The organism is Lactobacillus sp. MRS-253-APC-2B (genome assembly GCF_012843675.1).
In the GTDB taxonomy this organism is placed as follows: domain Bacteria; phylum Bacillota; class Bacilli; order Lactobacillales; family Lactobacillaceae; genus Limosilactobacillus; species Limosilactobacillus pulli.
Window position 1 is genome coordinate 1 of sequence record NZ_JABAFO010000014.1, and the last position, 47,633, is coordinate 47,633.

The 47,633-nt window shown below is 45.4% G+C and carries 49 protein-coding genes and 1 other RNA gene; 32 read left to right on the top strand and 18 right to left on the bottom strand.

Translation table 11 applies throughout. The features are described from left to right. Positions 1 to 342: 342 nt before the first annotated feature. Positions 343 to 1,329 carry a helix-turn-helix domain-containing protein gene (locus HF864_RS07180; protein WP_169462310.1) on the bottom strand — a complete coding sequence of 329 codons (987 nt, stop codon included), beginning with the start codon at positions 1,327 to 1,329 and terminating at the stop codon, positions 343 to 345. 153 nt (positions 1,330 to 1,482) lie between these two features. Here HF864_RS07180 and HF864_RS07185 point away from each other — a divergent pair, with 153 nt between their 5' ends. The 14 genes from HF864_RS07185 (at position 1,483) to HF864_RS07250 (ending at position 11,286) form a co-directional block, all read left to right on the top strand. Beyond that, positions 1,483 to 1,692 carry a helix-turn-helix domain-containing protein gene (locus tag HF864_RS07185; protein ID WP_169462311.1) on the top strand — a complete coding sequence of 70 codons (210 nt, stop codon included), beginning with the start codon at positions 1,483 to 1,485 and terminating at the stop codon, positions 1,690 to 1,692. A gap of 2 nt (positions 1,693 to 1,694) precedes the next feature. Further along, a complete protein-coding gene (locus HF864_RS07190; protein ID WP_169462312.1) occupies positions 1,695 to 1,955 on the top strand; it encodes a helix-turn-helix domain-containing protein in 261 nt (86 codons plus the stop codon). Between the two features lie 51 nt (positions 1,956 to 2,006). Beyond that, positions 2,007 to 2,192 (top strand): hypothetical protein, encoded by a 186-nt coding sequence (locus HF864_RS07195; RefSeq protein ID WP_169462313.1) that lies wholly within the window; start codon positions 2,007 to 2,009, stop codon positions 2,190 to 2,192. Between the two features lie 70 nt (positions 2,193 to 2,262). Beyond that, the gene (locus tag HF864_RS07200; RefSeq protein WP_169462314.1) at positions 2,263 to 2,964 is read left to right on the top strand and encodes a Rha family transcriptional regulator; all 702 of its coding nucleotides are present in this window, start codon (positions 2,263 to 2,265) and stop codon (positions 2,962 to 2,964) included. Positions 2,965 to 3,146: 182 nt separating this feature from the next. Further along, entirely contained in the window at positions 3,147 to 3,413 is a 267-nt protein-coding gene (locus tag HF864_RS07205) for a hypothetical protein (RefSeq protein ID WP_169462315.1), read from the top strand. Next, a complete protein-coding gene (locus HF864_RS07210) occupies positions 3,370 to 3,699 on the top strand; it encodes a hypothetical protein (RefSeq protein WP_169462316.1) in 330 nt (109 codons plus the stop codon). The genes HF864_RS07205 and HF864_RS07210 overlap by 44 nt, the downstream gene beginning before the upstream one ends. 208 nt (positions 3,700 to 3,907) lie before the next feature. After that, positions 3,908 to 4,183 (top strand): helix-turn-helix domain-containing protein, encoded by a 276-nt coding sequence (locus HF864_RS07215; RefSeq protein WP_169462317.1) that lies wholly within the window; start codon positions 3,908 to 3,910, stop codon positions 4,181 to 4,183. 110 nt (positions 4,184 to 4,293) lie between these two features. Continuing rightward, complete coding sequence (locus HF864_RS07220; protein WP_169462318.1) at positions 4,294 to 5,643, top strand: helix-turn-helix domain-containing protein; 1,350 nt, start codon at positions 4,294 to 4,296, stop codon at positions 5,641 to 5,643. 157 nt (positions 5,644 to 5,800) lie between these two features. Then, positions 5,801 to 6,139 (top strand): hypothetical protein, encoded by a 339-nt coding sequence (locus HF864_RS07225; RefSeq protein WP_169462319.1) that lies wholly within the window; start codon positions 5,801 to 5,803, stop codon positions 6,137 to 6,139. An 85-nt stretch (positions 6,140 to 6,224) separates the two neighbouring features. Then, positions 6,225 to 6,701, top strand: a complete 477-nt coding sequence (locus HF864_RS07230) for a hypothetical protein (protein WP_169462320.1) — start codon at positions 6,225 to 6,227, stop codon at positions 6,699 to 6,701. Between the two features lie 64 nt (positions 6,702 to 6,765). Further along, a complete protein-coding gene (locus HF864_RS07235; protein WP_169462321.1) occupies positions 6,766 to 7,293 on the top strand; it encodes a hypothetical protein in 528 nt (175 codons plus the stop codon). A 91-nt stretch (positions 7,294 to 7,384) separates the two neighbouring features. Next, positions 7,385 to 7,819, top strand: a complete 435-nt coding sequence (locus tag HF864_RS07240) for an ArpU family phage packaging/lysis transcriptional regulator (protein ID WP_169462322.1) — start codon at positions 7,385 to 7,387, stop codon at positions 7,817 to 7,819. An 852-nt stretch (positions 7,820 to 8,671) separates the two neighbouring features. Next, entirely contained in the window at positions 8,672 to 9,169 is a 498-nt protein-coding gene (locus HF864_RS07245; protein ID WP_169462323.1) for a hypothetical protein, read from the top strand. Positions 9,170 to 9,459: 290 nt separating this feature from the next. After that, on the top strand, positions 9,460 to 11,286 hold the full coding sequence (locus HF864_RS07250) for an FAD-binding protein (protein WP_169462324.1): 1,827 nt from the start codon (positions 9,460 to 9,462) through the stop codon (positions 11,284 to 11,286). Positions 11,287 to 11,538: 252 nt separating this feature from the next. Here HF864_RS07250 and HF864_RS07255 read toward each other — a convergent pair whose 3' ends face one another. Next, positions 11,539 to 11,685 (bottom strand): hypothetical protein, encoded by a 147-nt coding sequence (locus tag HF864_RS07255; RefSeq protein ID WP_169462325.1) that lies wholly within the window; start codon positions 11,683 to 11,685, stop codon positions 11,539 to 11,541. 479 nt (positions 11,686 to 12,164) lie between these two features. After that, entirely contained in the window at positions 12,165 to 12,578 is a 414-nt protein-coding gene (locus HF864_RS07260; RefSeq protein ID WP_169462326.1) for a hypothetical protein, read from the bottom strand. Between the two features lie 143 nt (positions 12,579 to 12,721). Between HF864_RS07260 and HF864_RS07265 the strand changes: the two genes are divergently transcribed. The 6 genes from HF864_RS07265 (at position 12,722) to HF864_RS07290 (ending at position 19,844) form a co-directional block, all read left to right on the top strand. Next, positions 12,722 to 13,267: a hypothetical protein gene (locus HF864_RS07265; RefSeq protein WP_169462327.1), complete on the top strand. Its 546-nt coding sequence runs from the start codon at positions 12,722 to 12,724 to the stop codon at positions 13,265 to 13,267. A gap of 347 nt (positions 13,268 to 13,614) precedes the next feature. Further along, positions 13,615 to 14,556 carry a LacI family DNA-binding transcriptional regulator gene (locus HF864_RS07270; RefSeq protein ID WP_169462328.1) on the top strand — a complete coding sequence of 314 codons (942 nt, stop codon included), beginning with the start codon at positions 13,615 to 13,617 and terminating at the stop codon, positions 14,554 to 14,556. Between the two features lie 279 nt (positions 14,557 to 14,835). Beyond that, entirely contained in the window at positions 14,836 to 16,188 is a 1,353-nt protein-coding gene (locus HF864_RS07275) for an SLC45 family MFS transporter (protein WP_169462329.1), read from the top strand. Between the two features lie 57 nt (positions 16,189 to 16,245). After that, on the top strand, positions 16,246 to 18,498 hold the full coding sequence (locus HF864_RS07280; RefSeq protein ID WP_169462330.1) for a glycoside hydrolase family 65 protein: 2,253 nt from the start codon (positions 16,246 to 16,248) through the stop codon (positions 18,496 to 18,498). A 12-nt stretch (positions 18,499 to 18,510) separates the two neighbouring features. Then, positions 18,511 to 19,173 carry a beta-phosphoglucomutase gene (pgmB, locus tag HF864_RS07285; protein ID WP_169462331.1) on the top strand — a complete coding sequence of 221 codons (663 nt, stop codon included), beginning with the start codon at positions 18,511 to 18,513 and terminating at the stop codon, positions 19,171 to 19,173. Between the two features lie 203 nt (positions 19,174 to 19,376). After that, entirely contained in the window at positions 19,377 to 19,844 is a 468-nt protein-coding gene (locus tag HF864_RS07290; RefSeq protein WP_169462332.1) for a nitroreductase family protein, read from the top strand. Positions 19,845 to 20,137: 293 nt separating this feature from the next. Here HF864_RS07290 and HF864_RS07295 read toward each other — a convergent pair whose 3' ends face one another. Genes HF864_RS07295 through HF864_RS07305 form a run of 3 tightly spaced genes read right to left on the bottom strand, consistent with a single transcriptional unit; the run spans position 20,138 to position 21,523 of the window. Next, positions 20,138 to 20,383, bottom strand: coding sequence for a hypothetical protein (locus HF864_RS07295; protein ID WP_169462333.1), 246 nt, complete (start codon positions 20,381 to 20,383; stop codon positions 20,138 to 20,140). 56 nt (positions 20,384 to 20,439) lie between these two features. Beyond that, positions 20,440 to 20,670: a TetR/AcrR family transcriptional regulator gene (locus HF864_RS07300; protein ID WP_169462334.1), complete on the bottom strand. Its 231-nt coding sequence runs from the start codon at positions 20,668 to 20,670 to the stop codon at positions 20,440 to 20,442. Between the two features lie 19 nt (positions 20,671 to 20,689). Further along, on the bottom strand, positions 20,690 to 21,523 hold the full coding sequence (locus HF864_RS07305) for a Cof-type HAD-IIB family hydrolase (RefSeq protein ID WP_169462335.1): 834 nt from the start codon (positions 21,521 to 21,523) through the stop codon (positions 20,690 to 20,692). A gap of 173 nt (positions 21,524 to 21,696) precedes the next feature. Between HF864_RS07305 and HF864_RS07310 the strand changes: the two genes are divergently transcribed. Together HF864_RS07310 and HF864_RS07315 are read left to right on the top strand one after the other, a co-directional pair. Further along, positions 21,697 to 22,494 carry a Fic family protein gene (locus HF864_RS07310; RefSeq protein ID WP_169462336.1) on the top strand — a complete coding sequence of 266 codons (798 nt, stop codon included), beginning with the start codon at positions 21,697 to 21,699 and terminating at the stop codon, positions 22,492 to 22,494. Positions 22,495 to 22,537: 43 nt separating this feature from the next. Next, positions 22,538 to 23,917: an RsmF rRNA methyltransferase first C-terminal domain-containing protein gene (locus HF864_RS07315; protein WP_169462337.1), complete on the top strand. Its 1,380-nt coding sequence runs from the start codon at positions 22,538 to 22,540 to the stop codon at positions 23,915 to 23,917. A gap of 147 nt (positions 23,918 to 24,064) precedes the next feature. On the opposite strand, the gene HF864_RS07320 is transcribed toward HF864_RS07315, so the two are convergent. Further along, entirely contained in the window at positions 24,065 to 24,499 is a 435-nt protein-coding gene (locus HF864_RS07320; protein WP_169462338.1) for a Spx/MgsR family RNA polymerase-binding regulatory protein, read from the bottom strand. 24 nt (positions 24,500 to 24,523) lie between these two features. Beyond that, complete coding sequence (locus tag HF864_RS07325) at positions 24,524 to 25,123, bottom strand: TetR/AcrR family transcriptional regulator (protein ID WP_169462339.1); 600 nt, start codon at positions 25,121 to 25,123, stop codon at positions 24,524 to 24,526. 147 nt (positions 25,124 to 25,270) lie between these two features. Here HF864_RS07325 and HF864_RS07330 point away from each other — a divergent pair, with 147 nt between their 5' ends. Further along, positions 25,271 to 26,149 (top strand): ROK family protein, encoded by an 879-nt coding sequence (locus tag HF864_RS07330; protein WP_169462340.1) that lies wholly within the window; start codon positions 25,271 to 25,273, stop codon positions 26,147 to 26,149. A gap of 157 nt (positions 26,150 to 26,306) precedes the next feature. On the opposite strand, the gene HF864_RS07335 is transcribed toward HF864_RS07330, so the two are convergent. From HF864_RS07335 to mvk, 8 genes are all read right to left on the bottom strand, one after another. Continuing rightward, a complete protein-coding gene (locus HF864_RS07335; RefSeq protein WP_169462341.1) occupies positions 26,307 to 26,972 on the bottom strand; it encodes an ABC transporter permease in 666 nt (221 codons plus the stop codon). Continuing rightward, entirely contained in the window at positions 26,972 to 27,913 is a 942-nt protein-coding gene (locus HF864_RS07340; RefSeq protein WP_169462358.1) for an osmoprotectant ABC transporter substrate-binding protein, read from the bottom strand. The genes HF864_RS07335 and HF864_RS07340 overlap by 1 nt, the downstream gene beginning before the upstream one ends. After that, the gene (locus tag HF864_RS07345) at positions 27,903 to 28,553 is read right to left on the bottom strand and encodes an ABC transporter permease (RefSeq protein WP_169462342.1); all 651 of its coding nucleotides are present in this window, start codon (positions 28,551 to 28,553) and stop codon (positions 27,903 to 27,905) included. The genes HF864_RS07340 and HF864_RS07345 overlap by 11 nt, the downstream gene beginning before the upstream one ends. Next, entirely contained in the window at positions 28,553 to 29,752 is a 1,200-nt protein-coding gene (locus HF864_RS07350; protein ID WP_169462343.1) for an ABC transporter ATP-binding protein, read from the bottom strand. Before HF864_RS07350 ends, HF864_RS07345 begins: the two co-directional genes overlap by 1 nt. Positions 29,753 to 29,972: 220 nt before the next feature. Then, on the bottom strand, positions 29,973 to 31,010 hold the full coding sequence (gene fni / locus HF864_RS07355; protein WP_169462344.1) for a type 2 isopentenyl-diphosphate Delta-isomerase: 1,038 nt from the start codon (positions 31,008 to 31,010) through the stop codon (positions 29,973 to 29,975). 72 nt (positions 31,011 to 31,082) lie between these two features. Continuing rightward, the gene (locus tag HF864_RS07360) at positions 31,083 to 32,186 is read right to left on the bottom strand and encodes a phosphomevalonate kinase (RefSeq protein WP_169462345.1); all 1,104 of its coding nucleotides are present in this window, start codon (positions 32,184 to 32,186) and stop codon (positions 31,083 to 31,085) included. 26 nt (positions 32,187 to 32,212) lie between these two features. Continuing rightward, positions 32,213 to 33,193: a diphosphomevalonate decarboxylase gene (gene mvaD / locus HF864_RS07365; protein WP_169462346.1), complete on the bottom strand. Its 981-nt coding sequence runs from the start codon at positions 33,191 to 33,193 to the stop codon at positions 32,213 to 32,215. Next, positions 33,190 to 34,140 carry a mevalonate kinase gene (gene mvk / locus HF864_RS07370; RefSeq protein WP_240936895.1) on the bottom strand — a complete coding sequence of 317 codons (951 nt, stop codon included), beginning with the start codon at positions 34,138 to 34,140 and terminating at the stop codon, positions 33,190 to 33,192. Before mvk ends, mvaD begins: the two co-directional genes overlap by 4 nt. 223 nt (positions 34,141 to 34,363) lie before the next feature. On the opposite strand from mvk, the gene HF864_RS07375 reads away from it, so the two are divergent. The 6 genes from HF864_RS07375 (at position 34,364) to HF864_RS07400 (ending at position 42,558) form a co-directional block, all read left to right on the top strand. Continuing rightward, complete coding sequence (locus HF864_RS07375; RefSeq protein WP_169462348.1) at positions 34,364 to 37,207, top strand: helicase C-terminal domain-containing protein; 2,844 nt, start codon at positions 34,364 to 34,366, stop codon at positions 37,205 to 37,207. A gap of 51 nt (positions 37,208 to 37,258) precedes the next feature. Beyond that, entirely contained in the window at positions 37,259 to 37,777 is a 519-nt protein-coding gene (locus HF864_RS07380) for a DUF5590 domain-containing protein (protein ID WP_169462349.1), read from the top strand. Between the two features lie 24 nt (positions 37,778 to 37,801). Next, complete coding sequence (gene asnS / locus HF864_RS07385) at positions 37,802 to 39,100, top strand: asparagine--tRNA ligase (RefSeq protein ID WP_169462350.1); 1,299 nt, start codon at positions 37,802 to 37,804, stop codon at positions 39,098 to 39,100. A gap of 177 nt (positions 39,101 to 39,277) precedes the next feature. Continuing rightward, the gene (locus HF864_RS07390; protein WP_169462351.1) at positions 39,278 to 39,979 is read left to right on the top strand and encodes a DnaD domain protein; all 702 of its coding nucleotides are present in this window, start codon (positions 39,278 to 39,280) and stop codon (positions 39,977 to 39,979) included. Positions 39,980 to 40,470: 491 nt separating this feature from the next. Then, on the top strand, positions 40,471 to 41,478 hold the full coding sequence (locus HF864_RS07395; protein ID WP_169462352.1) for a DUF1002 domain-containing protein: 1,008 nt from the start codon (positions 40,471 to 40,473) through the stop codon (positions 41,476 to 41,478). A gap of 147 nt (positions 41,479 to 41,625) precedes the next feature. Then, complete coding sequence (locus tag HF864_RS07400) at positions 41,626 to 42,558, top strand: DMT family transporter (protein ID WP_169462353.1); 933 nt, start codon at positions 41,626 to 41,628, stop codon at positions 42,556 to 42,558. Positions 42,559 to 42,623: 65 nt separating this feature from the next. On the opposite strand, the gene HF864_RS07405 is transcribed toward HF864_RS07400, so the two are convergent. Together HF864_RS07405 and recU are read right to left on the bottom strand one after the other, a co-directional pair. After that, on the bottom strand, positions 42,624 to 44,882 hold the full coding sequence (locus HF864_RS07405; protein ID WP_169462354.1) for a PBP1A family penicillin-binding protein: 2,259 nt from the start codon (positions 44,880 to 44,882) through the stop codon (positions 42,624 to 42,626). 17 nt (positions 44,883 to 44,899) lie between these two features. Then, positions 44,900 to 45,517 carry a Holliday junction resolvase RecU gene (recU, locus tag HF864_RS07410; protein ID WP_169462355.1) on the bottom strand — a complete coding sequence of 206 codons (618 nt, stop codon included), beginning with the start codon at positions 45,515 to 45,517 and terminating at the stop codon, positions 44,900 to 44,902. 96 nt (positions 45,518 to 45,613) lie between these two features. Here recU and HF864_RS07415 point away from each other — a divergent pair, with 96 nt between their 5' ends. The 3 genes from HF864_RS07415 (at position 45,614) to rnpB (ending at position 47,045) form a co-directional block, all read left to right on the top strand. Next, entirely contained in the window at positions 45,614 to 46,192 is a 579-nt protein-coding gene (locus tag HF864_RS07415) for a DUF1273 domain-containing protein (RefSeq protein ID WP_169462356.1), read from the top strand. Between the two features lie 87 nt (positions 46,193 to 46,279). Next, positions 46,280 to 46,639, top strand: a complete 360-nt coding sequence (gene gpsB, locus HF864_RS07420; RefSeq protein ID WP_205882323.1) for a cell division regulator GpsB — start codon at positions 46,280 to 46,282, stop codon at positions 46,637 to 46,639. A 30-nt stretch (positions 46,640 to 46,669) separates the two neighbouring features. Then, positions 46,670 to 47,045: RNase P RNA component class B (gene rnpB / locus HF864_RS07425), an RNA gene on the top strand. Positions 47,046 to 47,633: the final 588 nt, after the last annotated feature.

Below are 47,633 nucleotides of genomic sequence, written 5' to 3' on the forward strand. Positions count from 1 at the left end.
GGCTGGCTGCCTAATAAAAATTTTTATTCAGTTTACAAGTAATTAATATTCAATTCCAGCTTTTTGGGTACACACCACAGTCGATTTTTTCACCACAAATGGAGAAAGACATCCCCAACAAGTAGCAGATATTGCACTTTCGACACTTTTGCCGAAAGCAGCCGAATCCAAAACTGGATTGGTTGAAACCGACTCAAAATTGAGCCCGTTAAAACCTGAGAAAACCTGTTAAAAGTTGGCCACAATTGGACAACGCAGAATCCAAAATTGGATTTTGATTGCTTGCATGAATTTGTGGCCACAATTGGACACAAAAGCAATCCTGCCAAAAACGGCAGAAAGCTAATCATCAAAAGAATTATTATCATAGTCTTTTGGATTGTCTAAACGGTATTGAATGTTATCAACTTGTTCTCTTAGGTCATATAGTTCACCTAGTATTTCTTCAAAAAGATCGGTTAATGACTCTTTAATTTCGTTGCTTTTAATTGGCTTAAGATAAGCTGCTAATGCTTTTCTTGATAGTTCTTCACTATTTGAAAATACATTTCTTGCAAGAACATTTTGAACATATGATTTAACTTTTACAGCTAATTCATAGCTGCCAGCAATACCAGTTTTATATTGGTTTTCTTCAATCGTTGATAAGAAAACATAATCGTTTAACACTTTCAGATATTTATTAGCAGCCTTTTTAAATAAAGAAAAATATTTACTTTCTTCAAATGACAACCGGCCGAATACTACATTTTCAATAAAATCTAATGTATTGCTTTCTAATTCATGTATTTCATCCCTACTAAAAATAAGGTTCAAAAATTCGTGGACATCTATGCATTCGCTATTATCGATTAGTTTTTTATTTATTTTTTCTCTATCTTCTTTTGAGAAGGAATCAACGTCAGGAAATTTTTCATTACCAAAGATTTGCCAGTTATCATTACTATCATCAGTTATACCCAACGAATAAGCAGTTTTCAGAATTATATAAGAATGATCACCAAGTTCTTCAACCATATTTATTTGATATTTATAAACTTTGCCATTCTCACAATTTTCATCTTCAAAAAATTCAGAGTCGTAATAATAGTTATGACTAGCATAAACGATTGCTAGGCTTTTAATAGCATGTTCTTTTGACCAGCCTTGACCTTGCAAATATGAAATTGGAACATCAAAATATTTCGCTAATTTTCCCCAAATTTCAGGTTTAGGATTTGTTTTTCCATTTTCATAATTATTATAAGTTCCACGCTTAACGCCTGTTTCTTGAGCTATTTCATCAAGAGTCAGGCTTTTTTGTTTTCTTAATTCTTTAAGCCTATTCATAAATAACACAACCTTTTAAGCCATTATAACAAGCAATAAATTACGAGAAAAGCAAATATCTAAAATTATTAGACGTTGACATCTAAGAAACTTAGATATAATATCTTAAATGATCAATATCTAAGTTTCTTAGATTTAAAAGGTGGTGATTATATGACTGAATACATGAGTTACACGCAAGCCATGAAATATTTAGGTTTTAAATCGCGATCAGCGTTAGAAACTTATATTGCGGCTGGTTTGCCAGTAATCAAGGTTGGCCGGTCAAAACGAATCAGCAAAACCGCAATTGACAAATTTATGGCAGAGCATCAAACAAGCACGGTCAACGCTGAATCTAAGTCAGTCAAGGAAGGGGCTTAATCATGGATAGTGAAGAACAAAAGAGTATTGCCGTGTTAGTTGAATCAGCAGTTAATACCGGCATTCAACGGGCTTTACATCCCCGCTATGAATGGCTGACTAACAAACAAGTTTGCGAGTGGCTGACTATCAGCAAGACCACGCTTTACAAGTGGCGCAAGCTAGGGCTGCCATATAGCAGCATTGAGGGGATGAACGTTTACAACAAAGAACAAGTTAATCAATGGCTGCTAGAGCATAAGCAGCCAAAAGCGCGCAGCTAGTCAACGGGTAGACGGCAGCACACACAAGAACATCATACGAGGTAATTAACCATGATCACGCAGATTAAAAATGATATGGCTGGCCTGATTGATACTCACGGTAAGTCAATGAGCAAACAGCAAGCTGCCTTTTGGTACGTGTATTTGAACGCGGTAATTTTCGCAGTTTTGGGATTGTATGGAGTAGCAGCATTAAATCTTTTTGAATTATACCGATACGGTAAAACTTGCTTTTAGGGGGTACTAAATCAGTACCCCCCAGCAGTCGCAACTTGCGACCCCAGTTTATTTTTAGAGGTGAAAGACTTTGAACACTGAGAAAATTTTGAATGCTGCCGCAAACAAGAATCTAGCCAAAGAGTTTGGCAACCCTGTTTTTTTAGGCAACGTAACCGAAGAACCATACACAACAGATGAAATTGTTGCGGCCTATTCAGGCAACAGCGTACACGCAGTTAAGAACATCATTTACAACCATAAACGCGACCTTGAAGAATTTGGGGTTTTGTCATTTGAAATGACTAAACCTAATAAGGGAACGCAAGGCGGACGGCCTACAAAAACATACAAATTCAACGAGCAGCAAGCGACCTTGCTAATGACCTATTTAGGAAATACGCCAAAGGTCAGGGCCTTTAAAAAGGCATTAGTTAGAGCTTTCTTTGCTATGAGAGATGAAAAGCTAGAGCAAATTAAAAACCGTGCTAGGTCAATACCAGAACGCCGGACGCTTACAGACGCGATTAAGGATTGGCCTTATTGCAATAAATGGACTTACAAGGCAATTACTGACCTGATATTAAAGGCGTCAACAGGGATGAACGCGCAGCAGCTGAAAAGAAAACGCAGCGTATCAAATGCAATGGACGGGCTAACAATTACAGAGCAGCAGACTTACAACGCAATTCAGAATGTAGTAATTGGCCTGCTTGACTTAAAACAGTCATATCAGCAGATTAAGACGCTGCTTAATGCAATGACTGCTGGCAGTCAACCGGCAGCGTGCTAGAAAATGCTAGGGTTAATTCATATATTGACGGCTAAATAAACAAAAAATAAAAGGCCATACCCACAAGTGGGCATGACCAGAACATCAAAACGATTATCGATCATTGAGGTATTTAAGGCCTGACCAGTTAAATTGACGGGTCAGCCCAAATTAGGAACGCAAATGCAAGGGAGTAAACGAAAATGCAAGAGCAAGGATATACATTCTATTTAGCAGACGACCGCAACGGGGACAAAGCACTATTTGCCGTTAAGGGGCATTTTACCAGCGACATGGAAAAGATTGAGAATAACGGTATTCTGACCGACCCACGTTTTTTCGCTAATTACAGCGAAACCATTAACGGCATTAAGGAAATTTTAGATCATGCTACCGTTGCGCTGCCAACGAAAGAGGAGCGTAAAAATGAAAATTCAAACACTAACCAAAGAGGAACAACGGCTGATTAGTTTTTTACCAGCTGGAGCAGAGCGACCACGATCACAAAGCGAGCTGGCAGCCTTGTTATATGGCAATGCAAGCAATGAAAACAAGCGCAAAGTTCGCAAGCTGGTTAATCAGTCAATTTTAGACGGCGCGCCGGTAGGATCACTACACCGCAGTTATAACGCGGGCTATTTTCTAATTACGAATGAGGATGAACGACTGGCCGCCTTACAAACATTAAGAACGCAATCAAGCAGCCTGATTAAACGGGCTGACAAATTACGCAGAACGGCATTATGGACTAATTAAGCAACAAAAAAACCGGCTATCAGCAAAAACTGACAACCGGCACTTGCTTTAGAGGTAAAAGCAAATGTTTTTTGAACATCAAAATCCAGAATTAAGGCCGCCGCCTTGTCTGGATTGAGGTATTAACCGCGTACGGGTAGGAACGCGGGCAAAGTTTTTTTAAGAACCTTACGAATGAAATTATATGACAATTAAGGGGATGAACGCAATGGAATCACCGCAGTTAGACAACTTTTTAAGAATTTTGCACGATAGCAATATTAGCAAAACGGCCCGCCTTGTATATCTAGACATCAAGGCAGAAAGCCAACTATCACACGGCGAATTTTACACCAGTGATAAATTATTAGCCGCAAAGTCTGGAGAAAGTGAGCGAACAATTGCTAGGGCCTTGCATGAGCTAGAGAAATACAATTACATCTACCGCAAAACAGTAAGAAAAGGGCTTGATATATCATCCAGAACGATCATACCGCTTAAATAAGCAGCGAGCGCAAGCCCTGCTATATTCTGGATTGTTGTTTGCACAAAATAAAAAGGGCATGACCACTTTAAGCCCTTTTGTCTTAATCGAATTAGATAGAGGGGCTTATTATGAGCAGAAATGAAGAATCAGATAAAACAGTAAAGCGCAGCAATTGGGATAGCCTGCTGCCTGCTGCCGTTCGTTATGATAGCCGGTTAAAAGGGGACACCAAAGTTTTATATAGCGAGATCCTTTTATTATCCAATAAAGCGGGCTATTGTTACGCGACTGATCAGCACTTGGCAGCATTGTTTGATAAAAGGCGCGAAACAATCAACAGGTATATTAAATCGTTAGTGAAATATGGATATATCAAAATCGAAAGTACCAGACAAGGCAAAACGGTTGTTGAACGTAAGATTTACCCGCTTACATTGCCGAAAACATCCATTTTCCAAAATGACAAATCGGTCATATCAAGGGATAGCGCAAAACTTAGTGATCAAACAGTCACTAAGTCATTAGTTAGTGATCAAACAGTCACAAAGGTTAGTGATCAAACAGTCACTAAGGTTAGTGATCAAATAGTCACAGTAAATGACTCTAACTCTAATGACTCTAAAAAAGAATTAGAGAGAGAGCAAGAGGGGCAACAGCCCGCTGCTGGCATTTTATATAGCAACTTAACTTGGCATGAAAGCTTAGGCAGCCTAGACGGCAAACTTAAATTGCTACTGGATAAGTATTTAACATCCCTGCCAGTTAACGTTATTCAGTATGCAATCGACAAGGCAGCCAAAAAGGACAAACTTAAATCCAGTTATGGCTATTTGAGTAAGGTTTTAGCTGACTATCAGGAAAACAACATTAACACGATTGACAAGCTGGAGAAACTGAACGCTGATAGATATAAGCAGTTGGGGATGAACCAACTTAAAGAATCAGACAAAAACAATGCTACCGCCAATGGTTTAGAGGAAAGCTCAAAATCGAGCCCTGATAATGCAAAACCTAAAACCAAGTCAATCAGTGAATGGCAGAAAGAGCAGCAAGCTATCAGCCAACATGATATAGACGAGAACCGCAAATATGGCCTGCCTGAATGGCTTGACGCTAAAACAAGAGAATCAGAGCTTGCGACTGAAAAAGAACGAGAATCAAACAGCCTTGACGATACAGAGAGCGAAAGCAAGCAACCGGACGACAAAGCCAACAATGACAATCAGCAAGACGAAACCAAAGTTAAAGACGGCAAGCCCGTAATAAAAGACGCTAAACGAAATAGAGAACCTAGAATGACGCAAGATGAACAGATCAATGTAGCTTTGGGAATTGCTGCTTTAAGAAAAGGCGAGCAGTTGAGCAACTATCAAATTACCTTGATTGAACGTTTTGATAACAGCGATAAAGATTTAGCGCTGCTGAGAGCATACAAAGACAAAAAAACATCCCCAACGCCAACAGCTGATCAGGGATGAACGACACCATGCAATTTTAGCCGTGTAAAAAGACCATACAGACGTTTTACATGAGTTAGGTATAAATACCCTACTAGGCAATTACATTTTGAATTTTGCCAGTACGGACTGAGTGCAGATAAAAATAAGAGCAAATTACAAGGGAGTGAATGACATCATGGCAGTTAAAAATGAATCATGGACAACTAGCAGTCTTGAAGAACGCGAAACGATAATCAGTTATGACCGGTTATTAGACCGCTGGCATATCTGGACGGACGAGCCAAAACACGCGCGCAAATATGAAAAATATATTGACGAGCAACAGCCAACACGCAAAGGCTACAATCCAAAAAACGGCCAGCTGGTAATGTTAGAGGGAGATTTAATAAACGTGAATGTAATTATCACGAAAAAGAGGACTTACAAAATGACACCAGAGCAGAAAGCAGAGAAAGCCAAAATTTTGTTAGAAATCAGACAACGAAATCAGAAAAAAGAAACTCAAATGATTTAGCGGGTAATTATACCCGAAACAAAAACAAGGCGCTTAGAACGCAATTATGGACGATATACGAGGTACAGAAAGAGGACTAACAGCAGTGAAGAACATAATCGAATATCCATCCCTTGTTGAACAGGCTTACGGCATGCTACTAAGTCAAGGTATTACCAACGTTAGCAAGCTGGCACTGTTTAATGAGCTGGTAAAAGAGAATCTATTAGATACGAACGGCCAGCCTACCAAGAAAGCCATTAAAGAGGGCTATATTAAGAAATACAGGCGGGACAATATGAGCCCAATTAAAAAATTTAAATACGATTATCCACGCTTTGCATTTTTGCCTGACAGCTATTTTAAAGTCGATCATGGCGCTATTGCTATCAGTCTTAGAGGGATAGCCCTATATATTCAACGACTGACAAGGGATGAACAAGTTACTGAGAAAGAATTACACGAGGGCCAGCAGCTGCTTAATGACTGGATAAAGGAAAACAAGAACCCAACTCAAAAGCAGCAAAGACTAATCCAGAATCTTAAATTTGAGCTGAATTACAAACTGGCACTATTAAAATAGCAGTGCAAAATAAGCCAGAATTGCACCGCAAAAGAACATCAAAATCAGAAAGAGGTAGAACATCATGAGATTAATAAAACTTAGTGATCAGCATGGCCACGCATTACGATATGACTATCACACGGCACTAAAAGGCATTAAGAGCCTATATAATTACGAGCTTACGCAAGGCGACAAGCGTTTGAATGATATTGCTAAAACCATGCTGCCGCTGCTAGGCCATGACCTTAATAACATCAAAGCCTGCTATTGGCTTGTATTGAGCCTAAAAAATGGCGTATATCAGAAAGTAATGGACTTACTGGCATTAAATGGTGATACGTTCAAAACATTGTCAGCGGTTGAAAGACTGGACACGATTTACAGAAATACAAAGAGCAAAAAGCGAACCGTTAGCGGTAAGAGCCTAGCAGCCTTACAGTTAACACAACGTCAATCAATAGCAGTTCAGAGAGCCAATGACCTTTTAGCCAATACGGACGAAACAAACATTGCTGCTAATCTATTGCGGGCTATGGTAAGCGGTCAGCTGGACAAAATAAAAACCCCGCTACCAGCAGGCAACGGGGAAAAATTTAAAATTAAAGCATAGTAAGCAAAAAGCACGCCTAATTATAACACTTGTAGCAGCTTATAAGTGTAACCGTGCTTTTTGTTTTGAGTTGAGTTAAGGGGATGAAACTTTGGGAGTATTGTTTAAAACAAAACCGGTAGATAAAGTAAAGACCGGCGCAAACGTTAGAGCCTTTTTTAAAAATGACGTGCAAGAATTGCAAGCAATGGCTGGCAGAAAACTAACCGGCTTTATTACATCCCCAAACTTAACCAAGACTGGCAGCAGCAACCACGCAATCAATGGCATTGAATCATGCTATTTAGAGGCAGTTAATGCTGACCAAGAATTAGAAACCATAGCGGCAGCCATTAACACGTGTAGCGAAAAAACTAAAAAGATAATTATCATGAGGTGCATTGAAGAACGGCCACACCGACAAATGGAGGAATATTTTTGCCTTAGCAGGTCGCAATATGGCTTGTATCAACAAAAGGCCCTTTGCGAGTTTGCCGAAAATTATGCTAGATACGGCAGAGAATTAAGAGTATTTGCTGAAAACTGAATTAGTTGTTTGAAAATGTAGGAATTAAAAGGGATCGGCGTTTTACCGACCCCCTTTTTTTGCTGCCAGTGAGATAAGATCAAAATTGAGCCTATCTTGTTAACTAATGTTAACCTTAAACGCTAAAAGCTAGAAAATCAGAGGATCAAACGCAATGAAAAGCAGTAGCCGCTTATAGTTGACCATTCATGTTTGATAAAGTCCAACATAGACAAGCGAAAATGAATCCAGTATTGGTTTTATCTATTTACCATGATTGACTTGGACAAAATTGGACAAAACGGCCTTTTTACAAATTGGATGAAAGACATCAAGGCTTGGCAGAGCGATCATTTTCTCAACATATTGGGAAAAACGCCGCTTAAATGAGTCTAAATGTTAATTCGACAGTCGAAAATTCGACAGTCGAGAAAATGGAGAGCCCAAAAATGGACTATCAAAAGCCCAGATCAAAATTGAGCGCGGCAGACCCGTAATTGCATTTAAACGCTGCCTGATTGTGAAACTTAAAAAACCTAAAATCAGCGCCTAGAATTAGACAATATCAAGCAGCAAATGGCCGTTTTCAAGGGATGAATAACAGCTAACAGTTCCTTGCTTACACAAAATAAAAAAGGCTGCTGCCGGCAACCTTGAAATGATATTCTTTTGAGTGCCGCCGTCAAAACGTCAACAGAAAAAGTCAACAGAACGTCAACAGAAATTAGAGTTCATATCAGCAAGCCTAAAATCAAGAATGCTGATATATCAACGATTGCGGGCCTTGACTGACAACCAAAATATCATGATAATAAATGTAAGTTAATTGAAAGTAATTTATATTTCGTTGCATCGGATGGAGGGGTGAGTCCGATGACAATTGTTGAAATGGGGATAACGATGCTTACGTATGAATTGATGGTCTATCATTGTTCAAAGGGTTACTGTGCTGTTTTGCCACCAGAGCTTAAGATGCTGGAAAGTCATTATCAACGGCAGATGTGCTTTACTGATGGACTGCCAGGAGAGCTGCTGAGCGGAACGGAGCGTGATAACGTCATCTTTCGCGGCCGCGCAGTTTTGGAGCAGGTACTAAACTGTGCACGCTTTGACAATCTAGAGCTGCCTGAGCCGATCAAGTGGTCAAAATGCCGTGATGCCCAGCCACAGCTCGAGTTTGTTCCAGTCGAGTGTCTTAAAAAAGGAACGATCCAGATTTATGAAGGTCGCCACGTGCGGTTTTATCACAACAGTCTCAAGGCACCGCTGATTAGCTGGGAAAGCCAAGGAATCAAGCTGGTTGATAAGCCACATCAAGCGGCGATTGTCGGTAATGCCTTTTTTGGACTTTGTTATGACTGGACAGCCTAGTCGGGATCATCAGAATAATGATCAATTGTTTAGATGATGTACAAGGCGGCAGTCAGAATTACGGAGATGAATTGGGCATCAATTAAGCTGTTTACATAATGGTTAATTTAAAATCGAACAGCCTAAATATTGCCGAGTAAACGAGTCACTGGTTCACTTAAAATCAGCGAGTTTCGGCAAACTATAATTAAACGATTAAGTCGCTTACGGGCGGCTTTTTATGATTGGCAATGATTGATAGGTTCAGTTAGACTAGAAATGAGACTAATTTGAGTAAAGGGATGAAATAAATGCAGGCCAATGATGTTCAATGGAATGCCCAGTATGACGTGGTCGTTGTAGGTTTTGGCGGTGCTGGTGCCACGGCAGCGCGCTTTGCAGCAGATTCAGGAGCCCATGTGCTGCTGGTTGATGCGGCACCACTGGGAAGAGAAGGAGGCAATACGCGCTATGCCTCTCAGCACGTCGCAATGGGAAAGGGAATCGGCCAATTAACCAGATACTATCAGCAGCTTAATGATGATTTTTTGGTACCAGCCAAACTGATGCAGACCTACCTACGCGGGCTGGTGAATATGCCGGATTATTTTGAAAAATATCTGGGAGTTCGGGCCATCAGCTGGAAAGACGACATTCGCTTGGGGGATCCAGTCGTACCCAAGCATTCATTGGCCGAATATCCTGAGCTTGATGACAGCGAGGCAGTTGATATTGCTCTGGTTCATCGGCGTGATAAGGATGCGGCCCTTTGGAAGATTCTGCGTCAAAACGTGATCGACCGTGCCAATTTGATTGACGTCTGGCTTAATACTCGGGCACGACACCTTTATCAAGATCCTCAAACTGGTATCGTCAAGGGTGTTCAGTTGCGGCGACGGGGCAAGAATTATAATATTGCCGCAAAAAATGGATTGGTACTGGCAACGGGTGGTTTTGAAAACAATCGCGAAATGATTCAGAACTACTTGCAAAAGCCAGCGTTAATGCCAATGGGGTCACTGTTCAACCGTGGAGATGGCATCAAAATGGCGCAAGAGGTACAGGCCAAACTGTGGCACATGGGCAACTATGAAAGTTTCGGTACGCTGGCGGGCCTAACGTTTGCAGAAGAAGGGACGCAGCATCGGGGGCGGGTCATCCAAAGCTGGTCACAGTTAAATCATGGCAGTATTTTCGTGATTGGCGATGATGGGACACGCTTTTTTGCCGAGAATCAACCGGCACGTCATGGACATCTGTATTCACATGGCCACTGGGTATTGCCGCACTACCAAAAGCATCCCTATCTGGTATTTGATCAAGCCCAGTATGAGGTTTTTGAACAACAGGAAAAAGAGGATCGGCGCCTGCCTTATCCTAAATTCATGCAAAAACTGATCAGTGCGGATTCATTGCCGGAATTGGCCAAGCAGCTGCATGTTCCCGTGATCAGCCTGACGCAGACGGTTACTGATTTCAACCATTATAAAGAATTAGGGCGTGACTACCAAACGGGACGTGATACCGATACGATGCGTAAATTTGGTGCGGGTCCATACTATGCCATTGAACTGGCCAGCAACGTCTTGAATACGCAGGGTGGTCCACAGCATGATGAAAAGGCGCGCGTTTTAAACGTTGATGATCAGCCGATTCCACATTTGTACAGTGCTGGAGAATTGGGAGGAATTGCCGCCAACTACTATCAAAGCGGTGGCAACCTGGCTGAATGTCTGATTTTTGGTAAGCTTGCCGGTGAGAATGCCGCCAAGCCAAAATCGGATGCGGTCAACGTAAAACGGCTGCATGATGCAGTGACCGTTCATATCAATGACTTGTTGGATATGTCGGCTCAGCATTATATGGTAGGACCGGATCAATACTTGGGCGTTTCAGATGATGGCATGGGTGGCCGGATCATCGTTCGAGTTACATACCAAAAGCAAAAACTGCAGCAGATCGAGATCTTGGAAAACCATGAAAATGAAGAGATCGGTCAGGCGGCCTTTGAGCAACTTGAAAAAAATATGATTAGAGCCAATACGTCAGACGTTGATGCAATCTCTGGCGCAACCACGACCAGCCGCGCGCTGAGTGAAGCCGTAGCTGATGCCTTAAGCAAAGTAAGACAGGTATAAATAAAAACCGTCATCGAACGTAGAATTCGATGACGGTTTTTAATATTGTCAGCAGGCTCATGGATGTAATATGGATTAAATTTTTAATGATTAGAGTGAACAAGAGTCAGTCTTAAAATGAGCCTGTAGACAAGGATGATCAGATGTGAAGCCTAAAAGTGGATTAAAGGGATTGAGAGTCTAACACTGTGGATTGGCGTTTCAGTGTTGCGGCTTCACAATTTTGAGGAAAGACGAATGATCGCCTTGAGGTTAAATTGAACATCCGGCCGTTTGAGTTGGCGTACCCAAACAGTAGAAGGAAGGGTCGGTCAAACGCTGGCAGACAGTCGATGGATTGACGTTGACGGACGTCGTTGGCGTGGCGTGGCCAGGATGATCGTCGTCGACTGTCGGCATGAGCGGTTTCACGATAAAACAAGTTATGAAAGAAAGCAGAATCTGAAAACACTTTCCTTACGACCCATAAATATAATAGTATAACGGTTTACTAAGTGCAAGCCTTTTTTATAAAAAATCTGAATAAGATGGTGATTAAAGGGTTAAAAGTCTGTCTTAATAACGTTTTACCTAATCAAAGAAATTTTAGAAAAGAACAGCTATTTTGATCCGAATCGCGCTAAAATAGAATCAATCAAATCAAAGGATGTGTTGTCTATGAAATGTCCACATTGTAAGGTGCCATTAAAAGCCCATACCAAGATCTGCGCCGATTGTGGTCACACAGTTAGGGCCGAACGCCAAAAGCGACAGCGCAATCTGCTTATCGGTATGCTGCTATTGATCAGACTGCTGCTGTCAATAGTATTGGTAGTTAAATTGTCCAAACAAAAAAAAATTAAAAAACAGGACTCAGAATCATGTTCTGGGTCCCGTTTTTAATTATGATGGATATGGAAATGGCCAGGTTCTTCATGACCATCCAAATAGCGATTAACATACCAGATCAAGACGTAGTGCAGCTTAACCAAGATTTGATAGGCGTTTTGGGCACCAATGAGCTGGGGATGACGACCAGATTTACGTAGCTGAGTCAGCAGCGTGGTCATTTCATCGTTTAATAAATGAGTTGACTGCAGTTTTTTAAGTCCATCCTCACTATTAAAATGCTTGTCCATGTCGGGGAACTCACGCTTAACCAGCTTGCGAATCAAACGGCCGCTGATCTCTCGGATCAAAAGTGCCTCAGTAGCATACTGACCATTGCGGTAGGCCTTTTCCGCCATCCGAGAAAGATGCTGCAGCTTATGCATGCCATGATAGGATTTTAAAAATGCGAAGTTACCAGCCACGATCGGCCTCCTTTTTTCGTATGTATTATAACTATTTTATCATTGATCAAACTACGTGCGGCCTGGAGGATAATTTTTCTAAAAGCAGGTGGCTGATTGAGGATCGCCGGCAGCTACTATGCTTAATTTTGGGGGGGATTTTTATGGAAAATAAATTAAAACTACTAAGCATCATTGGGCTAAGCAGTCTGCTTTTAGCGGGCTGTGGCAGCCAAAACCACGAAGATCATGCATCCTCGCATTCGCGATCCACATCACGGTCAGCCAGTCATCATCAAAAATCAACTGCCAAAAAGTCCAGCCATCATGCTGATAAAACCAGTTCATCGACTGCAGCGACAAACGAGTCCTCAGCTGCAAATCAGACCAGCTCCAGTCAGTCTGATTCACAATCGGCAACCAATTCGAGCACTCAAAATGGCATTCAGGCTGAGCAGCATGCCATTAATTCGGTTCAGGAAGCCATTGCTGCAGTTGATGCCAAATATGGCAATGGCGATATTCAGTGGTCATATATGTCAGAAGGCAATGGTACGATGGCAACCGATGAGCATGGTCAGCCGGCCTATTGGATTCGTGGCCAAGACTCAGCGTATCGCAATGGTAACTACACGGCTGGCAGCTATGATGGACACGACTATTATGTTTATCCGGATGGCCGCATCGTACCACGGGAAGGTAATCAATAACTAAAGAATTCGCAAATGCATTAACGTGGCGTATGACTTGAATTAGAAAACGGAGCAGTCGCTGCTGCAACTGACCAAATGAATGGGGTTAGTTTTGGTTGAACGTTTTACTTAAACTACTATTGACCATTTTGCCATGATACGACTAAAATTGAGTTATTCATTTTTAACAACTAGCGTCATGGGCATAGGGCAAAACTGGATTCAAGAATGTGTCTGACGCAGCTATAACGATCGTCTGGGTCAATCAATGATCCAAATGCAACCATATATAATGAATGAAAGGAGAATCATGCCTGTTTTGCCAGCCCAGAAAAAGACTACTTGAATCGGCATGATGCTTGTTCATGGCAACAATCAAAGATATCGCGGCACGTGCGGGGGTCTCGGTCTCTACGGCATCAAGAGCCTTGAATGATAATCCGCGAATCAGCGAGGCTACGCGAGAAAGAATCAAAAAAATTGCCACTGAAATCGGTTATCATCCCAACTATGCCGCTCGTAATTTAACGCGGGGCGAGGCCAACATGGTCGGGCTGGTTTTTCCGGTAACGACCGATGAGGCGCCAGCTAATCCGTTTCATATTGATTTGATGCGGGGGATTGCCGCCGCGCTGGAGTCACGCGACTATTCGATGGTCGTGGCCCTGGCACCTACGCAAGAAAAGCTTTTGCGCGCCGTCAAGTCGATGGTGCTGCAATCCAAGATTCACAACTTTTTATTGTTCTATACTTTGGAGCATGATCCAGTGGCAGCCTATCTGCGTGAGCATGGCTATAATTTTCTGGTTATTGGCCATCCAGAGCGCCATCAAAACGATCGCTATGTCGATAATGATAACGTGGCCGCTGGTTATGCAGCAACCAAGCAGCTTTTGATCAATCATGACGTTACGCATCTGGCATACGTCAGTTCACCAAATCACTGGCAGTATGAAGAGGATCGTCGCTTGGGCTATGAGAATTGTTTGGCAGAGCGTCATTTGCCAGAAGCCGATTGGTATTATGGCAAACAATCAGCCAGCGAATTTTTTGCTCAGCATCCCAACGTTGATGGGCTGGTATGCGCCGATGACATTTTGTTCTTAAAGCTTAATCATGAACTCCAAGAGCTGCACTTGTTGGATCGATTGTCGATTATCTGTTTTAACAACAGCAAGCTTTTAGGCATGCTGCTGCCCGATGTGGAGAAGGTTGATTTACGGCCACATGAGCTGGGTAAAAAGGCAGTTGAATTGCTCTTCAATCCAAACATTCAGCACGCGTTTGTGGCATTTAGAATTGACTAGCAGCTGAATGCATGTCATTGTGTCACTGGATACAGCAATGATTGAGCGTTTTTTTATAATAGAAGCCAAAAATATTTAAAAAATTTTTTAGTCGGTTCATTCCTTGATGGATCGGCTTTTCTTTAAGTTTTTTGCGCAATCGGTTGCATAAATTTGTGCGCAAACGGTTGCGGAAAACGAATTCATTTGTTATATTATAAATTGTTAAAAGTCATGAAGCGCTTACACGACTTGGCAATTATTTATTGAGTGGATTTTTTAGGATAGGAGTTTTAAGTCATGAGTGAAGTAGAGCAAAAGAAACAGACCTCTGGCTTGCCATATTTGTCCAAGAAAACGATTTGGATGATTAACTTCGGTTTTCTTGGCGTACAGACGGCCTTTACTTTACAAAGTTCTCAAATGAGTCGGATCTTCCAAACGATTGGGGCTGACCCGAACAGTCTTGGGTGGTTCTTCATTTTGCCACCATTAATGGGTATGATCGTACAGCCAATTGTTGGTTACTATTCTGACCGAACCTGGGCGCCAAAGCTTGGTGGTCGGCGGTTGCCATACTTAATGCTTGGTACGATTGTTGCCGTTATTGTTATGCTTCTTTTACCAAACTCAGGTAGTCTTGGATTTGGGTATGGATCGTTTGCGGCATTGATGTTTGGTGCGATTACCGTTGCCTTCTTGGATCTGTCTTCTAACGTTGCCATGCAGCCATTCAAGATGATGGTTGGCGACATGGTTAACGATGATCAAAAGAGTTATGCTTATGGTATTCAGAGTCTGCTGAACAACATCGGTTCCGTTCTGGCAGCCATCTTCCCATTCCTGCTGACTTGGTTTGGTCTGCAGAACACGGCTCCTAAGGGTGTTGTTCCTCCTTCGGTTCGCTGGGCCTTCTACATTGGTGCTATTCTGCTGATTTGTACCAGTGCTTTGACGATGACCCACGTTAAGGAATATGACCCTGAAACCTATGCTAAGTACCATGGCATCAAGGAATCCGACAACACGGAAGGCGGTAACTGGGTTGAATTGCTCAAGCACGCTCCCAAGGCCTTCTGGACGGTTTCACTGGTACAATTCTTCTGCTGGTTTGCTTTCCAATACCTGTGGACTTACTCTGCTGGTGCAATTGCGCAAAACGTATGGCACACGACCAACGCAAGTTCTGCTGCTTACCAGGCTGCTGGTAACTGGTACGGTGTGATGGCTGCTGTTCAGTCAATTGCCGCTGTTGTATGGTCCTACGTATTGGCCAAGCTGCCTAACAAGTACCACAAAGCTGGCTACATGGGATCACTGCTGCTGGGTGCTGTTGGTTTCGCAACGGTCTGCTTCTTCTCCAACCAATACGCTTTGATTCTGTCTTACGCACTGGTTGGTATTGGCTGGGCTGGGATCAACACTTACCCACTGACGATCGTTACCAACGCATTGTCTGGTAAGCACATGGGTACCTACCTTGGCTTGTTTAACTGCTCGATCTGTCTGCCACAGATTGTTGCTTCGCTTTGCAGTTTCTTCCTTTACCCAATGTTGGGCAACTCCCAGCCACACATGCTGCTGCTGGGTGGGGTCGTTATGGCAATCGGTGCATTCTCCGTTAACGCCATCAAGGAAACGTTCGCTGCTTAGTTTTGACTGATTTTGCAACTTTAGAAATTAATTGAGATTGAGAAAGGATAATATCTTATGAAACGAACTTTTGACGTCGCTCCTTGGAATATCGTAACGACCAAGTGGGCTCCTGAAGATAAACGCCTGCAAGAATCAATGACCAGTCTGGCCAACGAAAACCTCGGGATGCGTGGTTTCTTTGAAGAAGGCTACTCTGGCGACAAGATGGAAGGTGTCTACTACGGTGGCGTTTGGTTCCCAGACAAGACGCGGGTCGGCTGGTGGAAGATCGGTTATCCAAAGTACTTTGGTAAGATGATCAACGGCACCAACTTCCTGCAGCTGACGATCAAGGTTAATGGCGAACAGCTGGATCTGGCTAAGCAGGCACCAACTGACTTCAAGCTGGACCTTGACCTCAAGAAGGGAATCTTTACCCGTGAATTTACGGCTGAAGTTGGCGGTGCCAAGCTGCACTTTACGTTTGAACGTTTTGTCAGCGTAGCGCAAAAGGAACTGGTTGGTCAGCGTCTGCACGTCAAGAACTTGGGCAATGCTGAAGCCAAGCTGGAAGTTGCCAGCGTTATCAACGGTGACGTCTACAACGAAGACTCCAACTACGATGAACAGTTCTGGGATGTGTTGGAACAAAAGGCAGCCGGCGAACACGCACTGCTGGTTTCTAAGACGAAGCCAAACCCATTCGGCACGCCTCAATTTACGGTTGGTGTAAAGACTACTACCAAGACGACTTTGGAACATGTTGGCGATGGCACGACCGCTAAGACAGCTGAAAACGACTTTGCTGGGACGCTGGCTGCTGGTGCTGAAGTTGAATTGGAAAAGCGTTCCGTTATCGCAACTTCACGTGATTTTGACACCCAAGAAGCGCTGGTTGCTCGTCTGGATGAATTAGCTGGTCAACTGGATGGTCAAAGCTTTGATGATCTGCTGGCTCCCCACGTTGCTGGCTGGGCAGAACGCTGGAACAAGGCCGATGTTGAAATCAATGGCGATGACGAAGCTCAACAAGGGATTCGCTTCAACCTGTTCCAACTCTTCTCAACTTACTACGGTAACGACTCACGCCTGAACATCAGTCCTAAAGGGTTCACTGGTGAAAAATACGGTGGTGCTACTTACTGGGATACTGAAGCCTACTGCCTGCCAGTTTACCTGGGTGTTTCCGATCCTAAGATTTCCCGCAACCTGCTGATGTACCGTTATGACCAACTGGACGGTGCTTACGTCAACGCCCAAGAACAAGGCTTGAAGGGTGCGCTGTTCCCAATGGTTACGTTCAACGGTATCGAATGCCACAACGAATGGGAAATCACGTTTGAAGAAATCCACCGTAACGGTGACATTGCCTACGCAATCTACAACTACACCAACTACACGGGCGACAAGAGCTACGTGCTGCATGAAGGTGCCAAGGTTCTGACTGAAATTTCTCGTTTCTGGGCTGACCGAGTTCACTACTCACAACGTCAAAATAAGTACATGCTGCATGCCGTTACCGGTCCTGACGAATACGACAACAACGTTAACAACGACTGGTACACGAACCTGCTTTGCCAATGGACGCTCAAGTACACGCTGCAAGTGCTCAAGGAAGTTGACGCTGACGTAGCTGAAAAGCTTAACGTTACGGACGACGAAAAGCGCAAGTGGCAAGCAATCGTTGACAACATGTACCTGCCATACGACAAGGAACGCGACATCTTCCCTGAAAACGATGGCTTCTTAGACAAAGATCTGAAGCCGGTTGCCGACATTCCTAGCGACCAACTGCCAATCAACCAACACTGGTCATGGGACAAGATCCTGCGTTCACCATACGTTAAGCAAGGTGACGTTATCCAAGGTATCTGGGACTTTATCGACGACTTTACGCCAGAAGAAAAGAAGCACAACTTTGACTTCTACGAACAATACACGGTTCATGAATCAAGTCTGTCACCATCGATCTACTCCATTATTGCCTCTGACTTGGGTTACGAAGACAAAGCCGTTGAACTGTACGACCGTTCCGCACGGCTTGACCTGGACAACTACAACAACGACACTTCCGATGGTCTGCACATTACTTCCATGACTGGTAGTTGGCTGGATATCGTCCAAGGCTTTGCTGGCATGCGGATTCGTGAAGGCAAGCTGCACTATGCACCATTCCTGCCTAAGAAGTGGGATTCATACCAATTCACGCAAGTCTTCCGTGGCCGCGTCATCAAGGTCTTGGTTGATAAGGAAGGCACGCACGTATCACTCGTATCCGGTGAACCACTGACCATTGACCTGGCTGGTAAGGATCTGGAACTGAAGTAGGAGGCATTTTACATGAAGTTTGAAGATCTGAAAGGTTTTGCCTTTGACCTGGACGGCGTTATTGCCGACACGGCGCGTTTTCACACGCAAGCCTGGCATCAATTGGCCGATAAAGTAGGTACGACTTGGACGCCTGAACTGCAGGAAAGCTTGAAGGGTGTTGGCCGGATGGATTCTCTGGAATTGATCCTGAAGGCTGGTGGTCACGAAAACGACTACACGCAAGCTGAAAAAGAAGCATTGGCTGCTGAAAAGAATGACAACTACCTGCGTCTGGTAGAAACCCTGACGCCAGCTGACGTTCTGCCTGGGATGCAAGCCTTCTTGGATGACATTCGTGAAAAGGGCTATCAAATGGTTCTGGCATCGGCCTCCAAGAACGCACCTAAGGTATTGAAGTACCTGAAGCTGAGTGATTACTTTGACGGGATTGTCAACCCTGCTTCCGTTAAGCATGGTAAGCCAGCTCCTGATATTTACATCGCTGCTGCTGAAATGATGAACCTGCCAGTTGCCAACGTGGCTGGTCTGGAAGATGCCCAAGCCGGTGTGCAAGCCATCAATGATGCTGGCGAGCTTTCAATCGGTATTGGTGCCGGTCTTGATGATGCTGACATTCGCTTTGACGCAACCAAGGACGTTACGCTGGAAGCAATCAAGGCTCAACTCGACTAGTCAAAATTCGTTTTGAATCAAAAATTCTCTCTCTCAAAATGGTCCGCGAATTTATTTCGTGGATCATTTTTTATTTGCAATGGTCTTGTTGATGTCGCATTTGTAAATGAAAACGTTTAATTGACTCGTAGTCAAAATGAATTGGTTTGTCAAATCAGTGCTAAACTAAAAGCAAGTAAGATTATGAAAAGGGGATGGCTAAAATGGAACTAATGGATCTATTACAATCAAGACACGCTTTTCGTGAATATGATGACCGGCCGCTTACCAGTGAGGAACTGCAGCCAATTTTGCTGGCTGCTGAAACCAGTCCAGTTGGTTTAGGCAAGTATCAAAATCATGCATTAACGGTAATCCAAAATCCTGAGGTGCTTAAAAAGATTCAAAATATCTATCATGCACCAACATTAATCGTTGTTTCATCACCCAACCCAAGCCAGCTGGAGTTTATCGATGCCGGTATCATCGTGCACAGTATGGAGCTGGCCGCTGAAAACGAAGGTTTGGCTGCTAACTACAATATGGCCTGCTTGTCTTCATTGCCTAAAGGAGTGATTCCGGAAAAGATGACGCCTTGCTTTGCATTAACGCTGGGACATACCAAAGCAAAGTTAACGCCACGTGAGATTGATATTAAGCGGATTCCGATTAAGTGGATCAAAGAAGACTGATTTTATTTCCTGGGAAATCAAAAAGAGGCCGGAAATTAACTCAACCTCTTAACTACGTATGTAATAATGCCTCAGCGCAGGAGCTGGCGGTCTCCTGGAGCATACGCGCCGGTAAGCTTTCCAACGCTTGATTTCGGACCATTCAATCGTTTCACTATTAATAACTGCTTTAAATTCCATCATTATAATCATCCTTTCACTGGTTGTTGAGATGATTTAGACCAGTTGCAACATAGGCAAACAGGTGCCAAAAGTAAGATATCGAACCCTCAGCAGTAAAGGGTCCGATATCATTAGGTTAGATTTTGTAGAATGTGTTGAAGCTGATTCAACAAGGATAAAAGATTGGTCTGTGAAAGTTCTAGCTGATCGGTTTCATCAGCATCGAGAATTTCCATTAGCAGGGCAGCAACCATTGATGCCAATAGTGCTGACTGATTTTTAAAGCCCAGCTTGACGATAAATGGCTGCAGAGATTTTGCCAACTGCTCTTTTAACATTTTTTCAACATTAAGCTCTGGTGTTTGAATCTTACGCATCAAGAGGGCAGTATCGGCTGGTTAATCAGATCGTTGATTGAATGATCAAGCTTTTTTTAGCGAGGAATTAAAACATGCTGCTGATAGTTTTTTAAGCTTTGGATTGCCAGTTGACGCGCTAGATCATATTTATCCTCATAATGATAGTAAAAAGTCGACTTGCCAATCATCACCTGTGTACAGATATCCTTGATGGTAATCTTTTCAAAGCCTTTTTCAGCTAGTAGTGATAAAAAAGCGTTCTTGATGGCTTGTTTGGACTTTTGAATTCTTAGATCTTCACTCACTCATAAGCAGTCACGAAGTCTATTCTGCCAACCGCAGCTCACCAGCATCGAGGTGGAAATAATCCTGCAGATACTTGGCTAGTCCGTCATGATCGTTATCAACTGGTGTGACGTCATCGGCAATTTGTTTGATGTTATCAACGGCATTTTGCATCGCAACACCGCGACCGGCATAGCTGAGCATTTCGGCATCATTGTGCTCATCGCCAAATGCAATGATCTGATCAGCACTCAGCTGGTATTCTTTAACTAAATGGCGCAGACCGGCTTCTTTATGCGTGCCGCGTCGAATTAGCTCCATAATTGAATATGGTCCGCCCCAGACGCGTGGCTCAATAAAATCACCGTATTTCTGATTGACAGCGGCCAAAATAGCGTCTTTTTTGGACGGATCAAACTGAATCGTCAGGGCAATTGGATCGTTGTTTAAATTATGTTCATTGAGGATCTGTTCCGGTGCCAATTTGGCGGGTAAAAACTCAGGCAGCTCGTTGCTGGGATGATCAGCCCAGACGTGGTATTTATCTTCGGCAATCACCATTTTGATACCAAGCTCCTCTTTATGCGCCAATAGATCCAGCGTCATTTCGCGCGTAACGCTGACGGCATATTCTCCTGCCCATTTACGGTGCGGGATGTGTGCCAATGCGCCATTGAAATTGATCATCGGCGTTTTAAGCCCGATTTCATCGTAAAGGTGACCAGAGATCAGATAAGGGCGACCAGTAACGATGGTAACCAGGTGTCCTTGCTGACTGAGCGTGCGCAGAGTCTTAATCGTATTAGGCGTTAATTTAGATTGATTGTTGAGCGTAGTACCATCCAAGTCGATGGCAATCAAATGCTGCTTCATTTAATTCGTCCTTTCGAAAAAATATCTGGTTAAATTATATCGAGAATCGCTAGGTAAACGCAAATTATTCGAAACCGATAAGACAATCGTGGATTAATGTTTTAAAGGACTGTTGAACTGGTAAAAGCCGCGCTACAATTATCCTAATTAGATCTAGAAAGGAAGATGGCGAAATGTCTGCTTTGATTAATCGCAAGGCCCATCGGATTGGTGGCGTTGAGTTTCGCAATCCACGCAAGTTTCAATTATTGGCGGCAACGGTTGTCAGTAGTGCCATGGAAGGATGGGAGCCAACCGAAGAAGAGATTCGGCTTTTGGGAGATGCGTATGAACATCCGCAGCATGAATTGGATGGGAAATTAGATCGGCTGCGTCACTGGCCGATTCCGGTTGCTGAACCAGCAATTACTGATGAAAAGACTTTGAATCGGGATTTTCTGTACCCAAACGACACGCTGAAGAACAAGCTGGGGATTCAAGATAAAGCTGATCTGGATGAGCATGAATTTATGCAGGGTTCCTTGGTTGGCCTAAGAATTTTGCAAAGAGGCTTTAAGGTAGATGACGTTGATGATCTTTGCCGCATCAACAAAGCGCTGTTTGGTGATTTGTATGCTTGGGCAGGCAAGCTGCGCAACTATAACCTGACCAAGCAGCAGACGCTTTTTTTGCCGCCAAATGTCTTTGACAATGGCATTCGCTCGATTAACGCTGTAATCACAGATCTAAAAGAACAAACGCTGCCTCAATCAGCTGCATATGCCAGGCTGTTGGATGAGCTGAACTATCTGCATCCATTTAGAGAAGGCAATGGTCGGGCAATTCGCATCTTTATTGAACTGCTGGCGAATGAAAAGGGACAGTATCTTTACTATGACGATGAGGATGATGAGTTTATTCAAGCGCTGTATGACTCAAAAATCGAGGTTTTGACCCATAAAATTCATCTGACGGCTTTGGCAGCTGATTAATGCTATAATAGTAAGGATACTTTTATGACGAGGAGCATTTTTTGTGAAACTACCAACTGCTTTTATTGAAAAATATCGTCAGCTGTTAGGCGATGAGGCGGATGCTTTTTTGGCTTCATTTGATCAGCCAAGCTGCAGTGGTTTTCGGATCAATCCACTGAAAAACGGTCAGCCGACTGCCACCATCAAAACCGCACAAGGCAAGATTGAATACGTCGCGGATGGCTGGTTTGGCAAGGTCGATGGCAAGTCGCTGGATCATACGGCTGGCTGGGTATACAGTCAAGAACCCAGTGCCATGTATGTTGGCGAAGTCGTTGATCCCAAGCCTGGTGAACGGGTTTTGGATTTGTGTGCGGCGCCAGGCGGCAAGAGCACGCATCTAATTGCTAAGATGCATGATGAGGGCTTACTGGTTGCCAACGAAATCTTTCGTAAACGGGCCAATATTTTGGCAGAAAACCTGGAACGTTGGGGAGCCAAGCATGCTATTGTGATGAATGAGAGTCCGGCTGAACTTGAAAAACAGTTCCCACAGTTTTTCGATCGCATCTTAGTGGATGCACCATGCTCTGGTGAGGGAATGTTTCGCAAGGAGCCGGCGGGGATCGAGTATTGGACACCGGATTATCCAAGCGAGTGCGCCAACCGTCAGCAAAAGATTTTGAGCTCAGCCATGAAGATGCTCAAGCCTGGTGGAACGTTAGTATATTCGACTTGCACGTTTGCTCCAGAAGAAGATGAGCAAAACGCAGCATGGCTTTTGGACAATTATGATCTGACCATGGAGCCGATTCAAAAATACCCAGGGATGGACGACGGTCGACCAGAATGGGGTAATGGAAATCCTGAATTGACTAAGGCAGTCAGATTATTCCCACACCATCTTAAAGGTGAGGGACATTTTATCGCCAAGTTCCGTTTGCAGGGCAATTTGTCTGAAACAGCCGGATCAAAGCCATCAGCAAAGAAAAACAAAAAGAACAGGAAAAAAGGCAACAGTCGCAGTGCTATTACCAAAGAGCAGCGCGAATTGTTTGAAAAGTTCGCCCAAGAAACCATGCCAAGCTATCAGGTCAATCATCTGCTTACTTATGGCGATCAGTTATATGATCTGCCTAAGGGAATTGATGATATCAGCCAAATGACGGTACTGCGGCCAGGACTGCATTTGGGTACATTTAAAAAGAATCGGTTTGAGCCGGCTTTGGCGTGGGCATTGGCCAGTCAGCCAGATGAGACAGCCAATGTCTTGATAATTGATCATGACCAATGGCGTCAGTATGTTCACGGTGATACGCTGTCAATCAGCGGCGGGAAGCCTGGCTGGCAGCTGCTGGTTTGTGAGGGACATGTCTGCGGCTGGGGGAAGCTAGTCGGTCAGACTTTAAAGAATTTCTATCCAAAAGGTCTTCGCTTTTAAAAATCGAATTGAAGGTGCTGGGAATAAAGTCTCAAAACAGAAAAATGGCTGAAGATTGCGTGACTTAAAACGCTGATCTTCGGCCATTTCTATTATTAAAGTTGCTTTATTTTCCAGAAAAATTAATCTTTTTCCAACCTCTTGAATTTAGTTATATGCTAATTGCAAAGCCTGATTTGAGCCACGTCCATTCAACTTGCCCAAAAGGCGAGAAAGCTCCAGCCGTCGCTGCTGATGAGGTACCAAGACGCCCATTTTGTCAGCATTAAAGCCCGTTAGCATCTTATGACCACTAACGATTAATGGACTTTTAAGAATTTGTGGCGTGTTTTGGATGGCCTCGATCAGCTGATTCATAGTTGGTGTAGGGTGCTTGGCATATAATTCCTTGGTTGCCTTTGAACGCTCGGATACCAAAGTTTCGGTACCGTCCGGTGAGAGCTCCAGCAGTTGGAGGATTTCATCGCGGGTTAACGGTTCTTTGTTCAGATTGCGAGACTGAAAATCAAGACTGTGCTTGGTCAGCCATTTTTCTGCCCGACGCTTGGCTGGGTTATTAGTATGAAAATAAAATTTGATCATAGGCAGTTTCCTCTTATTCATATGTTAGGATTCGTGATTATTTTCCTCAAAAAGGCCATTGACCGAGATGCGAACGACTTTTTTGATCTGGGTGTCTTTGACTTGAGTGCCATTCAGCTTGGCTTGACGCAAGAGCCACATGATTGGACCTAACAGTAAGGCACCAACCAGGGTTTGATTATCGGCGGTAGCAGCAGCTTTGGTTTCATAACAAAGCTGACAGTACAGTTCATTTAGATTATGGGCAAATGATGCGCCGGCCTGTCTGGCAGCCGGTGTAATTAACTCGGGTGCGGCATGAATGGCCATGATGTAGTTGGCCTGCAAAGGATATTTCATATACTGCTGAGCAAAATACTCGAGGCAGGTGATTAGTTGTTCTTTGGTTGAGTTCGATTTAGCAAGTCGATCATCTAAGCCCGACTCTAGTTCTTGCTTGGTAGCAATGTAGATCTGTGAGAGCATGTCCGTTTTATCGCGATAGTACACATACGGAGTTCCGGAACTGATACCGGCCCACTTGGCGATCTTACCAAACGACAGCCCTGCAAGGCCATCGTGATCGACGATTTCAAAAACGGCTTGGACGATTTTTTCTTTTTTGGTTTGGTCTTTTTCTCTCATGATAATTATACTAAATGATCATTTAGTTAAAGTCAATAAAATCCTGAAAAAAGTTATGAAAAACTTGTTGAATATTCAAGAAAGCGTTATATTGTTAAACGAATGACAAAAAAATAGAATCTTTTTAGCGAGTGAGGGATCAAATTCATGCTACTTGGCAGTATTGAAGCCGGCGGGACTAAGTTTGTCTGCGCTGTTGGCAATGAAAAATATGAAGTAATCGACAAGGCAATTTTTCCGACGATTGATCCGGCAACCACAATCGGTAACTGCATTGCATTCTTTAAAAAGTATCCGGAAATGCAGGCAATGAGTGTTGCCAGTTTTGGCCCAATTGACATCGATAAGCATTCGGCCAAGTACGGCTACATTACCGATACGCCTAAAATCAAGTGGTCCAACTGTAATTTTGTTGGGATGCTCAAGCGTGGCCTGGGACAGAACCTGCCAATCTACTTTACGACCGATGTCAACGGCTCGGTTTACGGTGAATACATCAACTTAAAGGATCAGCTGCCCAAAGCTGACTTGGTCTACTACACGATTGGGACTGGTGTAGGTGCCGGTGCCATTCAGAATGGCCATTTTATTGGTGGCGTTGGCGCACCTGAAATGGGTCACGTTTTGGTTAAGCGGCATCCCGATGATTTAAACTTTACTGGCATCTGCCCATATCATGGTGACTGTTTGGAAGGGCTGCTGTGTGGTCCAACCTTTAAGGCACGGCTCGGCAAGCGTGGCGAGGACGTCAGCGATGATGATCACGTTTGGGACATCATGGCTTATTATGCAGCTCAGGCAGTCATGCAGGTAACATCGATTCTGCGGCCAGCACGGGTAATCTTTGGAGGCAGCGTTTCACGTCCTCACTTTATGGAAAAGGTACGTGTCCAATTTAAGCAGCTCTACAACGATTATCTGGAAGTCGGTGATCTGGATGAATACATCACCAACCCAAGTGTTCCTGGCAATGGTTCGGCAACGCTTGGCAACTTTGCTTTAGCAGAAAAACTGCTTAATAAATAATCAGTTACATAGAATCGCGATGCAGCAACCGCCATTGTGATTCTTTTATTTTGGCCGAAAAAAAGTGAATGCAGAAATTTCCCAGGAAATATCAAAGACCACAAAATAGGGTCCAGCTTGCATATTGGCAGCTGGACCCTAAATTATTGATATTTAATTAATCAGCTTTTTTAGCGGTGTGGGGTGCCAACTTATGCTGAACCCAGCCAAGTACCCAGTCGGTAATGATAGCCATCAAAGCGGTTGGCAAAGCACCAGCCAAGATAATGGCCCCGCCGTTGGTTGCGTTGGTCCCCCGAATGATGATGTCACCCAGACCACCGGCACCAACGAATGAACCGATTGCCGTAATTCCAATGGCAACAACCAAGGCATTACGAATCCCGGCCATAATAACGGAAACCGAAAGCGGCATCTCAACCATGGTTAAAAGCTGCCACTTGGTCATTCCAAGCCCACGACCGGCATCCAGCGATACGGGACTAACACTGTCGAGACCAGCCGCCGTGTTTTTGATGATTGGCAGCAATGAGTATAGAAAATTAGCTACGATAACCGTCTGCGTGCCTAGCCCCAAGACCAGCATCAGCATTGAAACCATGGCTAAAGAAGGGATGGTTTGAATAATGTTGGCAATACTGATGATTGGACCATTCAGATGATGATGACGCGAGATCAGGATACCAAGCGGAATGCCGACTACGGCTGCCAGTAAAACGCCGTAGACCGAAATGGCAAAGTGATGATTGAACTGCTGCAGAACATAGGTACCATTATGCCCAAGATAGTACCAGAACTGCTGCCAAAGACTCAGACCTTTCATCAGTTGTCGCCTCCTTCAAAGTAGTGGTGCTTAACCAGGAAACGATGCGCAACCGTGGCCGGCTCCAACAGCTCGTCATCGGACTGGTAGTTGAGCTCTTGCATGGTTGAAAGACTGATCTTGCCATCCAGCCGATGCAGAACCTTCTTTAGGTGTGGATCGTGACGAATAATAACGCCTCTAACGACTAATGAACAGTTGTAGGGTGGGAAGAAATGCAGATTGTCTTTTAAAATCTTAAGGTTATAGCTGCGAATTCGTCCATCAGTTGAGTAACCTAAAATGACCTGCATTTTTCCCTGCTCAGCCGCATCATAGACCAATCCGATCTGCATTGGATAGACGCGCTTGAATTTAAAACCGTAAACCTTGGCAAAATCGTTATAGCCGTCGCCTTTACGATTCATCCAGGAACTGTCGACCCCGGCTGTCAATTGACTGGCAACCGGTTTTAAGTCGCCCACCGTATTAAGACTGTATTTCTTGGCATTGGCATGCGTCACCATAAAGGCATAGGTGTCGGCAAAGCCATATGATGGATAGCGAATCTCGTCATAGCGTTCCTTTAACAAACGATCAACGGTACGGGTTGCCTTTTTAGGATCTTTTTGGGCTGGCATCCCCAAAGTCCCTGTCAGGTCAGTGCCAGTATAGCTGGTTGCCATGATATCGGCATCATTGTTTTGTAATGCCTTATGTGAAACCGATGAGCTTCCCAGGTTGCTGACCATCTTGACCTTGTAATTGGTATCGTGTTCAATCAAGTCCTTGAGCATGTAGCCCATGATTTGAGATTCAGTTGAGCTTTGGGTTGCAATCCGCAGTGTTTTGGGCTTGTGGTAGGTGGATTCGCTTGACGAGCTGCTGCAGCCGCCAATCCCGATCATCAGGGTTAGAACGCTTAAAAATAGGGCGCCCAGCCTGAGTTTTTTACTCTTGATCATCAGCCACACCCCCTCGACTCGTCACTGGTGTGAGTTTGCGCTCAACGATTCCTAACAGCCAGTCGGCAAGCAGGGCCAAGATGGTAACTGGAATCGTACCACCCATAATCAAATCAGGCTCATAAAGGTCCAGCCCATTAAAGATAAAGTCCCCTAAACCGCCAGCTCCGATGTAGGATGCCAGCGTTGACCAGGCAATTACATAGACGGCGGCCAGCCGAATTCCGGCCATGATGACGGGCAGGGCCAAGGGGAGTTCGACCATCCGAATCGACTCCCAGTTGGTCATCCCCATTCCCTTGGCACTGTCAATCAAAGTTGGATCGACATCTTCCATGCCGGCATAAGTGTTGCGCAGAATTGGCAGCAGCGAATAAATAAATAGGGCAACGATTGCCGGCTTTACACCAATTCCCAAAATTGGAATCATTAGAGCCAGCAGTGCCAAAGAAGGAATGGTTTGCAGCATGCTGGCAAGACCAATCACCAATTTGGCAATTTTTTTACAACGGGTTAAAGCAATTCCCAGTGGTACCGCAACAATGATTCCCAAAGCAAGCGAAACTGCAGAGATATAGATCTGCTCCCATGTTTTGACGATCAGCTCGGTACCATGTGCTTGCAAGAAAGCCATCATTATTGCTCACCTGCCTCTTGTTGAACGTCGTCTTGCTTATGGGACGGCCGAGGATCCTCAGTGGTTCCCCAAACGGCATCATAGATCACGTCAACCAGTGCGGATCTGGTAATGATGCCTTTTAAGTGCTCTTGTTCGTCAACGACGGGAACGTATTCCCAGTTACGCTCCAAAAGCGGCTCCGTAATCATTTGCAGTCGCTCGGATTCATGAATCTTAACCGGGACGGGATGCTTCATATCATCGACTATCAGTTGTGTCTGCTGTTGTTGATTGTGCAGTGTCTTGAGGTCCAAAATACCGGTCAGATGATTATCATCATCAACCACCATCAGACTGTCAACGTGGTGTTCGTGCATTTCTGATAAGGCATCGCCAAGAGTTTGTTGAGCGTGAATCTTGATTGGATTAGGCCGCATAATCTCTTCGGCCGTCAAGTGGTTGACCTTGGCCTGGTGCAGCCGATCCGGCCCAATCAGATTGGCAACGAACTCATTGGCTGGGTGCGTTAAGACATCATCAGGCGCAGCGTTTTGGACGATGTGCCCAAGGTCCATGACGACGATGCGATCGGCCAGACGAATAGCCTCATCCATATCGTGCGTAACCATGATGATAGTGCGTCCCATTTCCTCTTGCAGCCGTTTAACCAGTCGCTGCAAGGCTTCACGCGTTAGTGGGTCCAAGGCACCAAACGGTTCGTCCATTAAGATGATCTGCTGGTCGGCAGCTAAAGCGCGAATAACCCCAATCCGCTGCTGCTGACCACCTGAAAGCTCAGAAGGGTAGCGATCCAGAAAATCTTCTGGCAACTCGACCATTTTGATCAGTTCTTTTGCCCGCGCATCGCGTTTTTCCTTGGGCCATTTCAATAATTTAGGTACCAGGGTAATGTTGTCACGAATCGTCATGTGTGGCATCAGACCGATATTTTGAATCACATAGCCAATGCTGCGGCGCAATTCGATTGGATCAATATCATGGATGTTTTTGCCATCAACGAAAATATCGCCACTGGTTGGTGTCAGCATACTGTTGATCATTCGCAGCGTCGTCGTCTTGCCCCCGCCAGATGTTCCAATGAAGCAGACGAATTCACCACGCTCGATCCGCAGATTAATGTTTTCAACTGCCACCTTGCCTCCTGGATAGATCTTGGAGACGTTCTTAAATTCGACCATTGGTGGTTTAGCAGCCATATGCATCATCCTCCTTACAGTCAAAAATTAGAATTTCCCAGTCAAATAATTAGGAATCCCTCACTATTCTTAGTATAGGAGCGATACGTTGAATTGTCATTACTTAAAAAACGTCCACTTGTCGCGCAAGTGAACGTTTTCAAGAAAATATCCGGTAAAAATAGTTAATTAAATAGGGGATTTTTATTCTAATAAGTCAAAATAGTATTTTGTAACTAGGTTATAAGCCACGTTGAGTTGCATAGCTGATCAACTCAGGACTTAAAACCACCTCGGCCTGAGTCAGCTCGGCAAAATTATGACAGCCCAGCAGTGTCAACAGACGTGCGATGGTTTCTTGCCAGATCGTCAGCTCACGGTCAAGGGCATCGTCGCCTTCATTCAGCAACGTGTGCAGAAAATGGCCAGCCACGCCAACTGCACTGGCCCCCAGCGCACCAGCTTTGATGACGTCGAGTGGGGAGGTGATGCCGCCAGAAGCAACAATTGCGACATCTGGATGCTTAACGGATCGAGCTTCCAAAAGCGATTCCGGCGTTGTTTGTCCCCAATCGTTGAGCATTGAAAGATCAAATTCATGATTGCGTCGATTTTCGATCGCGGCAAAGTTGGTACCACCGCGCCCGCTGACATTAATGTATTTGACGCCAAGGTCTTGCAATAAAGCAACTGTTGTTTTATCCATGCCAAAACCGACTTCTTTAACGATAACCGGGACACCGAGACCATCAACCAGCTGTTTAATACGGTCATGCCAGAAAAATTCACGATCTCCTTCCGGCATAACCAGCTCTTGGGCAGTATTTAGATGAATCTCGATCGCATCGGCATTTAGGATGTTGATGGCTTCTTTTGCCTGGTCAATGTTGACGCCGGCGCCAACATTGGCAATTACCGGTTCAGTCGGCATTTTTTCCCGGACAATGGCAAATGAGTCTCTGGCGTTAGAATCCTTTAAGGCCACGCTTAAAGATCCGGTGGCCATTGCCAGGCCATGCCGGTGTGCCAAAATTGCCAGCCGCTCGTTGATCTTGGCTGTCTGCCTGCTGCCACCGGTCATGGCTTCAATATAAAAAGGTGCATTCAAAGACAGATTACCTAGGCTGACCTTTTGATCGACCTGACTCAGGGCCATTTCCGGCAGACTGTGGTGAATCAGTCGGACCTGATCAAAGGGATGACTGGCGTGGGATTGCTGGTAGAGCTTTTCGGCCAGTGAGACGTGCTCATTTTTACGTTGCGCTTGCAGCGATTCCATAGAATCCTCCTTGGTAGGGTGCATAAAATTCGCGCGTCACGAAACTGCGGCGCGCGAGCTGAATTATTTTGACTATTTGATCTTTAGCTTGTAGCGGCGAATTGAATCGACAAAATGTACCGCTAATGGCAGCTGCTCGATTTTTTTATTCTGCCAAGCCGCTAAGAGACCATCCAGATCGGCATGACCATCAATCGCCACGATGCCGCAGTCGCCGCCGCCAGCACCGGAAGTCTTGGCCGCGCCACCGAAATCCTCGGCAATTCGGCACAGTTCATGCAGAATCGGCGTTTCAATCTGAACGCCCGAATTGGCCCCCAGATTTTTCAACAGATCGCGATTTTTGCGGATCTCACGCTTGATTACATCCAGATCAGCATGATGAAAGCCTTCGATCATGCGCTGAATGCAGGCCTTGCTTTCTTCCAGAAAATGGTGATACTTATCCTGCTGGCGGGCCTTAAACAAAGAGATTTTGTCGACCAGCCGCGAAGTTGAGGCCGGGCTGCCAGTCCAGCCGATCAAAAGCTGCAGGTTGGCTGGGGCAGTCAGTGATTCAATTTTTAGATCTGGCCATGGCAGTTCCAACAGCGTCGGCAGATCCAGGTATTGGCGCTGTTCAGCCAGCCACTGCCGATCAAACGAGTGGTACGCGATCCAACCGCCATATACCGAAGCTGCCACATCCCCCAATGAGCCATTGCCTTGGACAGCGAAATGAGCGATCGCAGCCAGCTTAAAGAGTTTGTCCTTGTTAACCGGCAGATCATAAAAAAGACACAGTGCCTTGACCGTGGCAACTGTAACCGCGGCTGAGGAGCCCAGACCATATTTCTTGCCATTGGCCGAATCGAGTTGACTGTCAATATAGATGTCGTAGATCTGCAGCTGACGATCCAGACTGCGCGCATATTCTTCGGTGACGCTGATGGCGGAAAGAATGTAGGCAAATGGGTTATCACGCTGATCAACGACCATCTTATCGCCTTGCCGCCGCCAGAGCAGGGAGTTTTCGTGGTACTGTTCGCTGATGATTCGTCCCGTATCGGCAGGACTGACTTTGATCGAACAGGTAACAAACTGGTTTAATGCAACCAGAATTGCTGGGTAGCCATTTTCGACGACGGCATATTCACCGGCAATATAAAGTTTGCCAGGAGCTTTTGCAGTAATCAATTTTCCATATTCCTCTCAATATTGGTTTATTCTTGATCCAATAAGACTGTTCCTGGTCCAGGCTGGGACACGATCAGATTGTCGGCGCCGAACAGTGGGGACAGGGCAGCTTGAATTTTATTACGGTCAGCCCGATCGTAAATGACTTTCACGTTCGGACCCGCATCCATCGTATAATAACAGTTTGTACCATTGGCGCGCAAGTCATCAACTACATGCATAGCCTTGAGCGTTGCATCATTGAAGTATGTAAAACCAGGATCAGCTGCCAGATTCAATGCATGCATGCGCAGCGCGTTGGTTTGAGCAATATGGCCAATCTCATTGATGTCGTGCTTGTCAATGGCTTGCTTGATCTTTTGCATATCAGCTGCCACGACTTCTCGCCAGGCTGGATAGTAAGGGGAGGTTTCAACGACATGCTGCATGCCCAGCGTGCTGGAAACCTTTTTTTGCTCGGTATTTAATAAGATTGCCATCATTTCAATTGGAAAATCAACTTCTTCCATGATGGGCTCTGCATATGAGGTCAGATCATCGATGCCGCGATGCCATTCAACCAGTCCTCCAAAAATTGAGCGCGTGGCTGAGCCAGATCCGCGCCGGGCCAGCCGTGACAGATCACGGCGCGACATGTTTAAACCAGCAGCAGTACTGGCGGCCGTGGCCAAGGCAGCAAAGGCTGAAGCTGAACTGGCCAGACCGGCTGCCATAGGAACATGGTTTTCTGATTCGACACGCGCTGCCAGATCGATATGACTCATTTTTCGAACCAGGTCCAAGACTTTTTGTACTTTTTTAAGTCCTTTGCCATTAATACCTTGACCATCAATGATCAGCTCATCGTGGTCCAGACGATTGGAAAATTCAACTCTTGTATCGGCATAAAATTCGCTCAGGGTCAATGAGAGACTGTCGGTTTGCGGCAGCATCAGCTCACTATCGCGTTTTCCCCAGTATTTGACCAATGCGATGTTGGTATGCGCACGGGCAGTGGCACTTGTCATTCTTCATCCCCCTTTGCCAGTGGCTGAATCCAGGTTGCAACGGCGCCATGATCCTTTAGAATCCCGGCCAGCCTGCGCGCACCCAGGGCAGTTTTGGTTAGAGCAAACATACAGCCACCACGACCACCACCAGTGAGTTTAGCACCAAGAGCACCGTTTTGCCGCGCGATGCGAATCAGATGGTCAAGCGACTCATCGCTGACGTTGAGCTCAGAAAGTTCATCTTGAGCCAGGTTCAAGACTCTTCCCAGTTCATCGGCATCATCTCTGCTTAGCAGCTGCTGAGTACGTTTTGTCAACTGTCCCAGGTGTTCTAAGCGATTCTGCGTCGTCTGCGGTTCGGTAGCCAGCAATTCTCTGACCGCCATAATGGCTTCTTTGGTGGCACCTTTGACACCAGTATCGGCAATGACCATCGTAGCATGCAAGTTGAGCTCAATTGGCTGGCCGGGCTGTCCCTTGACAAAATAGATTGGCTGATCAGAGCTGGTCGTAGCCGCATCCAAACCGCTGGGACTGCGATGGGTGATCTGTTCTTCAACATCAGCCAGTTTCAGTAACGTCTGACGATCCAATGGTACCTCGTATAAATCAAAAAAGGCCCGTACGATGGCAATGGCAGTGGCGGCCGAAGATCCCATGCCGCGTTCACTTGGCAGCATGCTCTCGATCTCCAGAGTCCAGCCATCGTCTTGACCATCGAAACGTTCCATCAGGGTGCTGATTAATTTTTGAATGCCTGCCATGGATTCGGGCAGACTGGTTAAATTTCCTTGGGCCCAACTGCTTTTGACAACATGACTTGATGTTGTTGCATCAGCAGTGAGCGTTGCCTTAAGTTGGACGTTGGGCAGTGGCAGTGCGATTGCCGGCTGACCATAGACAACGCTGTGTTCGCCAATCAAGATGATCTTGGCGTGACTTTCCCCAATACCTTGCTGTTTCAATCTGAAACCTACTTTCTTCAAAAATGTTTCTCTATCCATCTTAACCTAATCTAGGGATGGCTGAAAGAATTTTATATTTTCTTAAACATAATCTGGCAAAAACGTTAATAATTTTAGACTTCTTACGAATTTTTGGCAATGATTCAAACATGCGACAATGGTCAAGATGACAAATGAATAGTATTATGGTGGTGAGAAATATAACGAAGCACGGTGAAGACAAGTGAAAAAACAGTCAAACACGCGCGAGCCGATCTATTCGGTCGTTGACTTGGAAACTACCGGTACCAGTGTCAAGCATGGCGATCGGATTATCCAGATTGGCTGCGTGCTGGTTCAGGCAGGCCAGATTATCAATCAGTTTGAAACCAAAATCAATCCACGAACCAAGATTCCCCACACCATCGAACAGCTGACGGGGATTACCAATGCCGACGTGCACGATGCACCGTGGTTTGATGACGTAGCAGATACGTTGGAGAGCCTGCTGAGCGATACGATTTTTGTCGCGCATAACGTCAATTTTGATTTTCCGTTTTTAAATGCCGAATTTGAGCGTGCCGGGCATCATGCTTTGGCAATCCCGGCTATTGATACGGTGACGCTGGCTCAGATTCTGCTGCCGACTGCCAAAAGCTTTCGGCTGCGCGATTTGAGTACCTATCTTGAGATTGAACACGATCAGCCGCACAGTGCCGCTAGCGATGCCGAGGCTACGGCAGTGCTTTTGATCGATCTTTTGAAAAAGGCTCATAAGCTGCCAACCTTGACCTTAAACAGTTTGGTTAAAATGAAGCTGCAATTGCCAAAGCAGACTGCAATGATTTTTGACCAAGAGCTGGAAAAAAGGCGTCACCATCCTCAACCACTCAGCAGCGATCTATACGTTGCCAACGGCTTGGTGCTTCATAAATCACGGCCGGCAGCAACGCCATTGGCACGAGACAAGAATAGCTACCCGGTAACCAAAAAGGCCAAAGAGAAAATGTTTGGCAATCATCTGCAGTTTCGGGTTGCCCAGTCCAAGATGATGAACAGCATCTATAATCATTATGCTCACGACTCGCAAAAGCCGATGATCATCGAGGCTGGTACTGGGGTAGGGAAGACTTTAGGGTATCTATTGCCGATGGTCTATCAGGCTTATCCGGATCGGCAGGTAGTTGTTTCAACGGCAACCAATCTCCAGCTGCAGCAGATTACACAAAAGTCAATGCCCCAGCTTAATGCAATTTTGCCATTTACGGTTGCCAGCGTGGTCGTAAAAGGCAACGATCATTATCTGGACCTGGCTAAGTTTGCCCATTCGCTGAGTATTGTTGAGGACTCCAAACTCGTTCAGTTGCTTAAGGCTCGGATTTTAGTATGGCTTTTGCAGACAACCAGTGGCGATATGGATGAATTGAACTTAAATGCGCAGCAGTCGCCTTATTTTACAGAGATTCGCCATCATGGGCTGAGAACCTTGAATCCGGATAATCCGTTCATTAAAGATGATTTTTTGGTACGACGCAACCGCCAGCTGCAGCATGCAACGGTTATAATTACCAACCATGCCTATTTAGCCGCCCATGCAGCCGAGTTCAGCCAAGGAACGCTGCAGCCATATCTAGTGGTTGACGAGGCCCAGCATCTGAGCAGCAGCATCTTGAAAAAGGCACGGCAAACCGTGGACTTTCAGCGTTTAACAACGGCAGCGCATGTTTTGGAAAGCCTGGTTAAAGAGGGCAGCGATCGTAATTTGATTGATGTTTTTGCACAATTGCCATTGGGCAGCTATAACGTTGAGCTGCTTCAAGGTGATCTGCAGCAGCTTGATCAATCAATTCTGGACTTCCAAGAGGCACTCTATCGCAGTTTTATGATGAACTCTGTTGGTGAGGATGATCAAATCATCGAGCAGGTTATCAGCAATGAGCGACTGTATGCGCTTTTGGATGCAGCTGGTCCGGTTATGATGAATCTTGAGCAGGCATTGGCCAGCGTGCAGCTGCATTTCTCGGCGCTTGCCCATCTTTTTGACTCGCGCAGTGACAGTTGGCTGGTCAGTGATCGTTATTTGATGAGTCAGTTTGCCACGCAGTTAGCTGCCTTAAATGTAGCTGATGAGGTGCTGCATGAATACGTGCGGGTACTGGATCAAAACAGCACGGCAGCCGTTTTCTGGTTGACGGTGCAACAGTCGCATGAGCGCAGCACGATGAAACTCAGTGGCGGACTTTTAAGCGCCAGTCACTATTTAAGCGAGCAGGTTTATCCATACTTTCAGCCAGCATTGTTTGTTGGGGCAACGCTGTTTACGTCCAAGCGTTCCAATTATCTATATCAGCAGCTGGATCTGAATCGTGATGACGTTAAGGTCAAGCACTTCAAGTCGCCGTTCAACTATCAGCAAAACAGCCGGCTGTTGATTGCCAAGGATGCGCCAATGCCTGCCGATGCCGATAACAGCGAATATATTCATTATCTTAGCCAGACCATCTACCGCTTGGCCAATGAGACTCAGTGCCAGACCATGATCCTGTTTAATTCACTGGTAACGGTCGAACAAGTCTACAGTCAGCTGCGCAGCACGGATCTGTTTAATCAGCGCGACATTTTGGCCCAAGGGATTACCGGCAATCGCGAAAAGCTCTTGAAACAATTTGCCACTGGTGAAAATTCGGTCTTGTTGGGAGCAGCCAGTTTTTGGGAAGGAATTGACTTGCCAAATAGTCAGCTGCAGCTTTTGATTATTACCAGATTGCCGTTTGATTCGCCTCAAGAAATCCTTAATCGTGCCCAAAGCAGTCTTCTTAAGGAAAAAGGCATCAACCCGTTCTATCACTTGGAGCTGCCCAAGGCGACGATGCGGATGCGCCAAGGAATCGGTCGGCTGCTACGGACGCCGGATGACTATGGCGTGGCCGTCGTCTTGGATCCACGCTTGAGTGAGCGGCGCTATGGCAAGACGATTCTGCATGCATTGCCAGAGATGATGCCCGTAGCTGAGATTGAGACCGCTGCAGTGATCGAAGAAACAAAAAAATTCTTAAAAAACCATGAACGAGCCACGCAGCGCCAATAGATTTTGTTATAATGCAAGAGATACTGAATTGAATTAGGAAGGAAGGCCGCTATGCAAAGTCGCCGCGAGGTACAAAGAGAACGCAGTCGTGGAGCATCGAAGCGGGTGATTCGTGATCTGCTGATTCTGATTATCCTAATTTTTTTGGTTGGCTGGAGCATCTATGCTGTCGGTAATCATCCCAAGGCTGAGGCGGAAAGGCAGGCAACCTCAATTGCCAAGCGCTATGCCAATTTAAAGACCCGGACCGGTTTTTACATCTACAATCGCGAGAATACCTATTACACGGTTGCGGGCAAAAACAACAAGGGCCAAAAGATTTTGGTCATCGTGCCGCAGAAAAACGGCTCAGTACGGATCGTCAAGCAAAGCACGGGATTAACCGAACAGCAGGCACTTGCCCAGGTTAAGAGCAATGAGCATCCTAAAAAAGTGCTCAAGGCCGTACCGGGGATCTTTAACGACAAGGTAGTCTGGGAAGTTACCTACCTTAATCAAAAGGGTAATCTCTGCTATGACCTGATCAACTTTAAGACGGGCAGCTTTGTGCAACAGATCAACAATTTATAGTTACATTGTTTGGAGGAATTTTTTGTGGAAATCATCAACATTATTGATGCACCAAAACACGTCAATGAACGCGTAAAAATCGGTGTCTGGCTGACTGACAAGCGTTCCAGTGGTAAGATCGCTTTTCTGCAGCTGCGTGACGGGACGGCATTTTTCCAAGGCATTTTGCGGAAAAACGACGTAACGCCAGAAGTATTTGACATGGCCCGTCATGAGCTGCGCCAAGAAAGCAGCTTCTGGGTTACGGGTGAGATTCATGAGGATGCCCGTTCCAAGTTTGGCTACGAGATCCAAATCGAAGACATCGAACTGATTGGTCAAAGCGTTGACTATCCAATCGGCAACAAGGAACACGGGGTTGACTTTTTGTTTGACCACCGTCACCTGTGGCTGCGCTCCAGCAAGCCTCATGCATTGATGCGGATTCGTGACCGTGTGATTCGCGCCAACTACGAATTCTTCGGTGAACATGGCTTTACCAAGATCGATGCCCCAATTCTGACGGCCAATGCTCCAGAAGGTACGACCGATTTGTTTAAGACCAAGTACTTTGATCGTGACGCTTATCTTTCCCAATCTGGTCAGCTTTATGAAGAAGCCGGCGCACTGGCATTTGACAAGGTCTACAGTTTTGGTCCGGTCTTCCGTGCCGAAAAGTCCAAGACGCGCCGTCACCTGATCGAATTTTGGATGATTGAACCAGAAATGGCCTTTATGCATCAAGAAGAAAGTCTGCAGCTGCAAGAAGAATACGTTGCCTACCTGATCAAGGCCGTAATCAAGGACTGCAGCCGCGAACTTGAAGTCGTTGGTCGTGACCCTAAGACGCTGGAACCATTTACGCAGACGCCATACCCACGCATCAGCTATGATGAAGCAATCAAGCTTTTGCAAGACGCCGGCATGGACGTTAAGTGGGGCGATGACTTTGGTTCCCCAGAAGAAACTTACTTGGCCAACCACTTCAGCAAGCCGGTCTTTGTTTTGAACTATCCTAAGTCAATCAAGCCATTCTACATGAAGGGCCACCCAACGCGTGACGACGTTTATGTCTGTGCCGACTTGCTGGCTCCAGAAGGCTATGGTGAGATTATCGGGGGATCGGAACGTGAAACCAACTATGACACGCTGGTTGAGTCAGCTAAAGAAGCAGGCCTAAACATTGACGACTATCAATGGTACTTTGACCTGCGCAAATACGGTACGGTGCCACACAGCGGCTTTGGTCTGGGTCTGGAACGTTTCTTGACCTGGATCTGCCTGCAAGAACACCTGCGCGAGGTTATCCCATTCCCTCGTCTGCTGAACCGGATCTACCCATAGTCAGCAGATAAACCAAACAATAAAAGATCGATGGCAGTTTGGTCATCGATCTTTTTGATTTAGTGGTTTTTAGGGTAGGCGCTTGAAAAACAATTTGGTGTCACAAATTTGAGACTTGTACAACCGGCTTTGATTATTCTAAAATGGTTCATGCACGAATAAAAAAGGGGGATGCTTATGGCAGCGCAGGATTTTTTGTTTTCCTATCTGCAGGCCGGCGAAACGTCAATCAGCAATCTTTTGCTTCATCACTACCGCGAGATTGGAATGACCAGTGGCGAGCTGCTGGTTTATCTGGAACTAAAGTCCTACATTGATCGGGGTATTGAAAATCCAAGCATCACCTGGATTGCGGAAAATCTGCAGACCGATGAGCGCATCGTTTATGAACAGATTCACCAGATGACTGAACATCAATTGCTGGTCCAGCGAATGAAGCGGGATGAAGAAGGCAAGGAAACGGCCTATTATGACTTTTCGCCGATGATCAATCGCCTGGTTGGTCGCGATGGGCAGATCAAGTCGCAGCAGACGACGGTTAAAAAAGCTACGGCACGTGAAAAGCTGTTTAAAGAGATTGAAAGTGAGTTTGGCCGCCCGCTGACGCCAATGGAGATTACCTATGTTAATGACTGGCTGGATAAGGATCACTATGATCTTGAAATGGTACGACTGGCGCTTAAAGAAGCAGTCGTCAACGGCTCTTTGCGATTCCGCTACATGGACTCGATTCTGCTGAACTGGCGTAAAAATAATCTCAAGACGCCTCAAGAAGTTGAGCAGGATAAGCAACGCTACCAAAGTCGCCAGATCCAGCAAGGACATCAGTCAAAACGACCGATTCCCAATATTCCGATTTTTAAGCTGCCTGATGACTAGACCAAATCCCCAAAAACATGTCAAAAAATCAAATCGGCACCAATTTAGATATCTTAGAATTCTTGATTTTAATTATGCCTGTCCATCCCGTGACTTTAGTCATGGGATGGATAGGCATACTATGATATAATACTTATAGATAGTAATTGACTTAGTAACTGCATCACTAAGAACCAAAGTGAGCGATTACAGCATTATAAGACTGACTATCTAACAACTATTGAGATATATTGTCCCTATGGCAACCTGGGGACATAAAAGGCATTGGTAATTAGATGATCACTGCTCAAGCGACTGTGGCTGTTTGAGTAAATCGTCCGTATCTATGCAAATTATGGTTCAGACACTCAATATTGGGGTGTCTGCTCACAAGCCATCTACTTTAGCCGATGGTGGTTGACATACTTAAGTTTTGGCTAAGGACGCGCTTTTAGGCAATCAATCAAGGTATAATATCAGATGTAAATAATCAGAAAGGCGGTTTGCTAAAGATGAACAAACCAATTAAAATGCTGGCCGGCTTGATGCTGGCAGTAACGCTTGCTGGTGTGGCCACGATGGCGGCTCCAGCAGTCGTATCCGCTGACACGACGACCGAGCAGTCAAGCTCGTCATCTTCTACGGCAACGCACACCTTGAGTAATTCCTACGTGGTTTATGGTGCCGGTGCGCCTCAAAGCGTTTATGATCAGTTAAACTCTGTGATGGGTGTTGACTCATCATTTAAAAAACTGACGGCCACGGCCAGCGACTATGCTAAATATATCGGCAATGGTACGACGACCGATGCCGCGATGATCAGTTCAGTGGCAATTGCACCAACTGATCCGGGCAGTGGGGTCAAGGTCAATATTAAGAAATACGATGGCCAAAGCAATATTACCGAGGTTACGGCTCAGCAATACGCGATGGTTGCGCAAATGGCTGGGGTAACCGACATTACGATTGTCGTTACTGCTAATCGGGCCGTCTCTGGTGAATCGGCTCTGACAGGGGTCTACAAGGCTTTTGAAGCTGATGGTCATCAATTAAACAGTCAAAATACGGCAGCTGCCAACTCCGTGCTGGATGCAACTCAGTCGGCCATTGATGCCAACAAGGATGATTCGTCTTATCCAGGCAAGCTGATGGCTGCAGTCGGTGATACATCCAAGCAGATTGCCCAGCAAAAACAAAGCAGTGGTGAGCTGGCAACCAAGGCTGATATTCAGGAAATGCTGAACAAGGCACTGGAAAAACGGGGAATTGCCGATCAGACGACAACGACGCAGCAAGAAAAGATTGCCAGTGCGCTGGTCAACTTCCAAAACTCGCCAATCTCGTCAAGCAAGACCTACGTTACCAATGTTACCAACACGATCAACAACGTTAAGAACTCTACTGGCAACCTGATGAATAAGGCCAAGAACTGGGCCAACAGCAAGGCTGGTAAGGAAACAGTCAAAGAAGCCCAAAGCTGGATTGCCAAGTTTATCGATTGGGTTAAGAGCTTCTTTTAAACTTAATAAAATTAAGCAAACCGTCCATGAAACTTTCATGAACGGTTTTTTTAAGCTGAAAAAAGCATTTTACCGGAAGAATTTATGCAAAAATGATAAAATATTTTTTATTGTGATTTGAAATAATTAATAGATGGGATCTTTATTATGAGTAAACAAAAAAATGTCGTTAAAGGAATGCTGTGGGCAGGAACCGCCTCCATCAGCTGGGGTGTCTCCGGTACGGTTCTGCAGCTGATCTCGCAAAATCTTGCCATTCCAGCACATTGGATGCTTTCGATGCGAACCTCGGCAGCCGGGATCATTTTGCTGGTTATCAGCGCCATTCTTTATCGTGGTAAGATTTTTAACGTCTTTAAGTCTTGGCCATCAGTAATTTCGCTGTTTAGCTATGCGATCTTTGGCTTGATGGCTAACCTTTATACGTTTTATTACTCCGTCCAAACTGGGAATGCGTCAATGGCAACCATCCTGCAGTATCTGTCACCGTTATTTATTGTTTTTGGTGGTTGGATCTTTCAGCGTGCCCGACCATTAAAAAGCGACTTACTGTCGTTTGTTATTGCCATGGTGGGCGTCTTTTTATGTCTGACCAAAGGGAATTTTGGTCACTTAGCCATTCCAATGAACTCGTTTTTATGGGGACTGGGCTCTGGCATCACGGCAGCCTTTTACGTTGTATTGCCGCAAAAAGCCGCTGAGGAGAATTCGCCACTGATTGTTCTAGGATGGGGAACCGCTATTGCCGGCTTATTGTTTAATCTGTATCAGCCATTTTGGGTTAACCCGCCACACGTTACCGTGACGCTGGTGGCTTCGGTTTCAACAGTCGTCTTGTTTGGGACGATCATTCCATTTGGGATGCTGATGCATGCAACCAAGTTTGCGCCATCAGATGTGGTTAGCATCATGGACGCGCTTCAGCCAATTGTAACTGCCATTTTAAGCGTAATTTTCTTTAAAGAATGGATGAACTGGATTGAGATTGCCGGCATCGTCTTGGTGATCTTGGCCATCTACATTTTGCAAAATGGTCGGCGCAAGGGGTACATTGAAAAAGACTATGATCTGCATTATTAGTAATAAAAAAGGCGATCAGCTCGCAATGAAGCTGATCGCCTTTTAGTTTGTTCAGAAGTTAAATATTACTGTCCAGTGGCAGCTGGCTGTTGAGCCGGCTGTTGCTGCTGGGAAGCAGAGCTTGATGCTGCCGGTGCTGAGCTAGCTGCACTGGCAGCACTTGATGAGCTTTCGCTAGAAGAACTAGCAGCGCTGGAACTGGAGCTGGAAGGTCTGGATTCCGAACTCGAATCAGATGCTGAAGATTCAGATTTGGAATGAGAACTGGAACTAGCAGAACTGCTGGAGCTGGATGACAAGGCCGAGCTGCTGGTTACGCCTAGAGCCCATTTAGAATCTTTAATAACCAGCTGACGAGTACCGTTTACCGTAACGGCTTCAACCGTGCTTGGCATTGACCAGTTGGTGGCGTGATTCTTACTGTCAAGATACTGCATCAGATTCTTGTAGAGCAGCTGGGCCGTGTTTTGGTAGGCTTTGGTAATCCCGCTGCCGGCCTGCATTGGGTGATCATAGCCAGTCCAGATTGCAATTGAGTAGTTCTTAGTGTAGCCGGCCATCCATGAGTCCATTTCACCATCGGGATGGCTAGTGGTTGGGTAGTCCGTCGAACCGGTCTTGCCGGCTTGGTAGACGCCAGAAAGGTTAGCCTTAGTGGCACTCCCTTGACCGGTAAAGACGCCTTTGAGCATGTCAGTGATCATGTAGGCGGTCGCTTTGCTCATAGCCCGCTTGCCGCTTGGCGAGTAGGTAATGGTATTACCATCCTGCGTAGTGATTGAGTTGATGTAGTATGGCTTGTAGTAGGTACCGCCGTTGGCAAAGGCCGCGTAGGCAGCAGCGATCTGCAGTGGCGATACATAGATGCCAATCCCGTTTTGCAGCGTGTAGGCTTTGGATTGCGAAATACCCACACCTTTGAGGAACTTGGTAGCTCGCGAGATGCCGACTGTTTGCAGCGTTCGAATGGCAGGAACGTTTCTGGATTGAACCAGAGCCTCGCGCATTGTCATCGTACCCTTGTATTGATTGTCAAAGTCGTGCAGAACCTTGTTGGTACCAGGGTAGACAAACTTGGTATCTTCGACGGACTTATAGGTTGGCCACTTGAGATATTGGATAGCTGGGCCGTAGTCCATCAAAGGCTTCACAGTCGAACCAGAGGAACGGTCAGTCTGAACGGCACGGTTAAGACCGTAGACGACGTTGCCGGTCTTGCGGCCCCCCAGCATTGCGATGATCTGACCATTGTTTGGATCAACGACGGCAACCCCAGTCTGCATCTTGTCGCTTTGGAAGGCTACCGAGTTGTTAGCGGCATTGTACAGGTGCTTTTGGGCGCTCAAGTCAAGATTGGTGTGCACCTTTAAGCCGTCCGTGTAAGGGTTGTATCCCTTAGCCTCCAGCTGCGACAGAACTTCCTTGACATAGGAATCAACTACTTTTTCCTTGACCTGGACGGAATTATCGGACGTGTTGCCATGATCAGGGTCAAGACCGTCTTTGATGCTGACTTTCTTAGCGGCATCGGCCTGACTTTGTGAAATGTACTTGCTGCGCACCATTGCATCCAGCACCTGATTGCGTCGTTGCGTTGCGTACTTGGTATTGCCGGTTGTTGGGTTGTAGTAGGTTGGCGACTGTGGAATCCCCGCCAGCATTGCCAACTGTGCCAAACTAAGTTCATTTAGATCCTTGCCATAATAGTATTGAGCAGCCGTCTTCATACCATAGACCCCATTGCCCATGTAGACTTTATTGATATAAAAGCCTAGGATCTGGGACTTGGAGAAATGGCGCTCAACGTTAATGGCCAGCCACGCTTCTTGGGCCTTGCGCTTCAGCGTCCGATCGGCATCTGAAGTTGAGAATACCGAAAGCTTGACCAACTGCTGGGTTAAGGTACTCCCACCTTGCATGCCGCTTGAACGATGGGTGATATCAGCTACGGCAGCCCCCATGATGCGGACTGGATCGACCCCATGGTGCTTGTAGAAGCGACGGTCTTCAATCGCGACGACCGCGTCCTTTAAAGTGCTGGGGATCTCACTGTTGGAGGCATATTCACGCTTTTGTGCACCTAAGCGTGAGATGACGTTGTTGTTGGCGTCATAAATCGTGGTGGTAGTCTGACTGGCCAGTTCACTGCGACTGATCTTGGGCGCGCTGGATGCATAATAGAAGAATACGCATGCCCCAGCAACGACCGCGAGAACGAACAGTCCTAAAATCCACAGCAGCACGCGCTTGACGATGCTGCCGCGACCAGCCTTTTTCTTGCCGGGTCGCTGACTGGCACGACTCGGCCTTGCTTGGTTGTTCATTGCTTACTCCTTTAAAATTATTGCTTCTTGGCGGCAATCAGCTGATCAACTGCAGCCAGGTAATGCAGCCGTGGCTTTAGACCATACTGGACAGGATAGCCGTCTTGAATAATAGCGGTCAAGGGAATGGATTTGCGCCCACCATGCAGCTGCTTTTGCCAATGCTCAAACAGGCTGGTAGCGGGCAATACATACATTTGATCGAGTTCGACGAATCTGATCAAAGCAAAGCAGATTCCACCTTGGTCAACGCACTCATGCATGTGACGAATTTGGTGCTCATGAAAGTTCTTTAAAGGAAAAGAAGTTTTATTGCGGGTTTCCTTGGCGTCAAAATCAATGTACCATCCTTTATAGATACCATTGTAGTCGGTCGTTGAAGGCTGCTTGAAGTAGGCTTCTCTGATAACGGCCGCGCTCCGCTTGGGATAGTCGACCTTAACCAGCTGGACTGGTGTCGGTTTTTTATGAATCACGGCAATATGGTTTGCCAGGTAATACTGATTGCTGGCATTGATTTCAGCTTCCAATGACATCCCACGCTGAGCATAGGTCGAATGCAGTGCAACGGATCGATGCTGCGTTCGTTCGTGAACAGCGAGCGGCTTTTGACCACTTGGATAATGAATGCTCATCAGTTTTTCCTCCCTTAACTAGGTGTTATTATACCAGAGTACGAAAAAAACCGGTTAAATCCATTCAAAAAATTAGAAAGGGGTATCAATTTTGTAATGAAAAGATTGTGGACGACAGGCTATCGTGCATATGAGCTTGGTGTTTTTGACGAGCAAAAGGATCCCAAGGTAGCTGTGATCAAAGCGGTCCTACAAAAAGAGCTGCGCAGGCAACTTGAGAATACGACCGAAGAATTTTGGTTGATTACTGGACCGCAGATGGGCGTTGAACGTTGGAGCATCGAAAGCGCACTGATGTTGCAAAGCGATTTTCCCCAGCTAAAAATTGCCTTGATGGAACCTTACGCCGATTTTTCAATTCGCTGGAACGAAAATAATCAGGCTAGATTGGCAGCTGTCAAGTCGCAGGTTGATTTTGTCGGCAAGGTTAGCAAAAAAAAGTATGAATCACCTGAGCAATTGCGTGCGTACCAGAATTTTATGCTTTATTATACAGACAGCGCCCTATTGATCTATGACCCCGAGCGTGAGGGAAAAACGATCTGGGACTGGCGCGCGATCAATCGCTACCGGGAACAAAACAAAGACTATGCATTGCGAATGATTGACTTTGATGAGCTGCAGGAAGCCGCTGAAGAATACAGTGAACGACTGCGCGAGAACAGTGAAGCATAAAAAGCAAAATTGGCTCTTGAAAAATTTTTTGAGTCTGGTAGAATTAACTAATGTGTTACGGATTAATTAAGCAATGAGGTGTTTAAGTTGGATGGCATTAAGTTTACCCCGCAGGATATCCTGCAAAAACAGTTCAAAGAAAAGAGCATCGGTAAAGGCTACGACGTTTCCGATGTTGATTCTTTCCTCGATGATGTTATCAAGGACTACGACACTTTTAATAAAGAAATCGCACGTCTTCAAGATGAAAACGATCGTCTGAAGGCTAAGGTCGATGAGCTTAACCGTCAAGTGGAGGTTGGTTCGTCCATGCCACGTTCGGCAAGCTCACAGCCCGTTTCAAATGCAACCAACATGGACATCTTGAAGCGGCTTTCGAATCTGGAACGGCGGGTGTTTGGTTCTCAATTGAACAGCAACGACCGTGATGATTCTCATTTGCTCTAGTCCGCAAATAAAATTGATTTAAATAATGCAGGTCTTGGGCGATCGGGCATGATCATGCATCATGTCAGGAAGGTCCATGCTCGCACAGACTGAGATGTCTGTAGTGTTTGTGCTCGCTGAAAAAATAAGGCGGGGCACCGATCTGATCGGTGACGGCGGGAAAACCGGCTAAGGCGTAAGCTATGCCCCAGTATCCCTGAAAAGTGCCACAGTGACGAAGCAGTATTGGAAACAGTGCTGGTGGAACGCGGTAAACCCCTCAAGCGGTAAACCCAAACTACGGTAGGGGAGCTTTGGATAGCGAATTGAAGCGATTCCAGGGGAGAGTTTTTACTCTGAGATAGATGATTGCCTCGACGTTGTTATGACCTGGTGACAATGTTACGACAAAACATGGCCTACAGAGATTTGCATTACAGGTGCCCGAGTTATGCTCGGGTTTTTTTATTACCATTAAATGCAACCGCTTTCAAAAACACTGATAGTTCCTGCGGCTGTGTTTTGATAGGCTGAGTTGAAAAGCGAGACTGCCCATGATTGATCAGGTGATGGTTTGTCTTGATAATGATCAAAAGCTGAGCAAGCGACCGGTTTTTAATTGATCACACCCAAGCTTGAATTATGGAGCGATGTATTTTTATAAATGGAACGAACCAAATTGATTAAAAAGCCTTAATTTAATATGAACGATAAAAAAACAGCGATTGTCAAAATTACAATTAGCCGAACACATATTGACAAGAAAAACACTTTTTTGAAACAATTCGCTAAATTTGTATTAGATATATTAATAATATGCTACAGATTTAACTAAGTTCGTGTTGTTGAAAGCGCTAAGTAGATTTATACTTTAATTAGTAAAAGCAGTAAACGAAATTTCATTTTTGAAAAGGGTCGTTAATTAATTCTTTCTAATAGGCAGATTGTAAAATTTAAGTTGAACATTTAAGTGGACAGAAAAACCCATCAAGGTCTTTAATGGTGTTACCGTACA

Bases quoted from the DNA above. Each gene is read 5' to 3' on its own strand.
- HF864_RS07180 (WP_169462310.1), bottom strand. From the start codon at position 1,329: ATGAATAGGCTTAAAGAATTAAGAAAACAAAAAAGCCTGACTCTTGAT.
- HF864_RS07185 (WP_169462311.1), top strand. From the start codon at position 1,483: ATGACTGAATACATGAGTTACACGCAAGCCATGAAATATTTAGGTTTT.
- HF864_RS07190 (WP_169462312.1), top strand. From the start codon at position 1,695: ATGGATAGTGAAGAACAAAAGAGTATTGCCGTGTTAGTTGAATCAGCA.
- HF864_RS07195 (WP_169462313.1), top strand. From the start codon at position 2,007: ATGATCACGCAGATTAAAAATGATATGGCTGGCCTGATTGATACTCAC.
- HF864_RS07205 (WP_169462315.1), top strand. From the start codon at position 3,147: ATGCAAGAGCAAGGATATACATTCTATTTAGCAGACGACCGCAACGGG.
- HF864_RS07210 (WP_169462316.1), top strand. From the start codon at position 3,370: ATGAAAATTCAAACACTAACCAAAGAGGAACAACGGCTGATTAGTTTT.
- HF864_RS07215 (WP_169462317.1), top strand. From the start codon at position 3,908: ATGGAATCACCGCAGTTAGACAACTTTTTAAGAATTTTGCACGATAGC.
- HF864_RS07220 (WP_169462318.1), top strand. From the start codon at position 4,294: ATGAGCAGAAATGAAGAATCAGATAAAACAGTAAAGCGCAGCAATTGG.
- HF864_RS07225 (WP_169462319.1), top strand. From the start codon at position 5,801: ATGGCAGTTAAAAATGAATCATGGACAACTAGCAGTCTTGAAGAACGC.
- HF864_RS07235 (WP_169462321.1), top strand. From the start codon at position 6,766: ATGAGATTAATAAAACTTAGTGATCAGCATGGCCACGCATTACGATAT.
- HF864_RS07245 (WP_169462323.1), top strand. From the start codon at position 8,672: ATGACAATTGTTGAAATGGGGATAACGATGCTTACGTATGAATTGATG.
- HF864_RS07250 (WP_169462324.1), top strand. From the start codon at position 9,460: ATGCAGGCCAATGATGTTCAATGGAATGCCCAGTATGACGTGGTCGTT.
- HF864_RS07255 (WP_169462325.1), bottom strand. From the start codon at position 11,685: ATGCCGACAGTCGACGACGATCATCCTGGCCACGCCACGCCAACGACG.
- HF864_RS07265 (WP_169462327.1), top strand. From the start codon at position 12,722: ATGGAAAATAAATTAAAACTACTAAGCATCATTGGGCTAAGCAGTCTG.
- HF864_RS07270 (WP_169462328.1), top strand. From the start codon at position 13,615: ATGGCAACAATCAAAGATATCGCGGCACGTGCGGGGGTCTCGGTCTCT.
- HF864_RS07275 (WP_169462329.1), top strand. From the start codon at position 14,836: ATGAGTGAAGTAGAGCAAAAGAAACAGACCTCTGGCTTGCCATATTTG.
- HF864_RS07280 (WP_169462330.1), top strand. From the start codon at position 16,246: ATGAAACGAACTTTTGACGTCGCTCCTTGGAATATCGTAACGACCAAG.
- pgmB (WP_169462331.1), top strand. From the start codon at position 18,511: ATGAAGTTTGAAGATCTGAAAGGTTTTGCCTTTGACCTGGACGGCGTT.
- HF864_RS07290 (WP_169462332.1), top strand. From the start codon at position 19,377: ATGGAACTAATGGATCTATTACAATCAAGACACGCTTTTCGTGAATAT.
- HF864_RS07295 (WP_169462333.1), bottom strand. From the start codon at position 20,383: ATGCGTAAGATTCAAACACCAGAGCTTAATGTTGAAAAAATGTTAAAA.
- HF864_RS07305 (WP_169462335.1), bottom strand. From the start codon at position 21,523: ATGAAGCAGCATTTGATTGCCATCGACTTGGATGGTACTACGCTCAAC.
- HF864_RS07310 (WP_169462336.1), top strand. From the start codon at position 21,697: ATGTCTGCTTTGATTAATCGCAAGGCCCATCGGATTGGTGGCGTTGAG.
- HF864_RS07320 (WP_169462338.1), bottom strand. From the start codon at position 24,499: ATGATCAAATTTTATTTTCATACTAATAACCCAGCCAAGCGTCGGGCA.
- HF864_RS07325 (WP_169462339.1), bottom strand. From the start codon at position 25,123: ATGAGAGAAAAAGACCAAACCAAAAAAGAAAAAATCGTCCAAGCCGTT.
- HF864_RS07330 (WP_169462340.1), top strand. From the start codon at position 25,271: ATGCTACTTGGCAGTATTGAAGCCGGCGGGACTAAGTTTGTCTGCGCT.
- HF864_RS07335 (WP_169462341.1), bottom strand. From the start codon at position 26,972: ATGAAAGGTCTGAGTCTTTGGCAGCAGTTCTGGTACTATCTTGGGCAT.
- HF864_RS07345 (WP_169462342.1), bottom strand. From the start codon at position 28,553: ATGATGGCTTTCTTGCAAGCACATGGTACCGAGCTGATCGTCAAAACA.
- HF864_RS07350 (WP_169462343.1), bottom strand. From the start codon at position 29,752: ATGGCTGCTAAACCACCAATGGTCGAATTTAAGAACGTCTCCAAGATC.
- fni (WP_169462344.1), bottom strand. From the start codon at position 31,010: ATGGAATCGCTGCAAGCGCAACGTAAAAATGAGCACGTCTCACTGGCC.
- mvaD (WP_169462346.1), bottom strand. From the start codon at position 33,193: ATGACAAGTGCCACTGCCCGTGCGCATACCAACATCGCATTGGTCAAA.
- HF864_RS07380 (WP_169462349.1), top strand. From the start codon at position 37,259: ATGCAAAGTCGCCGCGAGGTACAAAGAGAACGCAGTCGTGGAGCATCG.
- HF864_RS07390 (WP_169462351.1), top strand. From the start codon at position 39,278: ATGGCAGCGCAGGATTTTTTGTTTTCCTATCTGCAGGCCGGCGAAACG.
- HF864_RS07395 (WP_169462352.1), top strand. From the start codon at position 40,471: ATGAACAAACCAATTAAAATGCTGGCCGGCTTGATGCTGGCAGTAACG.
- HF864_RS07400 (WP_169462353.1), top strand. From the start codon at position 41,626: ATGAGTAAACAAAAAAATGTCGTTAAAGGAATGCTGTGGGCAGGAACC.
- HF864_RS07405 (WP_169462354.1), bottom strand. From the start codon at position 44,882: ATGAACAACCAAGCAAGGCCGAGTCGTGCCAGTCAGCGACCCGGCAAG.
- recU (WP_169462355.1), bottom strand. From the start codon at position 45,517: ATGAGCATTCATTATCCAAGTGGTCAAAAGCCGCTCGCTGTTCACGAA.
- HF864_RS07415 (WP_169462356.1), top strand. From the start codon at position 45,614: ATGAAAAGATTGTGGACGACAGGCTATCGTGCATATGAGCTTGGTGTT.